We start from the raw sequence: 57,671 nt of genomic DNA, 5'->3' as shown, positions 1-57,671 counted from the left end.
GTGAACGAAATATCAAACACAGGTGTTGGAGAAACGGTTGCACTCAGATAACCATAAGTATCCGGAGTTCTGAAAAATCGTTTTTCGCCAAATTCCTGCGGCGCTTCAAATTCGCTGTTCTGAAAGGTAAATCCCGATTGCAACTGCAATTTTTGCGATGGCGACGTGTTGAATTCAACATTAATTCCCTGCACGCGGGCACCATCTTCGGCATTTACACGTGTATAAATCACAGTACCGTTTTCGTCAGGAGTTCCGTATTCATTGGCAAAGGGATCGATCAGACGGGTGTAAAAACCTTCTACCAAAAACTGGTATTGCCAGTCGCCCCAATGGCTTGAATAATCTAACGAAGCCGTAAAACTATTTGATGATTCCTGTTTAAGGTTCGGATCGTTCTCATGAATAACCTTTCTCGATCCTGAAGTTTCAATGTGTAAATCTTCGTCGAAAATTTGCGGAGCCCTGAAACCACGACCAAAACTTCCCCTGAATTGGAAATGTTCGGCAATGTTATATAGCAAACTGATGCGCGGACTGATTACATTACCTGTTACATCGTCGCTGTTTTCTATTTTTTCCTGAATTCGGTAATGATCGTAACGCAAACCGGCACTAAAAACCACTTTTTCGGTCTTCCACTCCGACTGTGCAAAAGCGCCGTAGTTGGTCATTCTTTGGTCGGCAACCTCGGTATTTCCGTAATGCGTATCATCTGCTGCATCGTAATAACCCAGCTTTTTATCCTTTAGAGAACTTCCGGTAGTTTCAATCCCGGATGTTATAGTTGCCGGCGAAAACAATAAGTAATTAATATTCCGAATGTACTGCAAACCGGTTGAATAAGTAAAATCATCGGTTTGCCCATAGGCCGATGGGTCTTGTTCGGCTCCGTAGTACGAACCACGATCAACACCTTGCATTGCCGCAAAAGCCGAAAATTTGTCGTTGTCGCGAAGCAACAGATCAAAATTTACAGCCCCAGAATTGATCTGGTGTTGCACACTTTCAGAAATATCGGACTCATGCAACGGAAGTTCAAATTTGTTCCCACCGCGGCGGTCTTCGTTGATATTAAAATAATCAACAGTTATCTTTCCACGATTGGCTACACGCTGGTAAAAACGTGCTCCAATTGTTGTATTATTTATTGTTGACAGTTCTGAGTATCCATCGCCATTGGCATCAAAAGGATCACGTTTCCGGTGAAAGCCAAAAATGCTCATTCCTGTTTTGTAATCGTCGGTAACAAACGAACCGTTCAAATTCAGGCTGTAATCGTTAGCAGCATCGTAATCTTTCACGGCGCCTACAATACTATTGGTTACTGAAGCTTCAAAACTATTCGAAATCGGGTCCTTTGTAATCAGGTTAATGGTTCCGGCAATGGCGTTACTTCCATACATCGACGAACCACCTCCGCGAACCACTTCAACACGTTCGATCATATTTGCAGGAATAAGTTCCAGCCCGTAAACACCGGCCAAACCACTAAATACAGGACGCGAATTGATAAGAATTTGCGAATACGGTCCTTCCAAACCGTTCATACGAACCTGAGAAAAGCCACAATTCTGGCAGTTGTTTTCCATTCGTAAACCGGGTGTGAAATTCAGTCCTTCACTTAAAGTTACACTTTGTACGCGGTCGAATAAATTGGGATTGATACTGTTTACAATTGTTGGTGTTTCTTTTCTGCTTTTTGCATTTCGGTCGGCCGAAACAACCACCTGGTCAATTCCGATGTTATCGGGTTTTAGTTCGGCAAGAATCGTGATACTTTTCTTAGCCTCCATTTCCACTTCCCTTTCAAGGGTTTTGTAACCAATTGCCGAGATAATAACCACTTGTTTACCCACCGGCAAATGACTCATTTTAAAGTGTCCGGTGGCATCGGCAGCCGTTCCGATTGTTGTTCCTTTAATGGTAACTGTTGCAAACGGGATGTGCTCCTCGCCCGATTTTACATCGCCAAAAAGCATGGCATCGGTTTTTTCCTTTTTGTTATCTTCAGGTCCTTCTGCCCAGGCTAAATGACAAGAAATAAATAGCAATAAAATTGCAAATACGGGTTTCATAATTTTCTAATTAATTTGTTTTCAGATTTTTAAATTGCTCAGCAAGCAATTTGATTTAATAGCTTAACTACCTAAAAACTATCGCCTTAAAAACAGGAAATAATCTTTTCAGTAATTCGCGGATTTTCTTGCACGATTTGTACAAGTGCCATAAAAATTTGAAAACTACACGGGAGGTGCCCGGGGAATCGTATTGTAAATTACCGATACTGTCTCTGCCTGTTCATCATAAACAAAGTAATCGGTATGAACAACCGGCACTTCAAAGTCGAACTCCAAAAACTCAGCAGTTTCATATAAATCTAAATGAAGTGATGCGTAAAGACAGATTTCCCGTTGAGAATGGTTGTGATTATTCGTTGGAGCATCGCCATTACATCCCGGGTGCGAGTGAGTAACAACAATACCATTAGCATAAACATGGGTATGCTTATTCTGAATTGATGTTTGAACGATGTACAGATACACCGGCAGAATCAATACAAACAATAAATTGGTATGTTTCCGTATAAAACTCACTAAATCGGTTAGAGCGAGCTAAATTAAGAACCTTTCTAAATAATAAACGTAACAATTGCTATTTTTACATTTTATTTAACAATGGCAAAACGCAGACCAACATTTAAACTGTACAGTTACGGGGAGTATGCAAAATGGGATCGGGAGAGTAAGGAGATTCCGAAAATACTTGATTTTACAACTGAAATAGAAGCTGAAATCGGGACGGAATTTGGCTATGTACTCCACATAAAAAACGGCAAAGGAGAAAAGGTTGATTTTCAGATCGACCATCCACCGTTTACTGACGATGAAGGAAACGTGCGGCCTCCGTTTACCGGCGAACAGTTTATTCGTACTAACGATTTTGAATTTTATCTTGGCGATTGTATTTGGGAACCACTAGAAGATAAACTGGGGAAATGGGAATTAACCACCTGGTACAAAGGCAAAGTGGTTGCGCTTAAAACATTTATACTGAAATAGGGAATTTTACGTGTAAGGAAGGTTAGTTAACGAATAATGATTGCAGTAAATTTCTAAAATCATAAACCTGCAACCATTATTCAATTTTCTTTCAAATTTACTTGGCTACTTTTTTCACCTCTGCTGAAAGTTTTCCTAAAGCGGAATCGGCACTCGCCAACATATCCTGAACCAACTGTTTGTAGTACTGTTTTACCATTTTCGAGTTGTCTTTCCCATCGGGGTGAATGGCCCGCAAGCGCAACTCGCGATGGCTTTTAACAATATCGCCGGCAATTTCATAAACAGCTTTTTCATCAACTTCGCTGTTGTATTCCAATACATAAAAACAATCGCTTAACGCCAACGACATTATCAGGTCGATGTCTTTTTTCAGTTCTCTTACACTTGCCATAGTTTTAGATATAAAGTTTATTAAAGGTAGAAAAATTAACCGAAAATGCAGCTGCAGGTTTTACATTCCCTGTATACTTCCATTTGTGCTGTTACCTGGCCTGAACATACTGTTATTTCGTTCCTCTTCCTCTTCTTTTTGTCTTTTTTCCTCTTCTTCTTTACGCTTCCGTTCTTCCTCTTCGCGGTCGCGGATATTTTTGCTAAACAACGGATCGGGAGTTAAATCCCATTCGTGTTTTTCGCTCCAGTTCGAGCGCAATTTTATCACCTCCTGAACGTAAGCAACACGCTCGGGCTGCGTTTTATCCTGGAAACTTCCTCCATCCCATTTACCGTTTCCGTTAGCATCGTAAATTACTTTTACCTTGTATTTATCGGGTGTCAGGTAGTTAAACAACACCGAACCGTTCTCTGTTGCGATCTGACTTCGCAGTACTTCTTCATCATCTTTATTTTTCAGAATCTGAATGATTATCGGCATGGTTACATTCGAAAGCACATATTCCAGACTACCGTAATAATCTTCTTCGCGCGTGTTGAAACGTTTTGTAAACGCTTTACTCGTAACGCCAAAAATATTTACGCATGCTGCCGAATCGATTTCAAAACTGTATGAAGTCTGTGGTTCCCAATTGTATCGAATCGAATAACTGCGGTATTTTGTCGAATCTTTTTGAATGTGAATTGGAAGGGCATTTTTGAGTGTATCGTCGGCAAGGTACATTTTTACCATCGACATATCGAAATGCTCAACCGGCTCGGGTGATACCAACTGAATAACACCGTTTAACTCCATTGTTGTTGCAATATTGTTTTGCCAGTTAAATTGTGGAATCGGCTCCAGTGCCTCCTCTTCAGTTTCCTCTTCCTCCCGGTCCCTTCTTTTGTTTTTCTTATCGGTTTTCACCTCCGGATCGGCAAAATGCATTAAAACCGTATCGTTCTGCACATAAGGCAAACCGGCCGAATCCAATAATGTATAAGCCAATTGCATGTATAGCGAATCGTACTTCGAAACCGTTGTATCGGTAATCCACATCAGTATCGAATCCATTTTCTGACCATATTCAAATTGCTGCCAGTTTTGTGCTTCGTGGTCGATCAGTTTTACAGAGAACGTGTCGGCAACCGATTCATTAAACAGAAACAAACATTTATTCCGGCTTTCGCGTTCGGACGATTCGACGTACTGCTCGAAAATATCCTCCATAAAATAACGCATATAAAATGGCTCGGGCGAAAAATGGGTGTGCCCCATAACCAGCATCGAATCCACTCCGCTAACCAGTGTATCGGCTTCGGCATGAAAATGTGCTTCAGGAATCACCAATGTATCCAGGAAGGCAATTTCTTCGGCACCCTCGTTATACATCAGGTCGTTGTTCAAATCGTTAATGGCAAACAAATTATAGGTGCCTGCACGAATGTTATCGATCATAAACAAGCCTTCGTCATCGGTTTTGGCAATGTAATCAGGGCGCACCCGGTACACTGCCGAATCGTGCAAATTTGAATGCAATACCAACAACGATCCGTCTTCGTTTGGCTCCAGGTTAAAGCTGTTTATCACCCTTCCGGCAACGCGTAACGAGTCGTATTCAGGCCCGGTACTAAACGAAAAACGTAGATTTTCCAACGGATTCTGTTCGTTGTTATCTACAATCGAATTTTTAAAATCAAGCGAGTAAGTTACACTGTCCTTTAACTCCTCGTTAAACTGTATTATTAACGTTTTCGATTTGGTCTTTATAGTCGGGCGTTTCTCCAGCGGAGGAGAAATAACAAGTTGCTCCGATATTTTATCCGTTTGCAGGTATTCGCTAAAAGTGAGCTTTACGTTGTCTCTTGTAAAGTTCAGCGCCCTGTATTCCGGACTGGTTTCGAGTAAAACCGGTGGCACGGTGTCGCGCGGACCACCTGCGGGCATTCCGATATTGGCACACGAGGAAATTATTACGACCCAGGCCAGCAGAGCAATAAATATAAGTGGTAGTTTTCCCTTTAACTGCATAGTTTAAAAATGTCTGTCTTTTAAGGTTGACAACCGCATTTAATTGCATCCTTAAAATGGTTTACAAACATACAAATTCCTGAAAACATTGAAGGTGCCGAGTTGTTAAATAATGCCAACAAACAATTCTCGGAGGATGAATTGTTCGCAACTTCCGCCGCTAATATTAAAACATCTGTTGGAATTGTTTTAACTTGCTTGTGAAAATAAGATACAATATGGGAAGAAAGAAAAAGAATAAGCTGCACAAAAAGAAACGCGGTGGAACATACAACAAAAAGAAACTTAAAAACGCCATACTTTCAACACTATACGAAAATCCCGGGAAAACGGTTAATTACCGCCAAATAGCCGGATCGCTCAGCATTAAAGATCCGGAAACACGAAAACTTATAAACGTAGTTCTGCAGGAACTTGCCGACGATGGTTATCTCGACCAAATATCGAGAGGAAAATTTAAATTAAAAGCACGCACAGGTACCGCAACAGGTATTGTAGAAATGCAACGACAAGGTTTTGCCTATGTTAACAGCGACGAACTTGAGCACCCGGTTGTTATTTCTTCGCGCAACCTGAAACATGCCATGGAAGGCGACAAAGTTCGTATTCATGTATATGCACGACGCAAAAAACACGATCTTGAAGGAGAAGTTACCGAGATTCTCGAACGTGCAAAAACCATATTTGTAGGAACGGTTCAAACCACTAAAAACTTTGCATTTTTGATTCCAGCCGGAAAAGTTGGCTTCGATATTTTTATTCCGAAAGAGAAATTGAACGGGGCAAAAGACGGGCAGAAAGCCATTGCCGAAATAAAAGACTGGCCAACAAATGCACGCAGTCCGTTTGGTGAAATTATTGAAGTGCTTGGCGACACCGGTAATAACGACGCCGAAATGCACGCGATTCTTGCCGAGTTTGAACTTCCGCATAAATTCCCGGAAAACGTAGATAAGGCTGCGGAAAAAATACCGCTCGAAATACCCGAAGAGGAAATAAAAAAGCGGCGGGATATGCGCAAAACCACTACGTTTACGATCGACCCTGTTGATGCAAAAGATTTTGACGATGCACTGTCGTTAAAAAAACTGAGCAACGGAAACTGGGAAGTTGGTGTACACATTGCCGATGTTACGCATTACGTGCGGCCAAATACCATTATCGAAAACGAGGCACAAGACCGTGCAACATCCGTTTACCTGGTCGATCGGGTTGTACCAATGCTTCCTGAAAGGTTGTCGAACGGCGTTTGTTCGCTTCGCCCCAACGAAGACAAGTTGTGTTTCTCTGCTGTTTTTGAAATTACCGAAGAAGCAAAAATAAAAAAACAGTGGTTTGGCAAAACTGTTATCCACTCCGACCGCCGTTTTACCTACGAAGAAGCCCAGCAAGTTATTGAAACCGGAGCAGGAGATTTTTCGGAAGAAATTCTCAAACTCAATGAGCTGGCCGTAAAATTGCGCGACGAACGTTTTTCGGACGGATCGATCGCTTTTGAGCGCATTGAGATGAAATTCGATATCGACGAAAACGGAAAACCAATTTCTGTTTCGTTTAAGGAGTCGAAAGATTCGAATCACCTCATTGAAGAATTTATGCTGCTGGCCAACAAAAAAGTGGCCGAGTTTATTGGTAAAGTACCCGAAAAGAAAACACCAAAAACATTTGTTTACCGGATTCATGACAAACCCGATCCCGACAAACTGGTTGCATTAAATACATTTATTCAGCGCTTTGGGCACGGCATTCAACTTACAACACCGCGTGCTATTTCAACATCGCTAAATAAATTGCTGACCGAAGTAAAAGGTAAAAACGAGCAGAATGTTGTTGAAACACTGGCAATACGAACCATGGCCAAAGCCGAGTACTCAACACGAAATATTGGCCACTACGGTTTGTCGTTCGATTATTACACACACTTCACTTCTCCTATCCGGCGCTATCCCGATATGATGGTTCATCGTTTGCTGGAAAAATACCTGGACGGAGCACGATCGGTTAACGAGCAAAAATACGAGGGACTGTGCAAACACTCCTCCGATATGGAATCGAAAGCTGCCAATGCTGAACGCGCTTCGATAAAATATAAACAGGTGGAATTTATGCAGGACCACATTGGCAAATCGTACAAAGGAACCATTTCGGGTGTAACCGATTGGGGAATTTATGTGGAGCTGGAAAATAAAATTGAAGGAATGATTCCGATTGCCGAGCTGGATGATGATTTCTATATTTTCGACGAGAAAAATTATGCACTGGTTGGCCGTCATACAAAGAAAAGTTTCCAACTTGGGGCAGAGATAAATGTACGGGTTTGGCGCACAAATCTGGAGCGAAAACAGCTTGATTTCAGACTTGCAGAGCAGGTTTAAAATTAGTTTTTCGAATATTTTTACGATAATTATTTACCAGATATAAGGCATTCCAACTTCAATTACAAGTGTCGTCTGTTCAAGTAAAATGTTCTAAAAAATAATAACGGCAAAAATAAATAGTTATATTTGGCCATAGTTTTTTAATTCAGACAAACGTTTCAATTCATGCAAAATTCAACGGAGACCGCGAATAAGAAGGATGTAAACAGGGAAAATATCCTAAAAATTGCCCGTGAAATTTTCAGCAAATACGGCTATAAAAAAACCACACTCGACGACATCGCCAATGCAGTACGCAAAGGAAAAAGCTCGCTTTACTACTATTTTAAAAGCAAGGAAGATCTTTTTCAGGCAGTAATAATGAAGGAAGTTGAGATATTGGCTCACGAACTTGAAATTGTGATCAACAGAAATACCGATCCGGTGGACAAGTTGCGCGACTATATTTTAACCAAGTTGGCAACATTCCGTAACCTGGCCAATTTCTATCATGCTATTGAGAATGATGTTACTGCTGTTGGATTTATCGACGAGGTTAAAATTAAGTACGAACAGGATGAGATCAGAATGATTAAACGGATTCTGATTGAAGGCGTTCGTAAAAATGAATTTGAAATTTACGATTTTAACCTGGCAGCAATTGGTATAACTACAGCCATTAAAGGTTTGGAAATGCCATTGGCAGCAGGTAATTACAGCGATGTTAATTTGGAACGAAGTGTTGATATTATTCTGAAGATTATGTGCTACGGAATAATGAAGAGGTAGTTCTCAATCATATAACGACCATACAAAGGCTGTTGGATTTTTCCGGCAGCCTTTTTTATTTTCAACTTCATACCTCAAAACTTTCAGAATTATAAAAAAGAAAAGGCTGCCCTTCTGACAGCCTTTTTAACCTAAACCAACTAAACCTAATAAACCTCAAACTTGCCAGAACGACAAGCCTGGTGTTTGTCTTAAATATCGTTTTTCTTTTTTACTTCTTAACCTGCGACAAAGATATCAATTTTTTTTAGTTGATAAACCCGGCCTTTAAATTCTGGCCAATTCATTTCCCACATGATAACATTCTCTTATTTTTGTGCTTATCATTATTTCAGCATTATGAGAAAACTTTTGCCAGCTAGTTTATTCTTTCTTCTTTTTACGCTTGTTGTTAGTGCACAACCTAAATACGAATTCAGAGCCGTTTGGGTTGCAACCGTTGTTAATATCGATTGGCCATCGAAACCGGGTTTAAGCACAGATGCTCAAAAAAGAGAAATAATCGACATTTTGAACCTGCACAAAAGTTTAGGAATGAATGCCATTATCCTGCAGGTTCGTCCGGCTGCCGATGCTTTTTACAAATCCGATTTGGAGCCGTGGTCGCGCTATCTTACAGGAGTTCAGGGACAGGCACCCAATCCGTTTTACGATCCATTAGAATTTTGGATTGAAGAATGCCACAAACGAGGAATGGAATTGCACGCCTGGTTAAATCCATATCGTGTTGCACAAAAATTCGACGACCCGCTTTCAACCACTCACATTGCATTTCAGCATCCTGAGTGGATATTAAAATATGGCGATCGATTATATTTCGATCCGGGACTGCCACAAACACGCGAGTTTGTTACTGATGTTGTTGAGGATATTGTTACGCGTTATGATGTTGATGCCATTCATTTTGATGATTATTTTTATCCGTACCCGTTAAAAGAAGAATTCCCTGATACGACTTCTTTTGCGTTGTACAACCGAGGTTTTGCAGCCGAGAACAAAGCGGACTGGCGGCGCGAAAATGTCGACATTACCATAAAAATGCTGAACGACTCGATAAAAGCCATAAAACCGTGGGTGAAATTTGGTATTAGCCCGTTTGGCGTTTGGCGCAACAAAACCGACGACCCACTTGGCTCCGACACAAAAGCAGGTTCGACGAATTATGACCATTTATATGCCAACATTATTAAATGGCAGGAGGAAGGCTGGATCGATTACACGCTACCACAACTTTACTGGCAGATCGGACACCCCGCCGTGGATTTTGAGCTGCTTGCCAACTGGTGGAAAAATCATGCGTACGGCAGAGCAATGTACATCGGGCAGGCACCTTATAAAGTTAGCAGTACCTCAAACATCAAAGAATGGACAGAACCCGACCAGCTTCCAAAACAAATAAAAATTCTTCGGTCGATACCGGAGATACAAGGCTCATCATTTTATAGCAGCAAATGGTTCAACGGTGATTTATTGGGACTTCAGGACAGTTTACGACTGAACTATTACAAAAAACAAGCTATTGTTCCGGCAATGCCATGGATTGACAACCAGGCACCTCAACCACTGGTGAAAATCAATAAGTCGGGGAGAAAATTAAAATGGACACCCGCAGCAAGTGAAAACGAAATGGATAAGGCCTGGAGTTATGTATTATACCTAAATGAAAAAGGCCAGAAATTCGATCCAAATTCCGCCAAATATATTTACACGATCACCAAGGATCGGGAAATAAAATTTGACCGGATAAACCGTAAAAAGAAAAAATATGAGCTTCGCATTTCGGTACTCGATCGTTTAAGCAACGAAAGTCGTTTGTCGGTTCCGATAACTGTTAAGCTCTGAATTTAAGCTCGGGATAAATATATTCTTCAATAGCTTCCGGCGAATTGCCAACTGCCTCTTTTCCACGCAAACGACGGACAGTGTGCGCTTTTAATAGTCCTTCGGGTGCGGGAACTATCATCTTTTTAGCCTCATCAGCCGAGCCGTTAATCCACTTATCAGCTTCTTCCTCATTTAAGATTAATGGCATTCTCGCTTCTTTCAACCTCGGGTTATTGTGGATTTTTTTCATCAGAGCGTTGGCCTTTGTGGTAACAATTGTAAATGAATTTACCACCTCCCCTGTTTCCTTATTCGTCCACTCATCCCATAATCCACCCAAAACAATCGGTTCTCCATCCATACGCTGAATATAAAACGGATAGGCTTTTCCTCCAAAATGGTGATGTTCGAAAAAGCCGTCGATGTACACAAGGCAGCGCTTCGATTTGGCCGATGTGCGAAACGAAGGTTTTTCAAAAATACTTTCGCCGCGTGCATTTATTGTTTTATTCCAAATATCAAGCTGCTGTTGTTCATTCTTCACCCAAAACGGAATGAGCCCCCACGTTGCAATTGCCGGCATCTCAAAATGCTCACTTGTATAAACCAACATTTTGGGATGCTGAAATCCTGAGACATGAAAAATCTCTTCCTCCAAAAATGGTCTGAACTGTTCAATCAACATTTGAATGGCTTCCTCATTTCCATAATGTCGGGCACGCTTTAATGCAGCCTCCACCTTTGTTTTTATAGCGTAGCACATAAAAAATGAACAGCTATTAATTATTGAAAGTTCTATAAAATTAGAAAAACTTCAGCAAAAGAAAGGCTCCTTTTTCAATGTTTTTGCTCCCTAAAAAACACCCGATTTGGATGTAAATTTACCTACGTTTCCCATACTAATTTAGACCGATTTTACCTTCAAAATCAGAGAAAAAGTACCTGTTCAAATTTATACCATTATGTTTAGTTCAGCAACGGTAGATTCTTTCTTTGTTAATTTCTATCTTTCCTAAGTAAACGAACTTTTCACTTACTAACAATCAGCAATATTTTCACACTTATGTTTACTAGACATCAGCATTTTACTGAATTTCCCTGATTTCCATAACTTTTTTATTGAATTATTTGGAAATATCAAAACAAGAACATACTTTGGCCGGACAAACCCTTATTTTTTATCTTTTTGTTTTTATAATGGGCAGCTTTTTGTGGACGAAGAGTTGCCCATTTGTGCCCTTTTGTGTGGTAAATGGGCTGAATAAATGATTCAGAACACTACTTGTTGAAGAGTAGTTAACTATACCATTTCATCAAATAAAAGTTTGGGAAGGCTTTTATTTTTTACGGGCATTCATTAGGAATGATAAAAAATCTGAGGTTTAAGAAGGCAGGTACTACCTGCCTTTTATATTTTCCGGTGTTTTGTAGTATTAATTAGAGACAAATAAAACCGAAAGATTTCCGGCCGATCTACTTAGCCATATCTTTCTTCAGAAATTGTGCAGTTCGTTTTATCGACTCGCTAACGGACAAGTACTCGTAACCAATCTCACGGGTAACTTTTGATCCGTCAAAGTTATTTACAGTATTTCTGCCGGTGGCCGCTTCGCGTGTAATTAACGATGGTTTACGTGTAATCCAACTGGCAAAAGTAGCGGCACGCCATACAAAACCCATCAAAAAGTCGGTGGCCCAAACAGTTGGTTTTGGCTTCTCTAAATTTTCAGCAATTTGTGAGAATACTTCCTGATAACTTAAATTTTCAGAACTTAACAGGTAACGTTGGTTCTTGCACGATTCAAAATGTTCCTTGTTCATCAACTTAATCATTGGCCGAACAACATCAAACACATCAACAAAACCGGTTACACCTTTGGTATAAAATTTCATTCCGTCCCAAATGGTTTTGAAGATTTTGGCACTTCCGCTTTCCCGGTTTGCAGGACCAAATATGATAGAAGGATTTACAATTATTGCATCCAGGCCTTCCTCGATTCCACGCCAAATTTCAGCTTCCGAAAAGAATTTGCTTTCAGAATAACCCGAGTTCTTTTTTGATGGCACCCAGTTGGTTTCTTCAGTTACCGGTTCTCCATTTTGTGTTTTACCCAAAGCAGCGATAGAACTTACATGGCAAATCTTTTTTACACCATTTTCGATGGCTGCATTCACAAGATTTCCGGTGCCCTCAACATTGTTTGAGATCATGCGCTGCCGTTCCTTACTTTCGAACGAAACAATCGCCGCACAATGGTAAATTTCGGAAACACCTGCGAGCAATTTCTCCAACGAATAATAATCAAGGATATCACCATCTACCCATTCAATTGTATCAAACAATCGCTGTGCATCATCGGTGTAATAGGCAAAGGTTTTAAGCACCTGGCTCAGGTTACTTGTCGGACGTTTTAAAGCCCGAACTTTTTCCCCTTTACTGCATAATTCAAACAGCAAATGAGCTCCAACTAATCCGGTGCCTCCTGTTACAAAAATCATTGTAGTGTATTATGAATTCCACGGAGTAATGGCTTTTGCACCAAACTCTTTCGCGGTAATATTTTCTATTTTTACTTTAAAAATCCCAACATTTTTAACCGCCGGGGTTCCGAATTTAAATTCGCGGTCGCTATACTGCTTCATCAGCAGAGTAAGACAACGGTATTTTTCATCAAAGTCTTCGATAAACTCAACTGGTCCTTCCACATTCACCGATTTCGATTTCACCCGGTAACTACAACCAACACGAACATCCTGCCACGCCAGATCTTCTCCCAATGTCCAATTTATGCATACTTTCGGGTTGGTTTTTATACTTTCCCACATACGTCCTTCCATTGCCGAATGCAGGATAATTGAATCACCGTCGAGGGCAAAATTCATGGGTAAAACATACGGTTGATCATCTACCGACATTGCAAAATAGCAGGTTTTGCACGAGCAGATAATTTCGTCAATTTCTTTTCGGTCTTCAATAAAATATGTTCGCATACTTTTAATTTATTGTCCGGCTTCCAAGACTTTTTGCCAACTCTTTTTCAGCCCGTTTCAGGTTCATATAAATCGATTGTTCTTCAATTACTTTATCAAAATCGTTGTCTGCCGCCGCTTTGTCTATGGCTCTTTCAATGTCAGCCATCATATGTTTTATCTTCCGAAGTTTATACTCGTTCACGATTCGGGGAACCAGAACATTCAGAATATCTTCCTCTTTTTCGGTAAAGGCTCCGGCTTTGGTCCAGCGTTTACTTTCGGTATATTTTTCCGACAACAGATCGGTTGCAAATCCGCTCATAGTAGCATCCGGGTGATAAACAAAATGCTTCCACGGATCAAAAGTTTCTTTGTACAGGTTCTCGCGAACTTCGTAAAATACTTTCCGAAACAGCTCATTCTCCGAAACCAGTTCATCGGCCTCCAGCTCGTCGATCATAAATTCGCCAACCTTTAAAATATGGGTTTCGTGCGTTTCCTCATCTTCCTCCTCCCAAAGATCGGATGTACAATATTTAAGCAGAAAACGCAAAAACTCCAGCTCTTCAACCAATATTTTTGCCGGACGAACTACCGGTGCTTGTTGCTCAGGAACCGGAGGTGCTGCAGCTTGCCGGGTTCTGTCGCGAAGTTCCTTTTTCTGAAACTCTTCGGTTTGTTGATGTTTTTGTTTCCTTACTTCAGTGTAAAGCACTTCCTCGGCAACACCAAGCAGGCGGCTACATTCTTTAATATATACCGATCGGGTAATGGAATCCGGGATTACGGAAACCGAGCGAATAACATCAGAGATCAGGCGCGCTTTGGCAACCGGATCATTCTCCGTACTTTTTAAAAGCAAGCGGGTTTTAAACTGAATGAAGTCGGTTTCGTTTTGCTCCATATATTCCTGGAAACCGGAAGCCCCCATTTTTTTCGCAAACGAATCAGGGTCCTCGCCATCAGGTAACGGAAGCACTTTTACGTTCATGCCCTCTTCCAGCACCATATCAATTCCACGCAACGACGCTTTTATTCCTGCCGCATCGCCATCGTAAATAATGGTAATGTTCGGCGTAAAACGGCGCACCATCCTGATTTGATCAGGCGTCAGCGAAGTACCCGATGAAGCAACAACATTTTCGATGCCCACCTGATGCAACGACATAACATCGGTATAACCTTCCACCAGGTAACATTTGTCGGTACGCGTCATTTCGCGTTTGGCCTGGTAAATACCGTACAGCACGCGGCTTTTGTGGTAAATATCCGACTCCGGAGAATTGAGGTATTTGGCCGTTTTTTTATCATTTGTTAGTATGCGACCACCAAAAGCAATTACACGACCAGCCAGGTTATGAATTGGGAACATTACACGGCCGGCAAAACGATCGCGCAACCAATCGTCGCGTTTTATCGTTAAACCTGTTTTTTCAAGGAAATCTATTTTGTAACCCTGTTTTTGGGCGGCTTCGGTAAACGGTGTTTTGCCATCAGGTGCAAAACCCACTTCGAATTTTTTTAAAATGTCGTCGCGGAAACTACGTTCACGAAAATACCCCAAACCAATGGTTCTCCCTTCATTCTCTTCCCAGAGGTAACGCGTGAAATATTTTTGAGCAAAACCGGAAACGATCATCAAACTTTCGCGGGTGTCTTTTAGCTGTTTTTGCTCGTCGGTTTCCTCTTCCTCGTGAACCTCGATGTTGTATTTCTTGGCCAGCCATTTTAAAGCTTCGGGATACGTGAGGCTTTCATGCTCCATAATAAAGTTCACCGAGTTTCCTCCCTTTCCACAACCGAAACATTTAAAAATTCCTTTAGCCGGCGACACCGTAAACGATGGCGTTTTCTCGTTGTGAAACGGGCATAAACCAAGCATATTTACACCCCGTTTTCGAAGTGTAACAAAATCGCCTACTACGTCTGAAATTTCCGCAGCATCAATAATCCGGTCTATCGTCGCATGATCAATCATCAGTACAAAAATATCAGAATTAGCATGAAACGAACACCTTTTAAGCTGAATAATATCCACAATTAAAAGCCACTTCAAATAAGATTCAGAATATCAGCCCCGATTTGAATGCGATTATTATTAATTGTACATTTAACGTTGATCGAATATTTTAACGATGAAGAAACTTGTAGTTCTTTCAGGGGCTGGCATGAGCCAGGAAAGCGGGTTAAAAACGTTTCGCGATATGGGCGGAATTTGGGAACAATATGATGTTACCGAAGTTGCCACCCCCGAAGCATGGGCGCACGATCCGGAACTGGTTTTGCGCTTTTACAACGAACGACGGAAACAGCTTTTTGAAGTAGAACCCAATGACGGGCATCTTGGAATTGCCGATCTGGAGAATTGGTTTGATGTGCACGTAGTTACCCAAAACGTTGACAACCTGCACGAAAGAGCCGGAAGCAAAAAAGTTTTGCATTTGCATGGCGAGTTGATTAAAGCCCGAAGCACGCTGGATAAATACCTGGTTTACGAACTCGACCACTGGGAGCTCAAACTGGGCGATTTGTGCGAAAAAGGAAGTCAGCTGCGCCCACATATTGTCTGGTTTGGCGAGGCTGTTCCCGAAATCCCAAATGCTATCGGTATTGTTCAGCAAGCCGATATTCTGGTGGTAATTGGCACATCGCTGGCTGTTTACCCGGCTGCAAGTCTTGTAAATTACGTCAGACGCGGCACTCCGGTTTTTGTAATCGCCCCTGCCCGGCCGGAAGTTTACCAGGAAAATGTTACGTATATCGAAAAAAAAGCTGAAATTGGTGTTGAGATTTTAAAAGAGAAATTGGAAAAACTAAAATAAATGAAGCGGATTTTTATTGCCACAGCATTTCTATTTATTGTAAACTTTGCCTTTGCTCAACGTTTTGATGCCGGAATAATTGCCGGATTTAACGGAACGCAGGTGGAAGGAGACAACCTAAAAGGATACCACAAAGCAGGATTGTTGGCCGGTATGTTTGTTCAAACCGATATTGCTCCGGCAATTGTAGCCGGCATGGAAATAAAATATTCGCAAAAAGGATCGCGCAGACCATTTGATCCAAAACAACCCGATACAGATAAATATGTTATGAAACTGGGATACATCGACATTCCATTGTTTATGGCATTCCGCACCAACGACAAGAGTATGATCATTGGAGGAATTGCGCCCGGTGTTTTAATTCATTCGAAAGAGGTGAACAGCGATGGCGAAATACCTGAACCGGACCGGCAGGATTTTAACACCTTCGATTTGCAGCCCTTTGTCGGTTTTCAGTTTGACTTTCTGGAACATGCGTCGGTTGATCTCCGCTTTGCATTATCTGTTATTCCGAGCAGTGACAAATCAGAAACCAATTATTATTTCCACAACGGATTATTTAACAATGTAATTTCGCTGGCATTTTACTACCGTCTGGGGAGATAAGTTTTTTCTCTCGCAAAGGCACTGAGACGCTATGAATTGAACCACAATAGATACATAGAATACAATAATTGTTTCTTTTGTTTACAAATGCTAAACTGTTCTATTGCTATATTGTAGAATAGTTAACTGCGACTGCAAACTGGAAACTTCTCTCCCACTTCTGCAATCTAAAATCGTTAATCAAAATTCGAAGTTCAAGTTCTACAGTTACACCTCATTCACAAAATCCCATTACCGCTAATCCTTAATCACTGATCCTTTCAATGGCTGTTCACCATCCACTTCGAAAAATCATCGAGGTATTTCCAGAACGATTTCAGCACTTCGTCGGGCAAATCCATTTTACTTAAAACCTGCTTGTAACAATTCAACCATTCGATACGCGCTTCGGCCGTAATTTTAAATGGAATATGTCGTCTGTTTAATTGTGGTTTTCCACGGTTTTGGTTAAAGTAATCGGGGCCGCCGCAAATCTGGATAAAAAAATCAGCCGAGTGTTCTTTTGCTTTTTCAAGCGCTATCGGATTTTTAGGAAACATTTCTTTTATCGGGCTTTGCACAATTAAATCGTAATGATCGCTCACCATTTTACGCATTCCCTCCTCTTTCAGAATTTGAAACATTAACGGTGAAGGCAGCGTCACGCCCGGTCGAACTCCCTTGAAATATTTGCTGATTTCGAATTCCATCTTAGTTTTTTGTTCTGAAACAACTAAAAACAAAAGTTGTTGAGATTTTGCAAAAATATCAGAACAATAAACTCCTTTGGTTTGTCTTTACAATACCGGTTATGTTTAACCAAAACCTTTTACTACGATGAGAAAGAAATACATGAACCCATACCTGGCGGGAGTTCTGCTTGGGCTCGTACTTTTAAGCGCCATGTTTTTTTCGGGGCGCGGACTCGGAGCCAGTGGCGGATTAAAATACGCGGTTGTAGCTGCTGTTGAAACGGTTGACCACCAACACGCCATGGAATCGCCCTACTACAGCAAATATTTCGAAGACGGCAAAAATCCCTTAAAAAGCTGGCTGGCCCTTGAGGTGCTCGGCATGTTATTAGGCGGATTTATTTCGGGAGCCATCTCAGGCCGCTTAAAACTCAAAATTGAAAAATCGCCCAAAATATCGAATAGTAAACGATTACTGTTTGCCTTTTTGGGAGGCGTATTTTTTGTGTACGGTGCGCAATTGGCTCGCGGATGTACGAGCGGAGCAGCACTTTCGGGAATGGCAGTACTTTCAGTTGCCGGATTTATGACCATGATCGGCATTTTTGGCTCGGCCTTCCTGTTTGCCTGGTTTTTCAGAAAACTATGGATTTAAAATTCAGTCCATCAATCCTTCAATAAATCAATAATTATGGGACCGATTACAATACTTAACGACCTTCCGGAATGGCTTAATCTCGGCATTGGATTTTTTATCGGGATTGGCTTTGGCTTTGCGCTGGAGCAGGCCGGTTTTTCATCGAGCCGCAAACTGGCCGGCATGTTTTACGGCTACGACACCACCGTTTTAAAAGTGTTTTTTACGGCTGCAATCGTGGCGCTGGCAGGCTCGCAATTGCTCAGCTATTTTGGCTTGCTCGATTTGAATTTGGTGTATGTAAATCCATACTACGTAACCGCAACACTCGTTGGCGGAGTTATTATGGGAGCCGGTTTTATTATGGGAGGTTTTTGTCCGGGAACAGGAATCAGTGCGCTGTCGATCGGAAAAATCGACGCCTTGTTTTTCCTGGTTGGCGGATTAAGCGGGGCTTTTCTTTTTGCCGAAACTTTCCCGTTAATCCAGACACTGGCCGGGGCGAATTACAAAGGTCCGGTGCGTGTGGATGAATGGCTCGGCGTTTCACCCGGAGTTTTTACTTTTCTGCTGATCGTGGCGGCCATTACCATGTTCTGGTTGGCTGAACTGGCGGAGAAAAAATATGCACGAAACGACATCACTTCCGAAATTTAATCACTGATGAATGCACGAATAAAAATATCTGCTTTGCTAGTTGGAGTTGGGTTAATTCTGGCTTTTTTGCCTTTTAATGCAGCAAAATCTTTTCAGCTAAAACCTACTGAATTGCTGGAAATATCAACGAATACCGATATGTATTTTTCGGTTGACGAGGTGGCGCGTTTTGTAAATAACGAAGACACCACTATTCAACTGATTGATTTGCGAAGTGCCGCTGAATTTATGGAAAGTAACATTCCCGGTTCGATCAATATTCCTTTTAGCGATTTGCTAAATCCCAGTTGGGAGGGCTACCTGGATCAGGATAAAGTGAAAAATGTGTATTACGCAAACGGTGATGAAACCGCAAATCTGGTCTGGGCCATCGTGAGCGGCCTCGGATATTCGAATTCATTTGTCATGAAAGGGGGAATGAATGAATGGTATAAAACGGTAATGTTGAGCAAGTTTGAAGGTGATCGAATTACACCTCGCGAAAATGCGTTGTTCGAAAACCGCTACAAAGCGCGCAGAACATTTACACAAATCAATAGTTTGCCCGACAGTTTAAAGAAACAATACCTCGAAGCAAAACGTCTGGAAGAATCGCAGCTGGATGGAGGTTGCGAATAAAACAGCTACAATATGAAGAAAAATATAATCTGGATTTCAGGAGTTCTGCTCCTGCTGCTTATACTGGTTTTGGTACGCACCTTTAATTCGAATCTGTTTAAAAGAAATGTAAGCGAGGCATTAACCACAGAAATGACAGTTTCGGTGCAGAACATGAACGAATTAAGCGGAAACTTCAACATTGTTGAATTAAACGAAAACCAGCGGTTCCCAAATTCAATGATGATACCTTTTGACAAACTCCTTCAAAAAGAAAATAAGGAAAAACTGGCTTCGCTTGATGGTAAAATCCTGCTTTATTCCAGCGATATTGCCACAAGTTCAAAAGCGTGGGTAATTCTGAATCAGCTGGATTTTGATGATGTTTACATCCTCTCCGATGAAGAAAATCCGGAGGTATTAAAATATAAATTCCAGCCCGACACAACGGTCGAACTGGAATAATATCTTCTTGCTAAATAATCTCAATTTATTTCTGAACGTACGGATAATCGTGAATTTCGGCTTCGGTAAACGGCAGCCACGAAAGCGCACTTTCTTCTTCCTTCATTTTATCGTACATAAACGCATTGTTACCATAGGTCAGCGTTTTGGCATCGTAACCAAACAAACGCAGGTAAGCTGTTGCAAATCCCGAATTGTGGCCGGTATTGCAGTACAAAACCACTTCCTTATCCACCGGAATAGTTTGCATTTCAGAAACAATTCCAAGCGTTCCGCCCGGTTTGTAACGAACAGCTCCCGGAATATGACCCGAGTCGTACTTGTCTTTTCGGTCGTAGTTAATCGTATAAAAATGGCCGGGATCGGCAAACACATCACTGGCATAAACCAAAGCATCGGCATAACCGGCTGCAAAAAGCGCATTAATTCGTTGTTGCAAAATCTCGTCGCCACTGGCTTTTCCTGTATTTAGTTTTGGGAGATCTGCAAGCGGTGCTTTGTCGTGATCTTCCGTTTCCAGCTGTTCCTGAAAATCAGAAGAAACTTTTGCAAGCCACGAATCTTCGGCAAAATGTTTGTTCCACCCGCTCATTCCCCAACGCATAGCATAAACATTACCATAGCCTGCCAGGCGCAGTAACGAGGTGGCATAACTTGCAATTTGCCCCGCGTAACAAACCAACACAATTTTGTCGTATTCAAACGGTTTGATATCGTTAGTGAGATAAGCCGGCAAATCGCTAAAATCAACACTCACCGCACCTTTTATGTGTCCTTCGTTAAAAGCTTCTTCATTACGAAGATCAATCACGTATATATTTCCATCCAGTTCTTCATAAACTGACGATGGTTTTATCAGCGACGGGAAATTGCGGCTGTTGGCATAATCGCCCATTTCGTTAAGTGTTTTCAGTAATAATTTTGCTTCCGCATTTACCTCAACTTGTGGAGTTGTTTCTTCTACACTGGTTTGTGTTTGTTCTGTATTTTTTTGTCCTCCCGAACAGGAAATAAAAACAACAAATGCCGCCAGCGAAAGAAATCTTAAAATCGGTTTTATCTGTATCATAGATTAATACGTGTTAGCTCTGACTTTCAACAGGGTTCATTTCTTTGTCGTAACGAAGGGTTTCAACTCTTCGGCCCTGCTCGTCGTATTTGTATTCTACAATGGCTACACCATTATTCGGGTTGTTCACTACATTCCCGTCGGCATCTTTCGAAACACTTTTTACCAGCGCGCCAAATTCGTCGTATTCATTCTCGGTTACCGGAATTCCTTTTCCGCCAAGCAATTCATTGTCCTGATCGTAAATAACCGTTTTTACCGCGTTGCCATATTCATCAACTTTATTCTGACGTTTGGCCCAGCCCCAGTACAAATTCGATAATTGTCCGGTAGTACTGTGAACTGAAAAGCTCAACACATCGCCTTTCTCATTATTTTCGAATAAGAAATACGAAACACCTACATCACCACAGTTTTCGGCTGTACAATTGTACAGTGTATCTTCGATGTAGTTAGCCATTCGTGTTACATACCCTTTGGCATCGTAAGTAAAACGTAACTCATAAAATGGACAAAAAGGATTCATGATCGTTTCTTCTTTGGCCAGGTTGTAGCGCAATTCACGAATCATTCCGTCTTCCAATTTCGACCACACGTAGTTATAAATATTGTTGCGGTTCTCTGTCGGATTTCCTTCTTTGTCAAGAAAACGCATCGCAACACGCATTCCTGAATCATCGACGGTATACTCCTGTGTATATGCACCACCACTTTCGATTTGCTCACCTGCTGCGTTAAAGAAATGTTTAAGCTGCAGGTTACCTTCGTAGCTATAAGTAATTTTAGCGGCTCTCAAACCCGAGTAGTCGAGTAACACTCCGTTGCGGTTATATTCCACCGAAGCCAGTTTCCCGTCATCGGTCCAGGTGAATTTATAATTATTCACTTTTTCAGCGTCAGCAGCCGAAATTTCATGCGAACCACGCTCTAAATCCCAGGGTGTTTCGCTAAACAACAACTGTCGGTAATACTTCACATTAGCATCTTCGCTGGTTGTTGGCTTCTGGTTACACGCCATAAAGCCCAGAACCACAAGGGCAATCATAAACAAATTGGTAATTTTCATCTTGTTGTATTTTTAGATAATGTTAAACGCAATCAATCTGTTGATTTAACACACTGAAGGGAAACATTGTTTAAAGCCACTTCCGCAAGAATTGTGGCTTCTGAAAATATGTTCAATTGCTAAATATCGGCAAAGGCCAATGTGGCGATGCTAACTTTTGTTCCGGGCACTTTTAAAAGATGAATTGCACACGCTTCCAAAGTTGCTCCCGTTGTAACCACATCATCAACCAGTAAAACATGTTTGTTCTCAATTCCCTTCGGATCGCTCAAGCCAAAAACAGTTTCAACATTCTGCCAGCGTTCGTAGCGATTTCGTTTGGTTTGGGTCAATGTGAAAACTTTTCGATGCAGCGTTTTGGTATCAACCGGCTTTTCTAAAACTTCAGCAACTCCACGTGCAATCCATTCGCTTTGATTGTAGCCGCGCTTCTTTGCTTTTCGGGAGTGAAGCGGCACCGGAATAATTACATCAACAGCAGCAAAATCAGGCGATTCCAATAACTGAAAGCCAAATTTTTTGCCGGTTTCGTAGCCCAATTCTTTTAGGCCTTTGTATTTCACAAAATGAATAAGTTGCTGGTACCGGCTTCCTTTTTTGTAACTAAAAAATGCCGTTGCTGCTGAAATATCAACTCTTCCCCAGAATAACTGAGCTACTTTATTGTCGGTCTTTAAATGGAAGTTTGTTACCGGAAGATCTTCCCAGCAATCAAAACACAGAAATGTTTCCTGCGATACCAGACGTCGTCCACACGTTACACATAACTCGGGAAAAAACAGCCCCAACACATCGGAAATTCGTTGTTCGAGAAGGTTCATTGCTGAAAGTTACAAAATTCTCAATTTAACCATTTAATGTTTAGTTAAAAGTTACTTGTGACTGATTAATAATTCGTTAACCCTCTAATAATTTTTACATAATCCATTATCATCCGAACATAACTAACTTGCAGTCGAAACAAAAAAATATTTCCCTTATCTCTCTTGTATTCCTCTCAAGAAATCATCTTTAAAGGTTGTCGCGTTCGAGACAACCTTTTTGTCTGTTAAAAATTAGGTATTTATTACAAGGTATGCGTCTTAACTAAAGACTAATGGCTGAATTATCTGCGACTTTTTGAGCAATAAACAACGGAGGAATAGTTATAATCCTACAAAAGTCAGGATTTTAGCCATAGAAATTAGTATTTTTGACTGCATTAATAATTCAAGAAACCTATAATAACCAATGGCCATATTTCAACGTTTTGGTAACTACCTTCGAAAAAAACTGTTACTGATTATTTTCATCGGATTTATACTTGGCATCGCTGTCAGCATCTCGTCGCTTAAAGTAATTGAGGCAACCTCAACAAACGAATCGTGCGAAGTGTGCCACGTTCATCCTCATGTTTTCGATTCGTGGAAACTTTCTGTTCATCACGAAAACAGAACCGGAATGCATATTGGCTGTGTTGAATGTCACCTCCCTCCAAAAGGAGAAGGTTACCTGATAGAAAAAGCAAAAGCCGGAGCCCGCGATGCTTACGGATATTTCTTTAAAGACAGTGCCGATTTTAACTGGGAAGCCAAGTCTTCGCTTGAGCAGGCACAACATTTTGTTTTTAAAGAATCGTGTATAAAATGCCACAATAATTTATTCCCGCTAACGCTAACTTCCGAAGGGCAGCAAGCGCATCTTTATTATACACAAAACGAAGACGAACTGCGTTGTTTAAACTGCCACCTGAATGTTGGTCATTACGATCCGAATGCATTGCACGCCAAAAATGTTGAATTTGGAAGTGCCGGCACCGAGGCAAAAGAAAACTATACGGCTGCAGCCGAAGTTACTACTCATACAGATTTTACCGAAACCATTCCGGGAACAACCATTGCGTTTAATATGAAGGCAATTCCGGGCGGAAGTTTCAAGATTGGAAGTCCTGAATCAGAACAACTTCGCAAAAGCGATGAAGGCCCGCAGAAAACGGTAAATCTTAGTCCGTTCTTTATGGCCGAAATAGAAGTTAGCTGGGACGAATACCTCGCATTTTACAGTGCCACAGCCGCCGAAGGTAGAACAACCGACACCGAGGGCACACGCACCGCATCCGATGTTGAGGTTGATGCCATTTCCGGGCCGACACCACCTTACGGACAACCCGACCAGAACTGGGGAATGGGAAGCCGTCCGGCGATTACGATGAGTTACCACTCGGCAGAAACTTACTGCAAATGGTTATCGCAGGTTACCGGCAAAACCTATCGCCTGCCAACAGAAGCAGAATGGGAATATGCAGCCCGCGGCGGCACCGAAACACCATTCTTCTTTGAAGGTGATCCAAAAGACTTTAAAGAGAAAAACTTTATCGGTAAGTTATTTGGAAAAGGAAGCGACGAAATTAATAACTTCATCGTTTACGAGAATAACAGCACCATGAAAACTGCCACGCCCGATGTTGTTGAAGCCAATCCGTTTGGGTTGAAAAACATGCTGGGAAATGCGGCAGAATACTGTGCCGACTGGTACACCGAAGATGCTTATTCGAAATTAAGCGATGGTGTAACCGATCCAAAAGGACCGGCTTCGGGCGAGGAACACGTTATTCGCGGCGGAACATTTAAAAGTCCTGTTGGCGAAGTTAGAAGTGCAGCACGCGATTACACCCGTAGCGTAGCATGGATGAAAACCGATCCGCAAATGCCAAAGAGTATTTGGTGGCTATCAGATTGTAATTCGATTGGTTTTAGAGTGGTATGCGAGTTTGATGAGAATACCGGAAAATAACTAATAAATATAGAATCCTAAATTCAACTAAAACATTGATAACATGAGTAACAACAATTTTTCAAGAAGAAAATTTTTAGCCGGAGCCGCAACAGTAGGTGCAGCAGGGGCAATGGGAATTGGAACTTTATCATCGTGCTCTGGCGGAGGTTCATCTGCAAGTGGCGAATACGATTGGTTACAACGCGAATACAAATATCCTCCGTTGTTGGATGAAGTACCTGCCGGAAAAGTTTTAAAAGCCGGAGTTGTAGGTTGTGGCGGTCGCGGAACCGGTGCAGCACTTAACTTTCTGGAAGCCGGTGGTTCAACCGTTCAGGTAACTGCTCTGGCCGATGTTTTTAAAGACAGGCTTGATAATTGCGCCGAAAAAATTAAAACCGAAACCGGTCAGGAAGTACCTGCCGAAAATTGTTTTCTTGGTTTTGATGCTTATGAAAAAGTTCTCGACTCGGGTGTGGATATCGTAATTCTGGCAACTCCTCCAAAATTCCGCCCACAGCAATTCGAAGCAGCTGTTAAAGCACGTAAGCACGTATTTATGGAAAAACCAATTGCTGTAGATCCTGTTGGAATTCGCCAGGTTTTGGCTGCAGCTAAAATGGCCGATGCTGCCGGGTTAAAAGTAGTTACCGGTACACAACGTCGCCACCAGCATAAATATTTAAATGTATATAAAGAACTCAGCAATAATACAATTGGTAAACTTACCACTGCCGAGGTATATTGGAATGGCGGTCAATTGTGGTACAGAAACAGCAAGCCCGAATGGAGCGAAATGGAATGGATGATCCGCGACTGGGTAAACTGGTGCTGGTTATCAGGCGATCATATTGTGGAGCAACACGTGCACAATATCGACGTGGCCAACTGGTTTTTTGGCAAACACCCGATAAAAGCATTAGGTTTTGGTTCACGTCAGCGTCGCCCAACCGGCGATCAGTACGATAATTTTGCCGTTCGTTACGAGCTGGACGACGGACGCCAGATTTTAAGCACATGCCGACAGATTAATGGCTGTACAAATGCCGTAAACGAAGTTATGCACGGTACAAAAGGAAAAGCATTTACAGCTCAGGGAGGTACAGCAAAAATTACAGATTTGGATGGTAATGATTTATTCTCATACGAAGATCATGCAACAAGTCCATACGTTCAGGAGCACAAAGACCTGATCACCTGCATTCGCCAGGATATTCCGTTTAACGAGGCTGAAGCTACTGCCAACTCGGTAATGACGGCGATTATGGGCCGCGTTTCGGCATACACCGGAAAAGAAGTTACCTGGGATGAAATGATGAACTCGGACATGAAACTGGGTCCTGATACGTTCATTATGGGTGATATTGGCTTTATAGAAACTGCCAGCGTACCAGTACCTGGGACACTTGAAAACTAATACAATGAAAATCCCTGTATAATTAGTCAATCAATTTGGTTGGAAACCTTCGGCAAGTGCCGGAGGTTTTTTTGGCACTATACTTGTTTAACACATTTCAGAAAGTTGAATCTAAAAATCTATAGTCATGAAAAAAGCAGAAAACAAACAAAAAATTACCTTCCCTAAAATCTCAGCGATTTTATTAATTCTGGTAGCAACAATTTTCGCATCCTGCGAAGGTCCGATGGGCCCTCCGGGAGAAGACGGTTTTTCATACGCCGGCTCGATTTACGAAGTTGAAGTTGACTTTACACCGGGTAACGACTATTCGGTAGTTGTTAATCATCCATCAAGTATTGAAGTACTTCCCGAAGATGTTGTTTTAGTATATATTCTTTGGGGGGAATACGACGGAACCGACATCTGGCGTTTGTGCCCGCAAACAGTGGTTTTACCTGAAGGCGTAATTCAGTACAATTTTGATTATACTCAATACGACACCCAGTTGTTCCTTGAATACACGGTTGATGAATTACTACCTGCAGAAACCGATAATCAGATTTTCAGAATTGCCATTTTACCGATCGATTTTGTTGCACAAAAATCAGTTGATGTAAACGATTTTAACTCCTTGCTTCAAACACCGGAATTACAATTGAATATTCTGGATAAAGTAGATCTTAACACCATTGAAGAGATAAAATAATACCGGAAAAAGGATATAACACAAAAGGCCGGAAATATTCCGGCCTTTTGTATTTTTTAATGAAAAAGCGCCCGATAAACACCGGGCGCTACGGACATTCGAAAGACTAACCTATCGTATTCGATTCGACAGATTGCCATTCTAAATATGCTCCATCATAAACTTTTACGTTAGGGTACCCCAGTCCTTTTAATGCCAGGTAAATAATTCCGGCACGCACACTGGTTTCGCAGTACACAATAACAGTTTTATCTTTAGTAATACCTTTCGATTCAAACATTGAAGTAAGTGCATCGTTTGATTTCAATAAACTTTTACCATCAACAAGCGTCTCGTAATTTACATTTACAGCGCTCGGAACATGTCCGGGTCTTGCCAATTCAGTTTCGGCAGTACCGGCATATTCTTCTGGTGTACGCGCATCAACAATTACATACGACGAATTGTCAACCGCCTTTTTTACCTCGTCCATTGTTGCCAACTGGCTGGCATCAACTTTTGCAGTAAATGTGGTTTTCTTACCTTTTGTAGCTGTTCCGATTGGTCCACGCGTCGCTTTCCATCCGGTAATGTTACCATTCAGCATTTTTACATTTGGTGCTCCCAAATATTTCAGAATCCAGTACATACGACCGGCATATTTGGTCGATCCTTCATCATAAACAACAATTGTTTTATCCGAAGAAATTCCATGATTTCCAAGTTCTGCCGCCATTGCTTCGGGTGACTGGATTACATTACGAATCGGCTCGTCGGTACACAAGGTTCCGTGTGGCAGATCGATTGCACCACGAATAAACACTTTCTGATTGGCTGCCGCATTTACAATAACGTAATCAGTATTCTTTAAATTCTGTTTGAGCTCGCTAGCCGAGATCACATCCTGTGCTGAAACAGCCGAAGCCATAAAAAGCACAAGTACTAAGAGAAATAATCTATTAAGTTTCATATCCTTTGACATTTAATATTAGAATCTTACCTGAAGCTGAACCATAATCATATCGTTCGGGATTTCGCCTGCCCATTCAGCTTTATATTCATAGTTAACCTGCAAACGGGTCCATTCGTTAAAGAAATAGTTAACACCGATAGTCGTAATATGTTCCATGTTATTATTTCCCAAACTTAAATCGCTGTTGTAATTCTCGTATTTAATAAGCGGTTGCAAATTGTAAGTCAGGTTGTAAAGCGCTAAAATCGACAAACCTTCGCGTTCTACACTTCCCTGCACCAATTCCGGGTCGCCACCACATCCGCCACCTACCAGGTACGAACCTTTATCTTCGGCCCAGATGTATTCACCCTGCACAAGGAATCCAAATTTCTCCACCTCAAACTCAGCGCCCAAACGGGTTCTTTCGTCGGGTTTGGTAACTGTTTCATCCTGGCTGGTAGCTTTTCCGTAACGGAAACTACCACCAATATGCATCCAGTCGGTTGGCTGAAGCAATACCCTACCAACAACATCTTTGTATTTGTCGGCATCTTTTACCAAAAGTCCTGTTCCGTTCATCAGTGCAACAGAATATTGAAACAGAGTAGTATCAGAACCACCAAGTACCATTAATCCCATATCGCGGTCGGGAGCAGTAAGTTCATTTATATATTTCGAACGATTGATTGTGTATAACGAGTGGCAGGGCGTACCCAGTTCCTGGCCAAATGGAGATTTGAACGATCCCAAACTCACTTTAGCAAACGAAAAACGTTTGTAGGTAATAAATGCATCGAGCAAATAGGCTTTTGGGCCATCCTTTTTAAACGGACTGGTTTCTACCAAAACGTAGTAAGAAAAGTCGTAAGGGATATTTCCCATAACACCAAGACGTGCGCGGTTAAAACCAAAAGTGTTGATATTGTCACCTTCGGCAAATTGATAGTCGTATTGCGCCTGCAGATATCCAAAAACTGCAACACCTTCGTCTGACGTGGGCTCGGAACATCCCTGAGCCTGGGCATTGTAACCCAACAGAAAGGCTGCTGATAGTATAAATAATATTTTGCGTAACATAATCTGATCTTTAAATTGATAATTAACTGAGCGGACTGCTTACACAGTCTCCAACTCCAACACTTTTAGTTAGAAGATACTGTAGGCAGACTCTTAGGATTTGAATCGTAACCCCAGTGATTTGTTACGCCACCTGCATCCCAGAATGAATTTGTATGACTCAAACCATTTATTCCGAAAAGAAGGCTGTAAGCATCGAAACCAAGCACGTTTAAGTAAGCAGTAATAACGGCTGAAGTTTGTCCGGTGTAGCAATAAGTAACCACTTTTCCGTCAGGATCAAGTTTGCTGCAATCGTCAATCAGTAAAGGATTAATACGAACGGCACCATTAACGTGACCAAAACCGGTGTAGTGCTCAGCAGAGAAATAATTGTTTACATAGTAGTCGCTAGGGCTGGCCAAAACATCGGCTGCCTTTGCAGTTTTAAATCCTGCTGCCACAACTTCTTCCACTCTTTCGGCTAAAAGATCAGCACCATTTGTTGTTGTGCTTGTCCAGTCGGGAGCATCAAAACTTCCGGCAGTAGCTTCGCTGCTTGTCCAGTTGTTTGCGTCATCAAGCGATTTACAGTTTGGTGTCCATTTGTCGAAACTGGTATTCCATCCACTCATTCCCCATTTTAGCGCTTGTGTATCTTCGTAACCATATAGGCGAAGTAACGAAGTTGCATAACAAGCAGTCTGGCCGGTATAACAAACCACCAAAATTGGTTTATCAGCACCTTCGGCAGCAGTTAAAATATCGCCAAAAGCAACATTGTTGGCACCTTCGATATGTGCAGTTGCAAAATCAGCAGCACTACGAATATCCATAATCCATTTTGCAGAAAGATCGCCATCAGTAGGAGCGGCCATCACAAACTTCTGACCGTCGGCATTCGACAATACATGGTTTAAATCCATATCGATAGATTTCAGGTAAGTGGTAAGTGTTTCGTATGCTACCGGTTCTGTACCTGAACAGTTGCATTCTTCTTCTTCATATTTACATCCGGTAAACGTGACAGAAGCAAAAATTGCAAGTAATAATGTGTAAAAAACGTACTTTTTCATCGTAATAAAATTTTAGGTTATTGTCAAGAATTAGCATCCACCGGCTGGTTCTGCTTCTGAAGCATGTAGTCGTTTCCGGTTTTTACTAGATTAATTTTCGCACTACAAATCGGGAACCTGCCTCCACCGGCAAATTCAGCAAATAAAAAGTTGTTGTTGATTGGATTTTTGAGAACGAAGAACAACATTCCGGAGGCTGCACGTGCTATTGGCAAATGTGCGCTTAAGCTGCTCATTTTATACCATATAACAAGTTCAAACATTTGCAGAATGAATGCCTTTCTCATGTCCTTTTAAAATTTAGAATCGATTAGTTAATCACTATTTCAAAAGTAACAGGGCTACCTATACGAAATGAAAATTGAGGCTATCACCACCTCAAACCGGAATTTTATTGTAGTCAGAAGAATATTTGATTTAGATCAAATACATGATTGACTTACTAATTAAGTATTAACTTTTTAGCTATATTAGCAACATTAAGAACTAATAGAACTATGCCATTAAACAAATTCGATAAATGCGTTGGATGTAAGTGTATGTCAGCGCCTTTCAAGCAGCTTACGAACGAAGAATTAATTCAGATCAACCGCAACCGGGTTGAAGTGAATTTCAAAAAAGGAGAGATCATTGCAAAGCAGGGAGCTTTGGCTGCACACATCATTTATATTAAAAGTGGTTTGGTGAAAGTTTACCGCGAACATGCCAACGACGAATTGATACTTTCGGTTGAAAACCGGGGTAAAATATTAGGTCTGCAAGCGCTGTACTCAAAAAACATTTATCCATACTCAGTTAAAGCATATACCGATACCAGTGTTTGCCTGCACGATATAAATTCCATCGATTCGTTTATCCATGAGAATGCCAAATTCAGCGCCAGCATTTTGCATCATTTAAACGATGAGTCGCTGTTTTCGTACAACCGAATGGCTTGTTTGACCTTGAAACAATTACACGGCCGCTTTGCCGACTTACTTTTGTGTTTCAGCCTGCGTTTATTTAAACGAAAGAAGTTCTCTATCCCGATCAGTAAAAAAGATATGGCAGCTATTACCAACATGTCGCAGGAAAGTCTGTCGCGGGTGATCAAGGATTTTGTGTCGGAAAAGATTATCGATGTAAAAGGAAAGGAATTTACGATTCTCGATTTCGACCGGGTGCGCCACCTTAGCCAGGTAGGTTAACCTTTCTGTTTTATTTCCTCCAGTTTATTCTCATTTAATATGGTGAGCACATTGTTTTTCAGTGCTATAATTCCCATGTCCTGAAATTCTTTTAATATCCTCGAAACACTTTCGCGCGAAGTGCCAATCAGGGCGGCAATTTCGGTCTGCGTCAGGTTCAAGGCAAAAGTGTTTTCGCCATACACTTCTTTGGCAAAGTAACTGATGGTATTTGCCAACCTGCCGGGTAATTGTTGCTGCACGTTTTTCACCAGGCGGTCGAAATAATTCATTTCGTCGCTGAAAACAGTTGACAGCACCTTTAATGCAAACTCGCCGTTTTGTTTTAACAGGTTGGCAAAACAGTGCCTTTCAATAAAACACACTTCCGATTTGGTAAGGGTTATGGCCGAATAATAATTGGTCTTAATGGTTTCATCGAGGTTCTGTATTCCGAGGTACGATCCCTTCTTCGAAATGCTCAAAATAAAATCTTTTCCTCCGGCACCTTTTTTTACCAGTTTTACAAATCCTTTGCGAATATAAATGATGTGCTGAACCGGACCACCTTCTTTAAAAAGAAGTTCGCCCTTTTCGTATTGAATTTTCGAACACCCTTCTTCGAGAGCGCATAACTCACTGTTATCCAATAGAGACACTGCTCCCGATTTTAGGCTGCAATCAACACAGGTATTGGTAATTAAGTTCATCGATCAGATGTAAGTTGTAATTTATATCACAATTATACGAGATTTATTTCACATTGTTTAATGAACCAATGCTCTTTATTGATCGTATAATTGTAAAAACTTTATACCATGAATAAGATAGTAACATTAATCTGCTACAATTTAGGTCTTTGGGGAATTTTAGGATTCTTTGTAACAATAATCCTTGGCTTTGTGTCATGCTGTGCCAATTTACCAAGCCAGGTATTTTATATCAGCCTGATTTCGTTTGCAGCAATAGGAGTAGCCGCCACCACATTTTGTGTTTTACGCGGCTGCAAAAAAGTACAATAAGTACCCGACCTGACGAGAAAGCTATTTTTAATCCTGACTATTCTTTAGCCGGGAAAATTGTGTGCCCTTATAACCTTTCGAGTTTTGGATAATCTTCGTGCCAGGCGTTCCAGCCACCATCAAGCGAATACACATGTTCGTACCCCAGCATCATCAACGATTTTGTTGCCAGTGCCGAGCGACTTCCACTTCGACAATATAAAATAATGGTATCTGTTTTTTTAGGCAGTGCGTGATGAAAATCTTCCCAAACGGTTTCTTTGGCAATGTGCGATTCCAATACACCGCGCTGTACCAAATAAGCACCCGGAATATGCCCCGCTTCATACTCATCTTTTGTGCGCACGTCGATTAAAATATAATCGGGTTTGCGGCTTTTTAGTCCTTCCATATATTTTTCATGCATTCCCTCAATCTCAACTGTTGCAATTTCCTGCTTCACCGCAGCAACCAGCTCTTTATAACCATCGTACACTTTTTTCTCCTGAGCTGAAAGCACAGTAACCACCCCCATCATCATTAAGATGACAACTCCAATTTTTTTCATAATATCAAAGATTTTTAAACTACTTACAAGATGAGCGCAAGCACGTGAGTATCGTCTTTTACATCTCGTGGCGTACAGATGTGTTTGTCTCAAAAATTATTTTCGGGATTGAAGGTAAAAAGAAAATCTGCCTTATTTTAAGTTTCGAATCCTTAATTCAGTTTTGTTTTGATTTTTTAATAATTCAACCAACTCATCGGTGTTTGTTTCGCCAAAATGGTAGGGATAAAGAACTTTTGGCTGAAACATTTTGGTAGCCTCGGCAACCATTTCCGGGGTCATTGTATAAGGTAAGTTCATGGGTAGAAAAGCCACATCGATGTCTTTCAATTCAGCCATTTCCGGAATATTTTCGGTATCGCCGGCAACGTACACTTTTTTATCACCAAAATGCAGTACGTAACCATTTCCCGTTCCTTTCGGATGGAATGGTTTTCCCGGTTCGCGTTCGTTTTTAATATTGTAAGCCGGCACTGCGTCAACCTTAATTCCGGCAAAAGTTCCCGACTCACCATTCTTCAACACCTTTGTTCCGCCATATTGCTGGTTACAGATTTCGGTTAATACCAGCTCGGTTCCGTCCTTTTTAACCGCATCCAGCGCTTTGGCATCCAAATGATCGCCATGCTCGTGTGTTATCAGAATCAGATCGGCTTTTGGCATTGTGGCATAATCGGCATACCACGAAACCGGATCAATATGAATCACTTTTCCGTTGTATTCCATCATCAATGTTCCGTGGGCAATAAACGTTATCTCGAGGTCGCCCCCCGATGTTTTGAAAACATCCTTCTCAAAATCGGTGGCTTGTACGTAAACTGCAAATACAAACATAATTAGTAGTGTCAATATAATTTTCATAACCGATGATTTAAAATTACTGTAAGATAGGTATAAAATCATTTTTTTGCATCCTGTTTAATAAAATAGAAAACATACGTACAAGTCTCCGACTCTATTTTATTTGTACTTTCGAAACAAAAATTCAAAAACTATCTGATATGAAAAGATTATCGTTATTAATTACCCTTATAGCCCTTGTTTTCACGCTTTCGGCCAAGGAATATTTGGTTGAATCTCCTTCGGGAAAGATACAGGTAAAGGTGAATGTGGATGAAAATGTTACCTACTCGGTATTGTTAAACGGAAGTACAATTGTTGCGCCGTCGCAAATTTCGATGGAACTATACGATGGAACAGTTTGGGGAATTGACGCCAAAGTGCGCAAAACAAAAACCAACAGTGTTTCGCAGGTGCTTACGCCGGTTGTACGCCGAAAAAGTGCAACTATAAAAGATGAGTATAAAGAGCTGACTTTGTCGTTTAAAGGTTATGCGTTGCAGTTCCGGGCTTACGACGATGGCGCTGCTTACCGTTGGGTATCGGAAAAAGACGGCGAATACAAAGTGAAAAGCGAGCTGGCTTCTTTTGTTTTTCCGGCCGACAACAAACTTTGGTTTCCTGAAGAAGAAAGTATGATGACCCACCAGGAACGTGAATACCTTCGCGAAACCCTGTCGAATGTTGGTAGCGATCGTTTCGCCTCAACAGGTTTGCTGGTTGACTGCGGAAACGGAGTTAAAACCTACATTTCGGAATCGAACCTAATGGATTACCCGGGAATGTTTTTACGTGGTTGCGACGATAACGAATATGCTTTGATTGGAAAATATCCGGGTGTTGTGCTGGAAACACAACTGATGCGCGACCGCGATGAGAAACCAACAAAATATGCCGATTATATTGCTGAATGCAACGGACCTCGTGAATTCCCTTGGCGTGCCATGGTAGTTACCGAAAACGATGCCCAGTTGATTGAAACTGAAATGATCTACAAACTGGCTCCTGAGTGCCGACTGGAAAATACCGACTGGATCAAACCCGGTAAAGTTGCATGGGACTGGTGGAATGCCAATAACATTTACGGTGTTGATTTTGTAGCCGGCGTAAATACGCAGACTTACAAATACTACATCGACTTTGCATCGAAATACGGGTTGGAATACATCATTCTGGACGAAGGCTGGTACGTGCTTTCTGATATTCTGGAGCTGGAAAAAGATGTGGATGTAAAAGAGATTATCGACTACGGAAAAGAAAAAAATGTTGATGTAATTCTTTGGGTGGTTTGGAAAACCATGGATAACAAACTGGAGGAAGCACTCGATCAGTTTCAGGCGTGGGGAGCAAAAGGAATTAAAATGGACTTTATGCAACGCGACGACCAGTGGATGGTAAACTTCTACGAGAAAATTGCCCGCAAATGTGCCGAGCACGAATTGCTGGTTGATTTCCACGGATCGTACAAACCAAGTGGTTTGCGACGTGCTTACCCGAACGTAATTTCGTACGAAGGCGTTAAAGGTTTGGAGAATATGAAATGGGAGCGTTTACCCGATCCCGAGCACGATGTAACATTGCCGTTTATTCGTATGGTTGCCGGCCCGATGGACTTTACTCCGGGAGCGATGATCAACAAAACAAAACTGAATTTCAATCCGGTATTTAGCGAACCAATGAGCCAGGGAACACGTTGCCACCAATTGGCTTTGTACCCTGTTTTCGAAAGCCCGCTGCAAATGTTGGCCGACAATCCATCGAACTATTACCGCGAACCGGAATGTATGGAATTCCTTTCGGCAGTTCCATCGGTTTGGGACGAAACCAAAGTACTGGAAGCGAAAGTTAGTGACTACGTTGCCGTTGCTCGCCGCTCGGGTGATAAATGGTTTGTGGGCGCTTTAACCGACTGGGATCCGCGCGAAATGGAGTTGAAACTCGATTTCCTTGGCGAAGGAACGTACACCATGAAAGTGTGGAAAGACGGATTGAACGCCGATAAACATGCTGCCGACTTTGCACAGGAAACTGTTGAAGTAACTGCAGGATCTACTGTGAAAGTTAAAATGGCTCCCGGTGGTGGCTGGGCTGCTATTATTGAGAAGAAATAGATACTAGTAGTGAGTCTCGAGACGCGAGTTTCGAGGTTCGCGCATATAAGGATTCCATCCCTCTGTGTTAATTCATAGGGATGGAATCCTTTTTTTGTGGGATTGGCGGTTTTTAACCGCCTTTTTTCGTGCGGTTAAAAACCGCAGAACCCTTTATTGCAGCACGTATTTTAGAGTAAAAACAAGGGTCTTTCCCTTATATTCCGGGATATTTACTGTAGGGAGTTGCAATAACAAGCTTTTGGATGCATGATCAAATTTTTCCTGTGCATCTAAAACGGTAGTTCCTGTAAACTCTTTTGGTTTATAAGCAATTGCTACCACCTCCTCAACCGGAATTGCACCTTCAACTTTGTTCTCATTAACCGATAGTACAATTCCGTCATTATTTACAGTAACATAGATTTTGCTTTCGCCGGTTATGTTGGCTTCCCGCAAAGCTGATGGATATTTAATCCGTTTTGCAATAAACTTTCGCAAGTCTAATTCCGAAGTTATTTCTTCCGGTTTTGTACTAATGATTATCACACCGTCTCTAGCTTCTTCACCATAAATACCAACTGCCGAAGCATCTTTTAAAACGTCCATTGATTGAATAGTTTTAGGATCAATATCATTTATATCACCGAAATATTTTTCACCATCGAGAAACATCAACGGCCACTTTCCTTTATAAGCAGACGAGCCTTTTAGTTTTACAGAAATAGCTCCGTTTTTAGCGACGGGTCCGTATCTTTTGGTGGCTTGTTCATCCTTCAGCACCTCCACTTTATCGATTGTATTCGGATCGATATCATCCAAACTGCCTTTGAAAGGTATTCCGTCAACTATTATTAGGGCATCTTTCATTTTTGAATTGGCAGCCTTTTTGGTTGTTACAATCATCACCCCGTTTTTACCTTTTTCGCCATATAAAATGGATGCTGATTCGCCTTTCAGTACCGAAATTGTTTCGATGTCATCGGCATTCACGTTGTCCATATTTTTTGACTTCTTACCGTCAATTATATATAAAGGTGGATTTTCGGATTTAGCCAGCAAATCTACCCGGGGAGGAGCCTCGTTATTCATGCCAAAACCAACAGTTACTTTCTCCTTTTTTGCACTACCATCGGCTCTGAGTTGTACATCGATCTTCGATTTCCCTTCAATATTAATCTCTTGTTTCTCGTGCCCCAACATCATGTATTGGAGCGTACTGTTTTTATCGGCTTCAATTACATAATTCCCTGAAACATCGGAGATTGTACCAATTGTAGTACCTTTTACCAGCACTGCAACGGCAGGAATACCTTCGCCATCTTCGTTGGTTATTTTTCCGCTAACCTGAAATTCGGGTTTTTCATTTTTTAACCTGTCAGGATCGCCGTAAAGTATCTCACGTACCTTGTCGAATTTTAATGTAACATTTGCCTCGGTTTTGTCTCCAACTTCGAGCTCCTGTTTTTCATATCCCGGCATACTAAATACCAGTGTTGCATCTTCATCTTCCAGCTCCAATTGGTAATTCCCGTCGTTATCAGTTATTGTTCCAATTGTAGTTCCTTTTACTACTACAGCAACGGCAAAAATTGCGGCACCATCTTCGTTGGTTACTTTTCCTTTAACAATAAGTTCCGAAGCCGGCGTTCCGTTAACAGCCTGCTCAAAACCGGTATTGGTTCCGGGAACATAATCACTGGTTTGAATGTAATAAACACCATCTTCCTTTGGATTTTTATCGAACGACAAGGTATTGGCAACCACTTTGTCCTTAAGGCCGAGAGCATTAATCACTACACCTCCTTCAAATCCATTGGTAAAATCAAGTTTTATCAGATCGGGGTGATCGGCCGGAAGTTCAACACCATCAACAACTACTTTTAGTTGTCCGGAACTGTGAAGCACTTCGGTTCGTACTTCTTTGTTCGACAAACTCACAATCAAAATGGCCAGCAAAGGCAGCACAACCAACTGTTTCAGCAGGCTGTAACGATTTTCTGTTTTCTTTTTCATCATAATAATTCGGTTTTTTAATTGAGAGCCGTTAAGCGCAGTCAAAAAGGGAGCTACTCCTTTTTTATGCGCTAATCCTACCATGGCCAATTGATAAGCTTCGGCATTATGATTTTGGGCTACCTGATGATCAGTCAGGTATTCCAGGTTATTTCGCATAGCATCGCGGATTAACCAGGCAAAGGGGTTAAACCACTGGAAAAGGAACAACGACTCGGCAAAAAGAATATCGATCGTATGATGTTCCCGTACATGTACCATTTCGTGATCGACAATCATTTTCAGATCGGGATTTTTTAAGGTTTTCTCCGACAGCACGATTCGCGAGAAGAAAGAGAATGGATGAACATCCTTTTTGGTCAGGTTAACCTGTGCGCCAAACAATTCCTTCAGGCGGCTAAATCGGATAATATTCATGGCTTTGAGGTGCCCGATAAGCAGGTTCAGTAGAAATACAACAATTCCGAGCGCATAAATCGCCAACAGGTAATGATACCATTCGAAGGTAAATTGTGGTTCGCTGGCCATTGTAGCTTCAGGCAGGTAGGCAAAACCAGTTGAATCAGCTGCCGGAATCGATTGTATATAGTTTACTTTGGTAAACGTAATCAGCGGAATAAGGAAACTCACCAAAAACGACACCGGTAAATAAATCCGGTTGAAGAGAAAATGTTTTTGGTGCTGGAAAAGTGCCAGGTATGCCAGGTAAAAAGCACCAAGCGCCAAAGCAGCCTTACCGATATAGAGGATAAAATCTTCCATTACTTTTTGTTTTTAATGAGGTTAACCAGCTCGTCGATCTCTTCTTCCGACAGGTTTTTTTCTTTTACAAAAAAGGCCACAGCACTTTTATACGAGTTATCGAAATAATCGCTTACCACCTGATTCATAAACGAGCGGCGGTACTCTTCTTTCGAGATAAGCGGAAAATATTGGTAGGTATTTCCGTATTGTTTAAACCCTATAACACCTTTGTCCTGCAACAAACGCACCAACGACGAAATGGTGTTGTAATGCGGTTTCGGCTCGGGATACAATTCAACAATATCTTTTACAAATGCTTTTTCCAGTTTCCAGAGGATCTTCATCAATTCCTCTTCCTTTTTTGTTAGTTTCTTCATTGTATTGTCGTTTCAGAAATGATTGTCATTCCGAACGTAGAGAGGAATCTGTGTCAGATTTCCCGCTTACTTCTCTCACTCGAAATGACAGTACTAATTTTACAACGACAAACATACAACTGATTTTTCAGTTCTGCAACTGTTTTTTCAGTTATAAAACGAGATTTTCAGTTTTTAAAGCAGTAATTTTCATGAAATCCTGCATGGAATAAGCATTCGCTTTAAAATAAAAAAATGCCATTCTTAATAAAAAGAACAGCATTTCACTTTATTGTCTTTGCGTATTATCGTTAAAATTCTCCTCCATCCATGTCCATTCCGCCATCGCCACCTCCACGGTTTCCGCGACGATCTTCTTTAAAGTTGTTCAATTTGTAGCTCAATGTAAGCATTACTACACGTGGCTCGCGTTCAAAACGAAACCAGCTTTTAAAATCGTCGCCATAGCTTGTTCGCTCAAAACGACCTGTTCCGAAAGGATCACGGAAACTCACAGTTGCCGAAAGTTTGTTATCCAAAAATTCCTGACGATATGAAAAGTTTGTAAAGAACATCGCCCCAGATTCGCCTTGCGCCGACACCGATTTACCGCGAAAAAAAGCATTTACCTGGAAACGCGAACTTTGCGAGATTTTAAATGTAGTGTTCATCCTTCCTCCCCAGTTCGTACTTTGCTGATCGATGGATTCGCCATCAATTTCGCCGGTAATTTTATAATCGTAAACATTTACACTGGTGTTTACGGTTAGCCATTTTTTATAACTCAGATTCGCTGTAACTTCCACTCCGGTTGAATAGTCCTTGTCAAAATTGTCGGTATACATATAAATTACACCATCCTCGCCCAACTCTTGCGTGCGATCAATTTTATTGTTGGTTACTCTTCGGAATAAATCGGCCGACATAAATGATCGTGTTTCGCCAAAACGTTTCATAAAACCCAGCTCGTAAGAATTGGTATACTCTGGTTTCAGATCGGGATTACCAAAACGGATCGCATAACGATTAAAATAATTCGGTGTCGGATCCAAATCGCGACCATTCGGGCGATTGATCCTTCTACTGTAACTTGCCGTAAGATCTGCTGTTTTCATAATCGGATATGAAAAGTGAGTCGTTGGGAAAAGATCGAAACGGTTCAACGTGGAAACATCCGTTGCTTTTGAATTTTTAATCTCACGGATAGTCAATTCTCCTCGTAGTCCTGCCATGTAGGCAACTTTACCTAATTTATTGCTGTAGGTTGAATACACCGCATGAATATCGCGCTGAAAATCCGTAGAACTGGAATATTCATTGTTGATAATCCACGAGTCGCTTGCCTGGTCGTAATCGCGAAACTCCAATGTTTCATCCTCACTTTCCAGTCGCCCCTGGTAACCGGCTTCAAACTTTCCATCTTCGCTAAACGGATAGGTATAATCAAGTTTCAGACGAATATCCCGCTCATCTTCGGTTTCAAAAGTGGAAACACGCGACAGGTATTCGCTGGTAGGATAATAATTACCGTCAGCCAGCAACTCCCCTTCAATTTCATTATCAGTTCCTGACTCATCAGAATAAAAAGCAGTAGCTTCAATTCGGTGTCCTTTGTCATCAAATTTATGCTGGAAGTTCATGTTCAGCGTATAGAAATCGTTATTTCTGTCGGAAGTTTCTTCAGTGATAGAAAAAATATCTTCAGATGCAGGAACGGTATAATTCTCAGTGCGTCCTCCACCTTCATTGCCTCGCTCTGATGTTCCGGTTTCACCCGATAGCGTTAATGTTGTAACATCGCTTAAATAAATATCAGCACCACCTTTAAACCGGTGACCACCCCTGATCCAGTTCCTGTCACCTTTCATATTCAAAAATTCGGTGGTATCGTTGGAGTAGGTTTCGCGCGTAGCACTCATTCCTCCGTTGTTGATTTCATCTGTCCAATCGGCGCCTATAAAAAGATTCACTTTATCCATCCGGTAGTTAAGCATAAAATCACCACGGTACTTTTCGCCTGTGCCAACACTTGCATTTACAATTCCATTCAATCCGTTCATCGAATTCTTTTTCATTACCAGGTTAATAATCCCTGCTGCACCATCAGGTTCGTATTTTGCCGATGGATTGGTAATAATTTCAATGTTTTCGATGGCTGATGAAGGAATCTGACGTAATGCATCGCTGCCACTTAAAACACTTGGACGACCATCGATTAGTACAGTAAAATTTCCCGACCCTCGTAACGACACATTACCTTCAATATCAACCTGAACAGAAGGTGTATTTTCTAGAACATCAACTGCCGTTCCGCCAATAGCGCTAATTACCTGGCTAACATTAACCACTTTTTTGTCGAGTTTGTATTCCACTGCAGCCTTATCGGCCACTACATTCACCTCGCCAAGGGCAACTGTTGAAGGACTAAGATTTATTGAGCCGGCGTCGTAAACACGATTGCTACGATCTAAGGTAATATCAACGACATTGGTTTTGTCGAATCCGATAAAATTTGCTTCAAGATAATAATCTCCATAAGTGATATCCGTGATTTCAAACTGCCCGTTTTCGTTTGTTATTCCACCGGTTACAAGGATTGAATCGGCTTTGGTATAAACGGCTATATTGGCAAACTCCATGGGGCTGTCAGAATTTTTATCGACGATTGTTCCTACGATTTTTCCTTTCCCGTCGTCGTTTGGATTTTCAGGTTTTAAAGGGTCTTCAATTGTAGCGAAAGCTTGCAAGCCCATAAATAAAAGGGCAAGAAACATTAGGTTCTTTACGTTGTCCATTGCTGTTTTAACTGTTTTCATTTCTTTTAACTACCTATTAAGACCGTTTTCTCCTTTTTTGGTTTAACCGGGGGGTGTTAATTTGATGTTAACGCAGGCGGGCTCTTACATTTCCTTTATATGTACCCGTCAAAATTTATAAAATTGATTCCTGAAAACATTGATGAGACAACCTCCCCAAGGGATGCATGAACAAAAAAATGCCACCCTCCCGGATGGCATTCTACCAAAACTTAAAATCTATGGAAAAAGTGCCTCTTGCTCCTTAATCCATAAGGGGTGCAAAAATAATGCGATTCAAATTCCGAACAAGATCATCTATCAGGTAGAGCTATAATTTTAATATATTTTAAGATTTAAGTTCCCCGAATCGTTCAAAGTGTAGAAAAAAGCACCACTATTTTGTATTTTATACTTTGTTATGCCTGTTCGTTCACTTAACTTTGTTATCTATCATTCAACTAAAATCAACTAATTATGAATGAACAATTGCATCAACCACAGTCGCCACCTCCTAATTATTTGGCATTTGCCATAATCGTTACCATTTTATGTTGCCAGATTTTTGGCATTGTATCCATTGTTTTTGCCGCGCAGGTTAACTCAAAATGGAGTGCCGGCGATTACGAGGGAGCAATTAGTGCCAGCAAAAATGCCAAACTTTGGGCCTGGATTGGAGTTGCAAGCGGTATGGCCGTACTAATTATCGTTACAATGTTATCGGTGTTTGGAGTGCTTGCAGGTTTATCGCTGGGAGGGATGGATTTTTAACGTATGAAAAAAATTATCAATAGCCTACTGCTACTCGTAATTATTGGGGTAGCAGTTCTTTTTTTTGTACTCGACCCGGCAAAACACGAAATATTTCCACAGTGTTTGTTTCATTCGTTAACCGGTGGCTATTGCCCGGGATGTGGTTCGCAACGTGCTTTACACAGTTTATTACACTTAGATTTTGTCGGTGTTGTTGGTTACAACTTTTTGTTTCTCCCGGCAGCGCTTTTTATTCTTTATCATTACTCCCATCCTATACTGAACAAAGCTTTTGGATGGAAACTACCGAACCTGTTTTATCAGAAATATACGCCTTGGGTTGTTTTGATTATCGTCATTTTGTTTTGGATCGCACGAAACCTGCCTTGGTATCCGTTTAATGTTCTCGCTCCCGAAGGATAATTTGAGCACTTAAATTTCCGTCAGAATGTTTTCCACAAAATCTTAAGTCTGATTGAAAATGCGCATTATTCATGGAACTTTTGCCCTATCGGGCCGATTCTACTCTTTGGTTTCGCCCAAAGAGTAGACAGAAAACCCAAGGCTGCGCCCGCTTCCCTCGAAAAAACTACGCGATGCCAGCTAAAATTCCTGAAACTCGTCGTTCCTCCTCAAACATCAGTAATTTTTTAACGCTGTCACCACTTGTTTTTCGGCTCACCGGCCGAGGCCGAATTTTCGAACATCTTACCAATTTTAGCTGCATTGCATAAGTGGAACGGCCTCTTTTGGTCTTTGCTTGGAGTTGAAATAAAACCTTAATGAGAGCGGGAAGCTCCGAAGAATGAGGAGATCACCCGTCCGAATTTGGGTTTTATAAAAACGGAGAGTGAAGATCAAAAGTAGCCTTGAGCTCGGAAATGGCTTCCGGCAGGAAAAGAGATTAACCAAATTATTCTACGCTCCTGAGGGATAGGCACAAAAAAACGGATGTGAAAACACACCCGTTTTATATATTTATTCTGGTTAGGATTACTTCACAAATGAAGCATCATTTAAATAATCGAAACACTTTTCAACACCCTCATACTGCGTCATACTTCCGTCTCTGATTCCTTCCAGTTCCACATAGAAACCTTCCAAACCATTTTCGTAAGCTTTGGTGAAGATGTTTTTAAAGTTCATCATTCCCGACTGACCTAAAACTGAACGGTCCTTAATGTGCAGCACAGGGAATCGTCCGGCATACTTTTCGAAGTACTCCAGCGGATCGTTAGCACCCATTACTGTCCAGTAAACATCCATTTCGAAGAATACCAAATCAGGATCAGTTCCATTCAGAAACAGGTCGTAAATTACATCGCCAACAGGCATCCACGGATTGCGTGGTTTGTCCTGGTCTTCTGGTTTTACTACACGGCCAAATTCCATGTTATGGTTGTGATAACCAAATTTAATACCTGCCGATTTTGCAATTTCACCAGCCTGGTTAAACGATTCGCAAACTACTTTAACAGCGTCATGAGTTGGTACATTTGGCATCATTGGCTGAACCAAAGTTGTAACACCTAATTTCACATGGTCTTCAACAGTTTGTTTCCAGAAATCAGCAATTTCTCCCAGTTTATCTTTTGTGATATCACGAGTAGGAGGATTTACATGCGATCCTGTAATTTTCAAACCTGCATCGTCGGCCAGTTTGCGGTAATCTTCAACCGAATATTCTCCCATTTTGCGATTGCCGTAACCGGCCAGCTCAATGGTACTATAACCGATATCTTTAATTTTCTTTAAGCCGTTAGGAACATCTGCATTCAATTCGCGCATTACCGAATAAATTTGCAGACCAATTTCTTTTTTACCCATGCCAACCATAGAGGCAGCACTGGCAGGCTTAAATGAACCAGCCACCATACCACCGGCGGTAAGCAGACCCATCTTTTTTAGAAATTCTCTTTTATCCATAAGGTTTTTAGTTGGTTGGATTATAATTTATAAGAACCACGATATTCGTAATCATACAAACGATGGTTCCATGCTTCTTTATCAGTTCCGAAGCTATGTGTTGCAGGGTCCCATTTCACCGAACGTTGTAATTCAGTGGCCATATTTCCTAAGCAACAAGTGATTGCTGTACTTGCACCAACTTCAACCGGAGCAATAGGTTTTTGTCTTGAACGTACGCAGCTGATGAAATCTTCCATATGTGGAGAACTGATTTCGAAGCTACCGCCACCTTTAGCCTGTGCTTTCTGCATTTCTTCGTACATTTTCTTACGCTCTTCAGGAGTAAGGTTTTGTGGACGACGGCCTCTTAATTCATCAGGAATTAAATCTGATTTCGAGCAAGCCAGGTATCCGCGAGCTACTTCAATCCAACCATCGTCGCCGATGAATTTAATACCCTGAGCAGCAGGCATATCTTCCAGGTACGATTGTTCCGTCATTACAACACCGTTCAGGTATTTAAAAGTCAGGTATTCTGCACCGTCAACTCCTTTAGGAATAATTTCTGCAGGACCAGAACCGTCCATACCAATTGCAGCTTGTGCAATATCGAACATGTGCGCACCCCAGTCGGCAGTAAATCCGTTACCGGTTTCGCGGTACCAGCGCCATGCACCCCAAAGTTTTTCTCTTTCCGCAGGATCGAGGCCAATAGGAGGACAAAGATCTGAATGGTAATGTATTTTAGGATCGTTTAATGGTCCCATCCAAAGGTTAAAGTTCAGGTTAGCCGGAACTTGCATCTCTGGTAAATCAAGCGGTGCTGGTGGATCACCAACTTTAGCGTATACTTTATCGATGTGGCCAATAGCACCACTTTGAACCAATGCTATTGCTTTTTGGAATTCAGCACTTGAACGTTGCTGGCTACCTACCTGAACAACACGTTTTGTATCTTTTGCCACGCGAACCATTTTTTCAGCTTCGGTAATCGTAAAAGAAAGTGGTTTCTGAACGTAAACGTCTTTACCAGCCTGACATGCATGAATTGTCATTAAAGCGTGCCAGTGGTCAGGAGAACAAACTTCAACTGCATCAATATCTTTGCGCTCGAGCAGCTCTTCATACTGTTCGTACTTGTCAACGCGAGCCGACAAACCAAGTGATTCCTGCCATGCTTCAACAGTACGTTTGAAACGTTCGGTTTTCATGCTGTCAACATCGCAACCTGCAACTACTTCCACTCCGGGAACTGCAGAGAAACTGCGAAAATCGTTCATACCTTGCTGTCCAAGGCCAATAAAACCCATTGTAACTCTGTCGCTTGGCGCAATTTTAACTCCGTTGATTGTCCAACTTGGAAGGATGGTGAGACTGGATAATCCCAGTGCTGAAAGACCAAGAAATTTCCTTCGGTCTAATTGATTCGATTTCTTTGAATCCATAGGTTTAGATTTTTATTAGTGATCAAATGTTTTTCAAAAATTCGACACAAGATAGTTTAATTTGTCAAAAGGACGCATTGAGAAAGAAAAAAAATGAAACGGTAAAACAAGAAATTAAAATTACCTGGTTTTCGGAATACCGGACAGAAACTCCAGAACAATTTCATTAACCTCCTGTATTTCTGAATAGTAAGCTAATTTTAGCCCGTCGCAACCTGCAATCATGGCCGATAAGTTTGAATTTGCCCCTTTGCGAAACAGACAAAGCACCGGCTTGCCCATTTCAACAGCACGACCAATTTCATAACCAACTCCCATTGAAACCGTTGTTACTTCGGCCACAATTGCATCAGAAGATTTCAGCCACTCCAAATCGCGGTCGTGAATAAATTTATCGTTTGGGCCATCGTCGCCGGCACTGGTTAATTTCGGGTCGCCAACATGCTCGGTCAGCACCTCTCCAAATGTTTTCAGGTATTCAATTATCTGCTGATAACGGTCGGCATCTTGTCTGCCTCCACGTATCGATCCGGCAAAATAAATCTTCATGGTTTAGTTCTATTTCTTTGGTTCTATTTTTCAATTTCAGGATGGTCTTTCCCCTCGCCCTTTTCAAACACCACACGAGTACGTGGCAAACTTTCAGGGTAATATTTCTGAATAAATTCGATTAATTTTTCACGAATAAAAACTCTTAAATCCCAGGCCGTTGGCGAATCTTTTGCGCTTACCAACACACGAATTTCTACACCATATTCTTTGGCATCGGTTACCTGCAAAACATTTACCCTTTTATCCCACAAAGGCGTGCTTTCCAGCAATCGTGTTAGTTCTTCGCGCAGTACATCAAACGAAACATGGTAGTCGGTGTATAAAAACACGGTTCCCAAAATCTCGGCCGAAGTTCGCGTCCAGTTCTGAAAAGGCTTCTCAAAAAAGTAGGTCGACGGCACAACCAGCCTACGTTGATCCCATATTTTTACTACAACATAGGTAAGTGTGATTTCTTCGATCCTGCCCCATTCGTTTTCAACAATAACCACATCATCAATTCTGATAGGCTGTGTTATGGCAATTTGTAATCCGGCCAGCACTGTTGCAATAAGTTTTTGAGCTGCAAAACCGATAATAATACCTGCGACACCGGCCGAAGCAAAAAGACTGATTCCCAGTTGCCGAACATCTTTAAATAACATCAATGCCGAACCAATAGCAATTAACACAATCAGGAAATAAATGATGCTTTCCATGATATTGAATTGAGTGAGAAACTTACGCTGTTTCAGGTTATCTTCCTGCTCAACATCGAGTTTCGACAAAATCATTTTTTTAGAAATCTGAAGCACTGCAATTGAAGCCCATGCAATACTTATAATTAACAAAATTGAGCCGGTTCGATTAAAAAACTCGTACCAATCATCGGCAACGAGGTTATATTTCTCTATAAAAACTTTAAAGAATATTGCGAGTAGCAATATCAAAAACGGAATAATGAATTTTACTATTTTCCTCATAAATATTTTCTGATTTTAATCGATCATCCTTTTGGGTTTTCGCCCGTACTTTTAATATGCACATCGCGCTGTGGGAAAGGAATTTGCACATTGTTTTGCCGGAATGCATCGTCGATAGCAAACCGGAGTTCACTTTTAATATTCTCCACCCAAAATGGTTCGCGTACCCAAAAGAAAATCTGAAATTCGAGCGCCGAATCGCCAAAGTTATTAAACCGGGCAAACGGCTTCGGGATATTTGAAATATGTTTGTTTTGTTTGGCGCAATCGACCAAAAGCTGAGCTACTTTTTGCGTATCGGAACCATAAGCAACACCCACGTTTACCGAAAAACGGGTATTGTAATCCATCTGGCTCCAGTTGATGATTTTGTCGTTTACAAATTTCGAGTTGGGAACCACCAAGATTATATCGTCGCGGGTTTTCAGTTTCGATGTGCGTAAGCCAATATGAATAACGCGGCCGACGGTACCGTCTTCCAATTGAATAACATCGTTTATCTGCAGGTTTCGTTCAAACAGCAAAACAATTCCCGATGCCAAATCGCTGAACAACTGCTGAATACCAAATCCAACACCAACCAACAATGCGGTAATACTGGCCAACAGAACCGAAATTTTCAGGCCTGAGGATTCAAGCAGCAGAATGATAATAATTACCCAAACAACATAACGGAGGATGAGATAAACGGACCAATAAGAGCGACGTTCGGTTTCCTGCTTTTTTATAAAACGTTTAAAAAAACGCCCGATTATTTTCAGCGCAATAAAAGTGGCGATAACAACAACAAGAATTAAAAAGATGTTGTAAACGCTAATCGTAAAATCTCCTTTACTATATAACTCGATGCTCAGAATGTCCTTAAATTTCATACCAATACAAACATTTATTTTTGAATGACGTTTCGCAGACCACTTTATCAGAATTCATCATTCCCTTACCAACAAAAGATGCTAGTAAATTAATAAAAACAAAACTGATGTGAAAGGTTTTAAGGATCAAAGGATTGAATTGTTACTATCCTTAACAAGTCAAAAGAATTATAGTTGAAAAAAGGGAGGCCTTAAGTTTAAGACCTCCCTTTTCTGTATTTAATTTTTTACGAATTAATTCATTCCCACCACTAATCCGGGTTGAAAATATCCGGCGTAAGCAGTCTCAGAGTGTAAGGCATCAATTGTTTCTTTTATGCCTTTATCGTCGTTAATTGAGGCGCGAATCGAGCCTTTCTGATAATAATAACGCGATACCAGTTCGCTTTCCAATAATTCACTGATCTCCGGACGGAATGCTTTAAGATCTTTTCCCAGGTCCGGTTCAAGTTTAGCAGCCAGTGCTTCAAACTCTTCTTCCGCTAAACCGTAGTATTTTTCTTGTTTGGCAGTTTTTAAGAGCTCTTCCAGTTCAAGTTGCGAATCCGACTTGTATTTAAAATCACTTTGTTTCACATAGTCGGCAAACTGCGTGTAAATATCATCCGTAATCATAAATTCTTCCGGCTCCGGAATGCTCTCATTTTCGTTCGAATATTTAGTTGCAAAATCGAAAACTTTAAAACGGGTTACTAACTCAATGGCAAGACTGCTTAATTGATCTCCTTCAATTTTTACATCCGGAACCACACCTCCACCATCATAAACTTTACGTCCTTTTTTGGTAGAAAACTCTGTAATCAGCGAATCAGGAACATGCCCAACGCTGCCATCTTCGTTACGGTGCGAGTAATCCAAAGCCTGAATACAACGACCACTCGGAATGTAGTATTTTGCGGTGGTAACTTTAAGTTTTGTATTGTAGCTTAAATCGCGTGTAGTTTGCACCAAGCCTTTTCCGAATGTGCGGGTACCTACAATAATTCCCCTGTCGAGATCCTGAATTGCACCGGCAACAATCTCCGATGCAGAAGCCGAACCACTGTTTACCAACACCGCAATTTTAATGGTGGTGTCGATAGGTGCAGCAGTCGCTTTATAAACTTTGTCCCATTGTTTTACTTTACCACGGGTACTTACAATTTCTTCTCCCTGCGGAACAAATAAGTTGACAATTTTTACCGCTTCAATAAGCAATCCTCCCGGATTTCCACGCAAATCGAGGATCAATGCATCAGGATTATTTTCTTTCAAATCGAGGAATGCCTTTTTAACATCGTTTCCGCAATTGGCAGTAAAACTCGATAAACGAATATACGCTGTGTTATCATCGACCATACCGTAATAAGGAACAGCATCAATACTGATCTTCTCGCGAATTACGTCAACTGTAAATGTTTTTTTCTGGCCGGGACGCTGCAACTTAATAGTAACAGGCTTATTGGCCGGTCCTTTTAGCAGTGCACTAACGTCTTCAGTGCCCATTTCCTTGGTATCTTTTCCCGACACTTCAAGAATAATATCACCGGCTTTAAGGCCAAATTTCTGAGCAGGAAAACCTTCGTAAGGTTCGGCAATTATAATATTACCGCCTTGTTTACTGATCATGGCACCAATTCCTGCATATTCGCCGGTGGTCATAAACCGGAAATCTTCCATCTGGTCTTCCGAAATATAATTGGTGTAAGGATCGAGCGACGACAACATTTTATCGATACTGGTTTTTACCAGGTCGTTCGGATTTACCTCATCAACATAAAACATGTTTAACTCGCGAAAAAGTGTATGGTAAATATCCAGGTTCTTCGCAATTTCAAAGTTTTTCTCGTCGCGGGTGAAGCTAAAAAAGCTAACACCAACAACTGCAACTATCGCTATTCCTATTAATATCTTTCTCTTCATAATTCTCCTTTTCTGAATTCACTGTCTGCACCATTGCATAGAACTGCCAAAAGTAACAATTCTTACCTGATATCTGTCATCGGCCCGCGCATTACATTACGTTAATTTATATTAAAACCAGCTGTTTAAGTAATTGCTTTAACATTTAAAAGCCCGAAAAGTTAACGGATATTAAAATATTAATCGTTTTTAAACCATTGGTTTGGCACAAGGTCAAAGCAAGCGAAAACAGAACAATTAAAAATTTTTAGAGCATGAAAATCAAGATTTTAAGTTTAGTATTTATTACAATTTTTGCCATTTCATCTACAACGATGGCACAACAACGAGACAGACAAGAAAGAGCGCCACAACAACGCGAAATGATGGCCGAACGCCCCGAAAGAGACAGAGGTAACTTCGAGAAGTTTTTCACCGAAGAGCAACAGGAAAAAATTAAAGAGCTTCGTCTTGAATCAACCAAACAAACTCAGCCCTTACGCAACGAATTAAACGAATTAAGAGCCAAACAACGTACACTAACAACTGCTGAAAAAGCAGACTTGAATGCCATTAACAAAAACATCGACCAGATGGCAGATGTACAGGCTAAAATTCAAAAGATCAGGGCAAAACAGCAACAGGAAATTCGTTCGATGCTGAATGACGAACAACGTATTAAATTCGACGAAATGAGAAGCCGCCCAGACAGAGGTTTTGACAGGGAACCAACAAACCGTGATCGTTTTAAACGCGGTGCTTAACGGTTAATAGATAGATGTTTTGAAGCCGGCAATTTAATTTGCCGGCTTTTTTTATGCCTGCTCACCGACAAAATACCCCGTTTCAACGAAATAATTTCTCATTTTCAGCCGGTTTCCGATAATTTGCTTCAGAATTATAAACCGAACAAAAAGTCATGAAACAAATTATTTACCTCCTAACGGGAATCTTTTTAGCACTCAGCTCTTCCTCCTGTATATTTTCGCCAACCATAAACGGTAACGGAAATGTGGTTGAACAAGAAAGAAACTTGAACGATTTCGATAAGATTAAAGCAAGTCGTGGAATGAACGTTTACATAACCCAGGGCGACGTATTCAAAGTAGTGGTTAAAGCAGATGAAAACCTGCTTGAGGCGATTGAAACCGATGTTATGGGCGATGTTCTCGAAATAAAAACAAGCAGTAACATCCGTCGTGCAAAAGAGAAAAAGGTGTTTGTCACCCTCCCCGAAATTGAATCGATAAAAGCATCAGCCGGAAGCAACGTTTATTCAGAGAATGATTTGGTCGCAAAAGTACTCGACATTTCGGCATCGGCAGGAAGTAATATCAGGCTCAGCATAAAAACCGGAGAAACAAATGTTGGCGCATCTGCCGGATCAAATATTTCGCTGGAGGGTCAGGCCGAAGATTTTCACGGAAAAGCTTCTGCCGGATCAAACATAAAAGCCGGAGAACTAAAAACTGCGAACACCGTAGCAAAAGTAAGCGCCGGTGCCAATATCTGGATTAACTCACAAAACATGTTAAAGGCAAATGCCAGCAGCGGAGGAAATGTTTTTTACAATGGAGATCCGGCCAATACCGAAATCAACAAGTCTTCGGGCGGAAATGTGATAAAAAATTAAGCGGAAGTGTAACTTTCCAACTACGAGAGCGTCCTTTCAACAGACTCAAATGAAAAACATATAATGCACATGAAATAAACATCTAACCGGAATCACAAAAATCAAAATGCGAATTCCGTACGATGCTTATTAATTAAACAATTAATCGTATGAAAACATTCAAATCTTTTCTCATTCTTCTTATGATCGCCGTTACCTGCTACAGCACTGCCCTTGCAGGAAACAGCGACGAAACACAAATCCGCAAGGTTAAGGGTTTTAATGCCATAAAAGTGTCGACAGGAATTGACCTGTACCTTACAATGGGCGATGCCGAAGAAGTTAAAGTAGTAGCCGACGACGACATTATTGATGACCTGGTTACCGAAGTAGAAAACGGAACACTTAAAATTTACATGAAACGACAAAACTGGTTTAACTGGGGCAATGGAAACGAAACACGCAAAGCTTATGTTACCGTTAAAGAACTGGAAAAGTTATCGGCTTCATCGGGTTCCGATGTAGAAACAACAAATACAATTGAAGGCGAATCGCTGGAAGTAAGTTGTAGCAGCGGCAGCGATGTTGAATTGGATGTACATTATAAAAATCTGTCGGTTGATACCAGCAGTGGTAGCGATGCAAAGCTCCGTGGAAAAGTTAAAACACTAAAAGTTGGTGCCAGCAGCGGCTCTGATATTAAAGCAAAAGACCTGGAGTCGGCCATTTGTTATGCCGATGCAAGCAGCGGTTCTGATATTACAGTTAGCGTAAGCAGCGAAATTTATGCCCACGCCAGCAGTGGCGCAGATGTAGCTTACTATGGCGATCCTGAAATCAGGGACACTGATGAATCGAGCGGTGGCGATGTACACAGACGATAAAAATTATACTTTAATGATCAAGGCGGTTAATTCCGCCTTTTTTTATGCCCGGCTTTTTAATGAATTCGACAGAAAACTTTAATTTGCGTTTTATTAGTTAGTGCATGATGTCTTTCCCTGAAAAAATAAAAGCAATAGTATTTTTCCTTGTCCTGATTTGTTGGTTACCTTCAAAAGCTCAGAATGGAAATCCCGTGCAATTTTTAAGTAACGTAAGTCAGTCCTCTCTTACAAACCCGGCTTTTCATAACCAAACCGACAAACTGGTAATCGGGATTCCGATACTATCGGGCGCAAGGCTAACATGGAATGCCAATTTCTCGCCCAACTATATTTTTTCGGAAAACTTTAATTACAGCTTCGATAAGTTTTATCAATCGTTGGGCGAACCCGGTGATGCAACGTCGTTTGCTACCCTACCTCTTGTCTACCTCAGCTTAACAAATAATAACAGAACTTTTAGCTTTTCAGTATCGGATAAAATTATGGCCACCGGTAATTTTGATCATGAAATTCTAAAATTCATCGACCAAGGGCTGATTCCTTATTACGGAAAAGAGGAGGAATACGGACCGATCTCAATAAGAATGCAAATCTACCGCGAACTTGCTTTTTCCTACGCTCAAAAAATTGACGAGAAGTGGAGTGTTGGAATCCGGCCTAAAATATTGTTCGGCAAGTTTTATTACGACATCGAAAACATGTACTTAAACGTACAAACACTGCCCGACCAACATTTAATGCAAATCATTCCAAGTGGTAATTACCAAATTACAGGGCCAATCGATGTTCAATTCGATCCAATTCTTCATAAAACGATTATAAAACCCGATCTAACTGCCGGAGACTATTTATTTAAGTTAAAAAATATGGGGGCAGGCATTGATTTTGGTATCACTTACAGTCCAAACGAACAAACTACCGTTGCCATGTCGGTAGTCGATTTTGGTTTTACCACCTTAAAATACAGGGCATACGACAATACCTTCGACGGATCGATTGATTATACTGAAGAAAATCTTTACCAGTCATCAAATCCGGATGCTCCAAACTACTTCGAACCCAAAGAGGCTCTGCTGGCATTATCCGACTCGTTACCTTATCTTACCACGGCAGAAGCGTTTACCGACCGACAATATCAATTTCTGCCACTTAAAGTAATTTTTATAGCAACTCAACAACTCAACGATCGTATGAAACTGAATTTCTCCGATAACTTGTCTTTTCATAACGGAGAGACCAATAATTATTTATCGGCTTATTTTAACATTTTGCTCGGCGATCGTTTTGAGTTAAGCAGTGGATTAGACTTGTACAATGCGGAACAGGTTTTGCCCGGATTTGCGTGTAGTTACACCGGAAAAGGGGCACAAGTTTATCTGGCTACCAATAATATTTTCAAGCTGGTGCAACCGTATAAAGCAAAAAATTTAAATTTGTGCCTTGGTGTGAATTTTTTGTTTTCAACACAACCAAAATAGTTTTTTTGATATGACTTTATTTATTACGCTATACATGGTCGGTTTTGTCAGAACCCTGTTTATTATCGCTATCATTTACTTTGGCATTCGGTTTATTTCACGTTACCTGTTTCCAAAGCTGATCGACAAAGGGATGAAGAACATGCAACAAAAAATGCAGGAACAACAACGGCAACAACAGCCCAAACGTCCTGAAGGTGAGGTTACGGTTGAAGGCAGGCCTGGACAGAACAAAGCCAATCAGAAAGACAATGGCGAATATGTTGACTTTGAGGAGGTAGATTAAAGAACATGGACTGAAGGACTTATTTGTTGAAGGATTGATCAGAAATGAGTTGGCAGTTGACAAATTCCAGTAGGCAAAACTTAAGACATAAAGTCAGAAACCGTCTCCACAGCACATAGCATATTCCTGGCAACCAAAAATTACAATTTATCAATTTGACAATCTTCTACAATCTTAAAATCAACCTTTTTTCGATCTAATTCAATCGCTAAAGATTTTTCGCTCCTCATTTACTCAATCACTCATTCACTAAATATCCTATTAATCTTTAATCACTAATCCTTAATCTTTAAGAACTCTCCCCTGTACTTTAGAATTTTATCCTATTTTTGCGTTCACAATTCAGATAATTATAGTTAGATGGCACAGGAAGATATTTTCAAGAAATTAGTAGCACACTGCAAAGAATACGGTTATGTATTTCAATCGAGCGAGATTTACGACGGGCTTGGAGCAGTGTACGATTACGGACAAATGGGTGTTGAACTGAAAAACAACATCAAAAAATACTGGTGGGACAGCATGGTGCTGTTGCACGAAAATGTGGTTGGATTGGACTCAGCCATTTTTATGCACCCAACAATTTGGAAAGCATCGGGCCACGTCGACGCATTTAACGATCCGTTAATCGACAACAAAGACTCGAAAAAACGTTACCGTGCCGACGTACTTATTGAAGACCAACTGGCAAAGTACGAGGAAAAAATGAACAAGGAAGTTAAAAAGGCAGCCAAACGTTTTGGCGAATCCTTTGATGAAAAACAATTCCGCGAAACCAATCCTCGTGTTCTGGCCAACCAGGAAAAATGGAATAATCTGCATACTCGTTTTGCAAATGCACTGAACGATAACGACCTGGCAGAATTAAAAAAGATAATTGAAGACGAAGGTATCGTTTGCCCGATTTCAGGCTCAAGAAACTGGACCGATGTACGCCAGTTTAACCTGATGTTTTCTACCGAAATGGGATCGACCGCTGAAGGAGCTTCAAAAATTTTCCTTCGCCCCGAAACGGCACAGGGTATTTTTGTAAACTATCTGAATGTACAAAAAACCGGACGTATGAAAATTCCGTTTGGTATTGCACAAATTGGTAAAGCTTTCCGTAACGAGATTGTTGCACGTCAATTCATTTTCCGTATGCGCGAGTTCGAACAAATGGAAATGCAATTCTTTGTACGCCCTGGCACCGAGCTTGATTGGTTCGAAAAATGGAAAACAACACGTATGAAATGGCACCGTGCACTTGGTTTTGGCGACGAAAACTATCGTTTCCACGAGCACGAAAAACTGGCACATTATGCCAACGCTGCTGTTGACGTTGAATATAAATTCCCATTCGGATTTAAAGAGGTGGAAGGTATCCATTCACGTACCGATTTCGATTTGTCGCAACACGAAGAATACTCAGGTAAGAAAATTCGTTACTACGATCCTGAACTGGGTGAGTCATATGTTCCTTTTGTGGTTGAAACATCGATTGGTGTCGACCGCATGTTCCTGCAGGTAATTTCTGCAAGTTATTGCGAAGAGCAATTGGAAAAAGATTCGCGCGTGGTATTAAAACTTCCTCCGGTACTGGCTCCTGTTAAGCTTGCAGTTATGCCGCTGGTAAAAAAGGACGGTCTACCAGAAAAAGCCCGCGAGATTATCGACGAGTTGAAATTTGATTTCAACTGTCAGTACGACGAAAAAGACTCGATCGGTAAACGTTACCGCCGCCAGGATGCTATTGGTACACCTTTCTGTGTAACTGTCGATCACCAAAGCGCAGAAGACAACACTGTTACCATCCGCTACCGCGACACTATGGAACAGGAACGTGTTGCTATTGCCGACCTTGGAAAAATCATTGGCGAACAGGTTAGTTATAAGGGCTTGTTTGGGAAGTTGTAAGAAATCAACTGAGAAAGATAAACACTAAGGGGATAAGCAGTTTTGCATATCCCCTTTTTATTAAATGACAAAAGCTCTGAACTGATTCATCAAAATCTAATATCTTTATCCGTCAAAACGGAATAACAGCCAATTACTTTTCAGAATGACAAACCAAAAACAGGGAAAAAGAAAAATAGCGATTGTAGGTTCGGCTTATCCTTTAAGAGGAGGTGGAATTGCTACCTTCAACGAGCGAATGGCTAAGGCTTTTATGGATAATGGCGATGAAGTAAAGATATACACGTTTAGTCTACAATACCCGTCTATCCTATTTCCCGGAAAAACTCAATATTCGGAAGAAGCGGCTCCGGAGGATTTAGATATTGAGGTTATGGTTAATTCCATTAATCCACTTAATTGGATCAAAGTAGGAAGATACCTGAAAAAGCTGGCACCCGACCTGGTGATTTTACGTTATTGGATACCCTTCATGGGACCTTGTTTGGGAACAATTTCTAAAATTGTTAGAAAAAATAAGAAAACAAAGGTAATCGCCATCACCGACAATGTCATTCCTCATGAAAAAAAACCGGGAGATACTTTATTATCCAAGTATTTCGTGAAAAATGTTGATGCGTTTATAACAATGTCGAAAAGTGTGTTGAATGACCTGAATCAATTCGATACTGTAAAACCTCGTAAATATACACCTCACCCACTCTATGATAATTTTGGTGAGATAATTCTTAAGGAAACAGCCAAAGAACAACTTAGTCTCGAAAAAAATACAAACTACATTCTGTTTTTTGGTTTTATCCGCGATTATAAAGGATTGGATATTCTACTGGAAGCTTTTGCTGACAAACAGTTACGTGACTTACCCGTTAAGTTGCTCATTGCAGGAGAGTTTTATTCCAAACCGGATAAATACATGGAGATCATAAAAAAGCACAAATTGGAAGAGCATATTGTATTGCGAACCGACTTTATTCCGAATACCGATGTTCACAAATATTTTTGTGCCTCCGATGTTGTGGTGCAGCCATATAAAACTGCCACACAAAGCGGAATTACGCAAGTAGCTTATCACTTTAACAAGCCTATGATAACTACCAATGTTGGAGGTTTATCAGAATTAATACCAAACGAGAAAGTAGGCTATGTGGTGAATACAGATCAACAGGAAATAGCAGACGCCATTTATAAGTTTTACGATTTGAATATGGAAGTAGAATTTAGTGCCAATGCTGCAGAAGAGAAAAAGAAATATTCGTGGGAGGTGTTTGTGGAGAATTTATTACAAACCTACGTATCCATATAATCTGTGAAAAAAGTTCTGATCATAACTTATTATTGGCCACCATGCGGAGGTGGTGGTGTTCAGCGTTGGTTAAAATTTACCAAATACCTTCCTGAAAACGGATGGAAACCCATCGTCGTTGCCCCTAAAAATCCTGAATATCCGGTAATAGATAAATCATTGGAAGATGATATCGCAGATGGCACATGGATAATAAAACTTCCAATCTGGGAACCGTATGGACTTTTCAAAAAGCTTACCGGGCGAAGAAAAGAAGAAAAGGTAAACACGGGGCTCCTATTCGATGAAAAAAAACAATCTTTTGCAGAAAAAGCCTCACTCTGGTTGCGT

At 41.1% G+C, this 57,671-nt stretch carries 54 protein-coding genes (2 of these 54 running past the window's edge); 26 read left to right on the top strand and 28 right to left on the bottom strand.

The features are described 5' to 3' along the window. Positions 1 to 2,078 carry the 5' portion of a TonB-dependent receptor gene (locus SLH46_RS02975; protein ID WP_320279658.1) on the bottom strand. Its footprint begins 289 nt before the window's first position, so the window shows 2,078 of its 2,367 coding nt (coding positions 1-2,078); the start codon lies at positions 2,076 to 2,078; its stop codon lies off the left edge, out of view. Positions 2,079 to 2,243: 165 nt separating this feature from the next. Further along, entirely contained in the window at positions 2,244 to 2,597 is a 354-nt protein-coding gene (locus SLH46_RS02970; protein ID WP_320279657.1) for a hypothetical protein, read from the bottom strand. Between the two features lie 81 nt (positions 2,598 to 2,678). Here SLH46_RS02970 and SLH46_RS02965 point away from each other — a divergent pair, with 81 nt between their 5' ends. Then, entirely contained in the window at positions 2,679 to 3,062 is a 384-nt protein-coding gene (locus SLH46_RS02965; RefSeq protein WP_320279656.1) for a DUF3859 domain-containing protein, read from the top strand. A gap of 97 nt (positions 3,063 to 3,159) precedes the next feature. Here SLH46_RS02965 and SLH46_RS02960 read toward each other — a convergent pair whose 3' ends face one another. Next, positions 3,160 to 3,456 carry a hypothetical protein gene (locus tag SLH46_RS02960; protein ID WP_320279655.1) on the bottom strand — a complete coding sequence of 99 codons (297 nt, stop codon included), beginning with the start codon at positions 3,454 to 3,456 and terminating at the stop codon, positions 3,160 to 3,162. Between the two features lie 60 nt (positions 3,457 to 3,516). Beyond that, positions 3,517 to 5,469, bottom strand: a complete 1,953-nt coding sequence (locus tag SLH46_RS02955; RefSeq protein WP_320279654.1) for an Ig-like domain-containing domain — start codon at positions 5,467 to 5,469, stop codon at positions 3,517 to 3,519. Positions 5,470 to 5,687: 218 nt separating this feature from the next. Here SLH46_RS02955 and rnr point away from each other — a divergent pair, with 218 nt between their 5' ends. The 3 genes from rnr (at position 5,688) to SLH46_RS02940 (ending at position 10,457) form a co-directional block, all read left to right on the top strand. Beyond that, entirely contained in the window at positions 5,688 to 7,844 is a 2,157-nt protein-coding gene (gene rnr, locus SLH46_RS02950) for a ribonuclease R (protein ID WP_320279653.1), read from the top strand. Positions 7,845 to 8,012: 168 nt separating this feature from the next. Continuing rightward, positions 8,013 to 8,615, top strand: a complete 603-nt coding sequence (locus tag SLH46_RS02945) for a TetR/AcrR family transcriptional regulator (protein ID WP_320279652.1) — start codon at positions 8,013 to 8,015, stop codon at positions 8,613 to 8,615. Between the two features lie 339 nt (positions 8,616 to 8,954). Continuing rightward, positions 8,955 to 10,457, top strand: a complete 1,503-nt coding sequence (locus SLH46_RS02940) for a glycoside hydrolase family 10 protein (protein WP_320279651.1) — start codon at positions 8,955 to 8,957, stop codon at positions 10,455 to 10,457. Here the strand turns inward: SLH46_RS02940 and SLH46_RS02935 are convergent. From SLH46_RS02935 to dnaG, 4 genes are all read right to left on the bottom strand, one after another. After that, complete coding sequence (locus SLH46_RS02935; protein WP_320279650.1) at positions 10,447 to 11,202, bottom strand: SOS response-associated peptidase; 756 nt, start codon at positions 11,200 to 11,202, stop codon at positions 10,447 to 10,449. The genes SLH46_RS02940 and SLH46_RS02935 overlap by 11 nt on opposite strands. Positions 11,203 to 11,912: 710 nt before the next feature. Further along, positions 11,913 to 12,938, bottom strand: a complete 1,026-nt coding sequence (locus SLH46_RS02930; protein ID WP_320279649.1) for an NAD-dependent epimerase/dehydratase family protein — start codon at positions 12,936 to 12,938, stop codon at positions 11,913 to 11,915. Between the two features lie 9 nt (positions 12,939 to 12,947). Then, on the bottom strand, positions 12,948 to 13,430 hold the full coding sequence (locus SLH46_RS02925) for a pyridoxamine 5'-phosphate oxidase family protein (protein WP_320279648.1): 483 nt from the start codon (positions 13,428 to 13,430) through the stop codon (positions 12,948 to 12,950). 4 nt (positions 13,431 to 13,434) lie between these two features. Further along, a complete protein-coding gene (dnaG, locus tag SLH46_RS02920; RefSeq protein ID WP_320279647.1) occupies positions 13,435 to 15,390 on the bottom strand; it encodes a DNA primase in 1,956 nt (651 codons plus the stop codon). A 157-nt stretch (positions 15,391 to 15,547) separates the two neighbouring features. On the opposite strand from dnaG, the gene SLH46_RS02915 reads away from it, so the two are divergent. Together SLH46_RS02915 and SLH46_RS02910 are read left to right on the top strand one after the other, a co-directional pair. Next, positions 15,548 to 16,234, top strand: a complete 687-nt coding sequence (locus SLH46_RS02915; RefSeq protein WP_320279646.1) for an SIR2 family NAD-dependent protein deacylase — start codon at positions 15,548 to 15,550, stop codon at positions 16,232 to 16,234. Then, the gene (locus SLH46_RS02910; RefSeq protein WP_320279645.1) at positions 16,235 to 16,843 is read left to right on the top strand and encodes a porin family protein; all 609 of its coding nucleotides are present in this window, start codon (positions 16,235 to 16,237) and stop codon (positions 16,841 to 16,843) included. 260 nt (positions 16,844 to 17,103) lie between these two features. Here the strand turns inward: SLH46_RS02910 and SLH46_RS02905 are convergent, their stop codons facing one another. Then, positions 17,104 to 17,532: a globin domain-containing protein gene (locus SLH46_RS02905; protein WP_320279644.1), complete on the bottom strand. Its 429-nt coding sequence runs from the start codon at positions 17,530 to 17,532 to the stop codon at positions 17,104 to 17,106. A gap of 127 nt (positions 17,533 to 17,659) precedes the next feature. Here SLH46_RS02905 and SLH46_RS02900 point away from each other — a divergent pair, with 127 nt between their 5' ends. From SLH46_RS02900 to SLH46_RS02885, 4 genes are read left to right on the top strand one after another with little or no spacing between them, the layout of a single operon-like run. Continuing rightward, positions 17,660 to 18,169, top strand: coding sequence for a YeeE/YedE thiosulfate transporter family protein (locus SLH46_RS02900; protein WP_320279643.1), 510 nt, complete (start codon positions 17,660 to 17,662; stop codon positions 18,167 to 18,169). Between the two features lie 36 nt (positions 18,170 to 18,205). Then, positions 18,206 to 18,808: a YeeE/YedE thiosulfate transporter family protein gene (locus tag SLH46_RS02895; RefSeq protein ID WP_320279642.1), complete on the top strand. Its 603-nt coding sequence runs from the start codon at positions 18,206 to 18,208 to the stop codon at positions 18,806 to 18,808. Positions 18,809 to 18,814: 6 nt separating this feature from the next. Beyond that, positions 18,815 to 19,426 (top strand): rhodanese-like domain-containing protein, encoded by a 612-nt coding sequence (locus SLH46_RS02890; protein WP_320279641.1) that lies wholly within the window; start codon positions 18,815 to 18,817, stop codon positions 19,424 to 19,426. A gap of 12 nt (positions 19,427 to 19,438) precedes the next feature. Next, a complete protein-coding gene (locus tag SLH46_RS02885; protein WP_320279640.1) occupies positions 19,439 to 19,870 on the top strand; it encodes a hypothetical protein in 432 nt (143 codons plus the stop codon). Between the two features lie 25 nt (positions 19,871 to 19,895). Here the strand turns inward: SLH46_RS02885 and SLH46_RS02880 are convergent, their stop codons facing one another. The 3 genes from SLH46_RS02880 to SLH46_RS02870 form a co-directional block, all read right to left on the bottom strand. Continuing rightward, positions 19,896 to 20,939 carry a rhodanese-like domain-containing protein gene (locus SLH46_RS02880; RefSeq protein WP_320279639.1) on the bottom strand — a complete coding sequence of 348 codons (1,044 nt, stop codon included), beginning with the start codon at positions 20,937 to 20,939 and terminating at the stop codon, positions 19,896 to 19,898. A gap of 13 nt (positions 20,940 to 20,952) precedes the next feature. Continuing rightward, entirely contained in the window at positions 20,953 to 22,005 is a 1,053-nt protein-coding gene (locus tag SLH46_RS02875) for a hypothetical protein (RefSeq protein WP_320279638.1), read from the bottom strand. Positions 22,006 to 22,124: 119 nt separating this feature from the next. Continuing rightward, positions 22,125 to 22,826, bottom strand: coding sequence for a ComF family protein (locus SLH46_RS02870; protein WP_320279637.1), 702 nt, complete (start codon positions 22,824 to 22,826; stop codon positions 22,125 to 22,127). Positions 22,827 to 23,235: 409 nt separating this feature from the next. On the opposite strand from SLH46_RS02870, the gene SLH46_RS02865 reads away from it, so the two are divergent. The 3 genes from SLH46_RS02865 to SLH46_RS02855 all read left to right on the top strand — a co-directional run bounded on the left by SLH46_RS02865 (position 23,236) and on the right by SLH46_RS02855 (position 26,864). Beyond that, complete coding sequence (locus SLH46_RS02865) at positions 23,236 to 24,777, top strand: SUMF1/EgtB/PvdO family nonheme iron enzyme (RefSeq protein WP_320279636.1); 1,542 nt, start codon at positions 23,236 to 23,238, stop codon at positions 24,775 to 24,777. A 43-nt stretch (positions 24,778 to 24,820) separates the two neighbouring features. Continuing rightward, positions 24,821 to 26,176 carry a Gfo/Idh/MocA family protein gene (locus tag SLH46_RS02860; protein ID WP_320279635.1) on the top strand — a complete coding sequence of 452 codons (1,356 nt, stop codon included), beginning with the start codon at positions 24,821 to 24,823 and terminating at the stop codon, positions 26,174 to 26,176. Positions 26,177 to 26,303: 127 nt separating this feature from the next. Next, positions 26,304 to 26,864, top strand: a complete 561-nt coding sequence (locus tag SLH46_RS02855; RefSeq protein WP_320279634.1) for a hypothetical protein — start codon at positions 26,304 to 26,306, stop codon at positions 26,862 to 26,864. A gap of 106 nt (positions 26,865 to 26,970) precedes the next feature. Here the strand turns inward: SLH46_RS02855 and SLH46_RS02850 are convergent, their stop codons facing one another. The 4 genes from SLH46_RS02850 to SLH46_RS02835 all read right to left on the bottom strand — a co-directional run bounded on the left by SLH46_RS02850 (position 26,971) and on the right by SLH46_RS02835 (position 30,217). Next, positions 26,971 to 27,813, bottom strand: a complete 843-nt coding sequence (locus SLH46_RS02850) for a sulfurtransferase (protein WP_320279633.1) — start codon at positions 27,811 to 27,813, stop codon at positions 26,971 to 26,973. Positions 27,814 to 27,831: 18 nt separating this feature from the next. After that, complete coding sequence (locus SLH46_RS02845; RefSeq protein ID WP_320279632.1) at positions 27,832 to 28,875, bottom strand: porin; 1,044 nt, start codon at positions 28,873 to 28,875, stop codon at positions 27,832 to 27,834. A 65-nt stretch (positions 28,876 to 28,940) separates the two neighbouring features. Beyond that, on the bottom strand, positions 28,941 to 29,930 hold the full coding sequence (locus SLH46_RS02840) for a rhodanese-like domain-containing protein (RefSeq protein WP_320279631.1): 990 nt from the start codon (positions 29,928 to 29,930) through the stop codon (positions 28,941 to 28,943). Between the two features lie 23 nt (positions 29,931 to 29,953). Beyond that, the gene (locus tag SLH46_RS02835) at positions 29,954 to 30,217 is read right to left on the bottom strand and encodes a hypothetical protein (protein WP_320279630.1); all 264 of its coding nucleotides are present in this window, start codon (positions 30,215 to 30,217) and stop codon (positions 29,954 to 29,956) included. A 210-nt stretch (positions 30,218 to 30,427) separates the two neighbouring features. On the opposite strand from SLH46_RS02835, the gene SLH46_RS02830 reads away from it, so the two are divergent. Then, positions 30,428 to 31,117 (top strand): Crp/Fnr family transcriptional regulator, encoded by a 690-nt coding sequence (locus tag SLH46_RS02830; RefSeq protein WP_320279629.1) that lies wholly within the window; start codon positions 30,428 to 30,430, stop codon positions 31,115 to 31,117. Here SLH46_RS02830 and SLH46_RS02825 read toward each other — a convergent pair. Next, on the bottom strand, positions 31,114 to 31,806 hold the full coding sequence (locus SLH46_RS02825) for a Crp/Fnr family transcriptional regulator (RefSeq protein ID WP_320279628.1): 693 nt from the start codon (positions 31,804 to 31,806) through the stop codon (positions 31,114 to 31,116). The two genes, SLH46_RS02830 and SLH46_RS02825, sit on opposite strands and share 4 nt — an antisense overlap. Before the next feature lie 108 nt (positions 31,807 to 31,914). Here SLH46_RS02825 and SLH46_RS02820 point away from each other — a divergent pair, with 108 nt between their 5' ends. After that, complete coding sequence (locus tag SLH46_RS02820) at positions 31,915 to 32,118, top strand: hypothetical protein (RefSeq protein WP_320279627.1); 204 nt, start codon at positions 31,915 to 31,917, stop codon at positions 32,116 to 32,118. A gap of 67 nt (positions 32,119 to 32,185) precedes the next feature. Here the strand turns inward: SLH46_RS02820 and SLH46_RS02815 are convergent, their stop codons facing one another. Beyond that, positions 32,186 to 32,665: a rhodanese-like domain-containing protein gene (locus SLH46_RS02815; protein WP_320279626.1), complete on the bottom strand. Its 480-nt coding sequence runs from the start codon at positions 32,663 to 32,665 to the stop codon at positions 32,186 to 32,188. Positions 32,666 to 32,797: 132 nt separating this feature from the next. Then, complete coding sequence (locus SLH46_RS02810) at positions 32,798 to 33,526, bottom strand: MBL fold metallo-hydrolase (RefSeq protein WP_320279625.1); 729 nt, start codon at positions 33,524 to 33,526, stop codon at positions 32,798 to 32,800. Positions 33,527 to 33,666: 140 nt separating this feature from the next. On the opposite strand from SLH46_RS02810, the gene SLH46_RS02805 reads away from it, so the two are divergent. Continuing rightward, positions 33,667 to 35,616: a glycoside hydrolase family 97 protein gene (locus tag SLH46_RS02805; protein ID WP_320279624.1), complete on the top strand. Its 1,950-nt coding sequence runs from the start codon at positions 33,667 to 33,669 to the stop codon at positions 35,614 to 35,616. A gap of 153 nt (positions 35,617 to 35,769) precedes the next feature. Here the strand turns inward: SLH46_RS02805 and SLH46_RS02800 are convergent, their stop codons facing one another. The 3 genes from SLH46_RS02800 to SLH46_RS02790 form a co-directional block, all read right to left on the bottom strand. Then, complete coding sequence (locus tag SLH46_RS02800) at positions 35,770 to 38,373, bottom strand: carboxypeptidase-like regulatory domain-containing protein (RefSeq protein WP_320279623.1); 2,604 nt, start codon at positions 38,371 to 38,373, stop codon at positions 35,770 to 35,772. Next, complete coding sequence (locus SLH46_RS02795) at positions 38,373 to 38,732, bottom strand: BlaI/MecI/CopY family transcriptional regulator (RefSeq protein ID WP_320279622.1); 360 nt, start codon at positions 38,730 to 38,732, stop codon at positions 38,373 to 38,375. The genes SLH46_RS02800 and SLH46_RS02795 overlap by 1 nt, the downstream gene beginning before the upstream one ends. Before the next feature lie 290 nt (positions 38,733 to 39,022). Beyond that, the gene (locus tag SLH46_RS02790; protein WP_320279621.1) at positions 39,023 to 41,527 is read right to left on the bottom strand and encodes an outer membrane beta-barrel family protein; all 2,505 of its coding nucleotides are present in this window, start codon (positions 41,525 to 41,527) and stop codon (positions 39,023 to 39,025) included. Positions 41,528 to 41,983: 456 nt separating this feature from the next. Between SLH46_RS02790 and SLH46_RS02785 the strand changes: the two genes are divergently transcribed. Continuing rightward, positions 41,984 to 42,277 (top strand): CD225/dispanin family protein, encoded by a 294-nt coding sequence (locus SLH46_RS02785; RefSeq protein ID WP_320279620.1) that lies wholly within the window; start codon positions 41,984 to 41,986, stop codon positions 42,275 to 42,277. 3 nt (positions 42,278 to 42,280) lie between these two features. Further along, positions 42,281 to 42,682: a DUF2752 domain-containing protein gene (locus SLH46_RS02780; RefSeq protein WP_320279619.1), complete on the top strand. Its 402-nt coding sequence runs from the start codon at positions 42,281 to 42,283 to the stop codon at positions 42,680 to 42,682. 570 nt (positions 42,683 to 43,252) lie between these two features. Here SLH46_RS02780 and SLH46_RS02775 read toward each other — a convergent pair. From SLH46_RS02775 to SLH46_RS02750, 6 genes are all read right to left on the bottom strand, one after another. Beyond that, complete coding sequence (locus SLH46_RS02775) at positions 43,253 to 44,185, bottom strand: sugar phosphate isomerase/epimerase family protein (protein WP_320279618.1); 933 nt, start codon at positions 44,183 to 44,185, stop codon at positions 43,253 to 43,255. Between the two features lie 20 nt (positions 44,186 to 44,205). Next, positions 44,206 to 45,612, bottom strand: coding sequence for a Gfo/Idh/MocA family protein (locus SLH46_RS02770; RefSeq protein ID WP_320279617.1), 1,407 nt, complete (start codon positions 45,610 to 45,612; stop codon positions 44,206 to 44,208). A gap of 120 nt (positions 45,613 to 45,732) precedes the next feature. Beyond that, positions 45,733 to 46,161 carry a nucleoside 2-deoxyribosyltransferase gene (locus tag SLH46_RS02765; protein ID WP_320279616.1) on the bottom strand — a complete coding sequence of 143 codons (429 nt, stop codon included), beginning with the start codon at positions 46,159 to 46,161 and terminating at the stop codon, positions 45,733 to 45,735. Between the two features lie 23 nt (positions 46,162 to 46,184). Next, on the bottom strand, positions 46,185 to 47,126 hold the full coding sequence (locus tag SLH46_RS02760) for a mechanosensitive ion channel family protein (protein WP_320279615.1): 942 nt from the start codon (positions 47,124 to 47,126) through the stop codon (positions 46,185 to 46,187). Positions 47,127 to 47,149: 23 nt separating this feature from the next. Further along, on the bottom strand, positions 47,150 to 47,998 hold the full coding sequence (locus tag SLH46_RS02755) for a mechanosensitive ion channel family protein (RefSeq protein WP_320279614.1): 849 nt from the start codon (positions 47,996 to 47,998) through the stop codon (positions 47,150 to 47,152). Positions 47,999 to 48,232: 234 nt separating this feature from the next. Then, the gene (locus tag SLH46_RS02750) at positions 48,233 to 49,900 is read right to left on the bottom strand and encodes a S41 family peptidase (RefSeq protein WP_320279613.1); all 1,668 of its coding nucleotides are present in this window, start codon (positions 49,898 to 49,900) and stop codon (positions 48,233 to 48,235) included. 254 nt (positions 49,901 to 50,154) lie between these two features. On the opposite strand from SLH46_RS02750, the gene SLH46_RS02745 reads away from it, so the two are divergent. The 8 genes from SLH46_RS02745 to SLH46_RS02710 form a co-directional block, all read left to right on the top strand. After that, positions 50,155 to 50,643 carry a Spy/CpxP family protein refolding chaperone gene (locus SLH46_RS02745; protein WP_320279612.1) on the top strand — a complete coding sequence of 163 codons (489 nt, stop codon included), beginning with the start codon at positions 50,155 to 50,157 and terminating at the stop codon, positions 50,641 to 50,643. A 155-nt stretch (positions 50,644 to 50,798) separates the two neighbouring features. Then, positions 50,799 to 51,512 (top strand): head GIN domain-containing protein, encoded by a 714-nt coding sequence (locus SLH46_RS02740; RefSeq protein ID WP_320279611.1) that lies wholly within the window; start codon positions 50,799 to 50,801, stop codon positions 51,510 to 51,512. A gap of 149 nt (positions 51,513 to 51,661) precedes the next feature. Further along, positions 51,662 to 52,375: a head GIN domain-containing protein gene (locus SLH46_RS02735; RefSeq protein WP_320279610.1), complete on the top strand. Its 714-nt coding sequence runs from the start codon at positions 51,662 to 51,664 to the stop codon at positions 52,373 to 52,375. 194 nt (positions 52,376 to 52,569) lie between these two features. Then, the gene (locus SLH46_RS02730; protein WP_320279609.1) at positions 52,570 to 53,856 is read left to right on the top strand and encodes a DUF5723 family protein; all 1,287 of its coding nucleotides are present in this window, start codon (positions 52,570 to 52,572) and stop codon (positions 53,854 to 53,856) included. 10 nt (positions 53,857 to 53,866) lie between these two features. Further along, positions 53,867 to 54,142 (top strand): DUF4834 family protein, encoded by a 276-nt coding sequence (locus tag SLH46_RS02725; protein ID WP_320279608.1) that lies wholly within the window; start codon positions 53,867 to 53,869, stop codon positions 54,140 to 54,142. 360 nt (positions 54,143 to 54,502) lie between these two features. Continuing rightward, positions 54,503 to 56,038: a glycine--tRNA ligase gene (locus SLH46_RS02720; protein WP_320279607.1), complete on the top strand. Its 1,536-nt coding sequence runs from the start codon at positions 54,503 to 54,505 to the stop codon at positions 56,036 to 56,038. A 145-nt stretch (positions 56,039 to 56,183) separates the two neighbouring features. Continuing rightward, positions 56,184 to 57,341: a glycosyltransferase gene (locus tag SLH46_RS02715; protein ID WP_320279606.1), complete on the top strand. Its 1,158-nt coding sequence runs from the start codon at positions 56,184 to 56,186 to the stop codon at positions 57,339 to 57,341. A 159-nt stretch (positions 57,342 to 57,500) separates the two neighbouring features. Further along, a protein-coding gene (locus SLH46_RS02710) for a glycosyltransferase (protein WP_320279605.1) crosses the window boundary here: on the top strand, positions 57,501 to 57,671 show its 5' portion. The gene runs 963 nt beyond the window's last position; only the first 171 of its 1,134 coding nucleotides appear in the window; it begins with the start codon at positions 57,501 to 57,503; its stop codon lies beyond the right edge, outside the window.

Source organism: Draconibacterium sp. IB214405 (assembly GCF_033963885.1).
Classification (GTDB): Bacteria; Bacteroidota; Bacteroidia; order Bacteroidales; family Prolixibacteraceae; genus Draconibacterium.
Note: the sequence above shows the minus strand (reverse complement) of the source record. Positions and strands in the feature narration are given on the sequence as shown.

Excerpts from the sequence above, each read along its gene's own strand:
- SLH46_RS02965 (WP_320279656.1), top strand. The coding sequence starts at position 2,679 with ATGGCAAAACGCAGACCAACATTTAAACTGTACAGTTACGGGGAGTAT.
- SLH46_RS02960 (WP_320279655.1), bottom strand. The coding sequence starts at position 3,456 with ATGGCAAGTGTAAGAGAACTGAAAAAAGACATCGACCTGATAATGTCG.
- SLH46_RS02955 (WP_320279654.1), bottom strand. The coding sequence starts at position 5,469 with ATGCAGTTAAAGGGAAAACTACCACTTATATTTATTGCTCTGCTGGCC.
- rnr (WP_320279653.1), top strand. The coding sequence starts at position 5,688 with ATGGGAAGAAAGAAAAAGAATAAGCTGCACAAAAAGAAACGCGGTGGA.
- SLH46_RS02945 (WP_320279652.1), top strand. The coding sequence starts at position 8,013 with ATGCAAAATTCAACGGAGACCGCGAATAAGAAGGATGTAAACAGGGAA.
- SLH46_RS02940 (WP_320279651.1), top strand. The coding sequence starts at position 8,955 with ATGAGAAAACTTTTGCCAGCTAGTTTATTCTTTCTTCTTTTTACGCTT.
- SLH46_RS02935 (WP_320279650.1), bottom strand. The coding sequence starts at position 11,202 with ATGTGCTACGCTATAAAAACAAAGGTGGAGGCTGCATTAAAGCGTGCC.
- SLH46_RS02930 (WP_320279649.1), bottom strand. The coding sequence starts at position 12,938 with ATGATTTTTGTAACAGGAGGCACCGGATTAGTTGGAGCTCATTTGCTG.
- SLH46_RS02925 (WP_320279648.1), bottom strand. The coding sequence starts at position 13,430 with ATGCGAACATATTTTATTGAAGACCGAAAAGAAATTGACGAAATTATC.
- dnaG (WP_320279647.1), bottom strand. The coding sequence starts at position 15,390 with ATGATTGATCATGCGACGATAGACCGGATTATTGATGCTGCGGAAATT.
- SLH46_RS02915 (WP_320279646.1), top strand. The coding sequence starts at position 15,548 with ATGAAGAAACTTGTAGTTCTTTCAGGGGCTGGCATGAGCCAGGAAAGC.
- SLH46_RS02910 (WP_320279645.1), top strand. The coding sequence starts at position 16,235 with ATGAAGCGGATTTTTATTGCCACAGCATTTCTATTTATTGTAAACTTT.
- SLH46_RS02905 (WP_320279644.1), bottom strand. The coding sequence starts at position 17,532 with ATGGAATTCGAAATCAGCAAATATTTCAAGGGAGTTCGACCGGGCGTG.
- SLH46_RS02900 (WP_320279643.1), top strand. The coding sequence starts at position 17,660 with ATGAGAAAGAAATACATGAACCCATACCTGGCGGGAGTTCTGCTTGGG.
- SLH46_RS02895 (WP_320279642.1), top strand. The coding sequence starts at position 18,206 with ATGGGACCGATTACAATACTTAACGACCTTCCGGAATGGCTTAATCTC.
- SLH46_RS02890 (WP_320279641.1), top strand. The coding sequence starts at position 18,815 with ATGAATGCACGAATAAAAATATCTGCTTTGCTAGTTGGAGTTGGGTTA.
- SLH46_RS02885 (WP_320279640.1), top strand. The coding sequence starts at position 19,439 with ATGAAGAAAAATATAATCTGGATTTCAGGAGTTCTGCTCCTGCTGCTT.
- SLH46_RS02880 (WP_320279639.1), bottom strand. The coding sequence starts at position 20,939 with ATGATACAGATAAAACCGATTTTAAGATTTCTTTCGCTGGCGGCATTT.
- SLH46_RS02875 (WP_320279638.1), bottom strand. The coding sequence starts at position 22,005 with ATGAAAATTACCAATTTGTTTATGATTGCCCTTGTGGTTCTGGGCTTT.
- SLH46_RS02870 (WP_320279637.1), bottom strand. The coding sequence starts at position 22,826 with ATGAACCTTCTCGAACAACGAATTTCCGATGTGTTGGGGCTGTTTTTT.
- SLH46_RS02865 (WP_320279636.1), top strand. The coding sequence starts at position 23,236 with ATGGCCATATTTCAACGTTTTGGTAACTACCTTCGAAAAAAACTGTTA.
- SLH46_RS02860 (WP_320279635.1), top strand. The coding sequence starts at position 24,821 with ATGAGTAACAACAATTTTTCAAGAAGAAAATTTTTAGCCGGAGCCGCA.
- SLH46_RS02855 (WP_320279634.1), top strand. The coding sequence starts at position 26,304 with ATGAAAAAAGCAGAAAACAAACAAAAAATTACCTTCCCTAAAATCTCA.
- SLH46_RS02850 (WP_320279633.1), bottom strand. The coding sequence starts at position 27,813 with ATGAAACTTAATAGATTATTTCTCTTAGTACTTGTGCTTTTTATGGCT.
- SLH46_RS02845 (WP_320279632.1), bottom strand. The coding sequence starts at position 28,875 with ATGTTACGCAAAATATTATTTATACTATCAGCAGCCTTTCTGTTGGGT.
- SLH46_RS02840 (WP_320279631.1), bottom strand. The coding sequence starts at position 29,930 with ATGAAAAAGTACGTTTTTTACACATTATTACTTGCAATTTTTGCTTCT.
- SLH46_RS02835 (WP_320279630.1), bottom strand. The coding sequence starts at position 30,217 with ATGAGAAAGGCATTCATTCTGCAAATGTTTGAACTTGTTATATGGTAT.
- SLH46_RS02830 (WP_320279629.1), top strand. The coding sequence starts at position 30,428 with ATGCCATTAAACAAATTCGATAAATGCGTTGGATGTAAGTGTATGTCA.
- SLH46_RS02825 (WP_320279628.1), bottom strand. The coding sequence starts at position 31,806 with ATGAACTTAATTACCAATACCTGTGTTGATTGCAGCCTAAAATCGGGA.
- SLH46_RS02820 (WP_320279627.1), top strand. The coding sequence starts at position 31,915 with ATGAATAAGATAGTAACATTAATCTGCTACAATTTAGGTCTTTGGGGA.
- SLH46_RS02815 (WP_320279626.1), bottom strand. The coding sequence starts at position 32,665 with ATGAAAAAAATTGGAGTTGTCATCTTAATGATGATGGGGGTGGTTACT.
- SLH46_RS02810 (WP_320279625.1), bottom strand. The coding sequence starts at position 33,526 with ATGAAAATTATATTGACACTACTAATTATGTTTGTATTTGCAGTTTAC.
- SLH46_RS02805 (WP_320279624.1), top strand. The coding sequence starts at position 33,667 with ATGAAAAGATTATCGTTATTAATTACCCTTATAGCCCTTGTTTTCACG.
- SLH46_RS02800 (WP_320279623.1), bottom strand. The coding sequence starts at position 38,373 with ATGGAAGATTTTATCCTCTATATCGGTAAGGCTGCTTTGGCGCTTGGT.
- SLH46_RS02795 (WP_320279622.1), bottom strand. The coding sequence starts at position 38,732 with ATGAAGAAACTAACAAAAAAGGAAGAGGAATTGATGAAGATCCTCTGG.
- SLH46_RS02790 (WP_320279621.1), bottom strand. The coding sequence starts at position 41,527 with ATGAAAACAGTTAAAACAGCAATGGACAACGTAAAGAACCTAATGTTT.
- SLH46_RS02785 (WP_320279620.1), top strand. The coding sequence starts at position 41,984 with ATGAATGAACAATTGCATCAACCACAGTCGCCACCTCCTAATTATTTG.
- SLH46_RS02780 (WP_320279619.1), top strand. The coding sequence starts at position 42,281 with ATGAAAAAAATTATCAATAGCCTACTGCTACTCGTAATTATTGGGGTA.
- SLH46_RS02775 (WP_320279618.1), bottom strand. The coding sequence starts at position 44,185 with ATGGATAAAAGAGAATTTCTAAAAAAGATGGGTCTGCTTACCGCCGGT.
- SLH46_RS02770 (WP_320279617.1), bottom strand. The coding sequence starts at position 45,612 with ATGGATTCAAAGAAATCGAATCAATTAGACCGAAGGAAATTTCTTGGT.
- SLH46_RS02765 (WP_320279616.1), bottom strand. The coding sequence starts at position 46,161 with ATGAAGATTTATTTTGCCGGATCGATACGTGGAGGCAGACAAGATGCC.
- SLH46_RS02760 (WP_320279615.1), bottom strand. The coding sequence starts at position 47,126 with ATGAGGAAAATAGTAAAATTCATTATTCCGTTTTTGATATTGCTACTC.
- SLH46_RS02755 (WP_320279614.1), bottom strand. The coding sequence starts at position 47,998 with ATGAAATTTAAGGACATTCTGAGCATCGAGTTATATAGTAAAGGAGAT.
- SLH46_RS02750 (WP_320279613.1), bottom strand. The coding sequence starts at position 49,900 with ATGAAGAGAAAGATATTAATAGGAATAGCGATAGTTGCAGTTGTTGGT.
- SLH46_RS02745 (WP_320279612.1), top strand. The coding sequence starts at position 50,155 with ATGAAAATCAAGATTTTAAGTTTAGTATTTATTACAATTTTTGCCATT.
- SLH46_RS02740 (WP_320279611.1), top strand. The coding sequence starts at position 50,799 with ATGAAACAAATTATTTACCTCCTAACGGGAATCTTTTTAGCACTCAGC.
- SLH46_RS02735 (WP_320279610.1), top strand. The coding sequence starts at position 51,662 with ATGAAAACATTCAAATCTTTTCTCATTCTTCTTATGATCGCCGTTACC.
- SLH46_RS02725 (WP_320279608.1), top strand. The coding sequence starts at position 53,867 with ATGACTTTATTTATTACGCTATACATGGTCGGTTTTGTCAGAACCCTG.
- SLH46_RS02720 (WP_320279607.1), top strand. The coding sequence starts at position 54,503 with ATGGCACAGGAAGATATTTTCAAGAAATTAGTAGCACACTGCAAAGAA.
- SLH46_RS02715 (WP_320279606.1), top strand. The coding sequence starts at position 56,184 with ATGACAAACCAAAAACAGGGAAAAAGAAAAATAGCGATTGTAGGTTCG.